The 47422-nt window shown below is 44.3% G+C and carries 39 protein-coding genes and 1 pseudogene; 27 read left to right on the top strand and 13 right to left on the bottom strand.

Annotated features, from left to right (window positions below; all coding sequences use genetic code 11):
• Positions 1-237 precede the first annotated feature (237 nt).
• From CTER_RS29220 to CTER_RS01490, 3 genes and pseudogenes are all read left to right on the top strand, one after another.
• Positions 238-4373, top strand: a pseudogene (locus CTER_RS29220) (DEAD/DEAH box helicase).
• A 245-nt stretch (positions 4374-4618) separates the two neighbouring features.
• Entirely contained in the window at positions 4619-5353 is a 735-nt protein-coding gene (locus CTER_RS01495; protein ID WP_004623166.1) for an ABC transporter ATP-binding protein, read from the top strand.
• 2 nt (positions 5354-5355) lie between these two features.
• Positions 5356-6108 carry an ABC transporter permease gene (locus CTER_RS01490; RefSeq protein ID WP_004623162.1) on the top strand — a complete coding sequence of 251 codons (753 nt, stop codon included), beginning with the start codon at positions 5356-5358 and terminating at the stop codon, positions 6106-6108.
• Between the two features lie 363 nt (positions 6109-6471).
• On the opposite strand, the gene CTER_RS01485 is transcribed toward CTER_RS01490, so the two are convergent.
• On the bottom strand, positions 6472-7443 hold the full coding sequence (locus tag CTER_RS01485; RefSeq protein WP_004623133.1) for an ABC transporter substrate-binding protein: 972 nt from the start codon (positions 7441-7443) through the stop codon (positions 6472-6474).
• A gap of 88 nt (positions 7444-7531) precedes the next feature.
• A complete protein-coding gene (locus CTER_RS01480) occupies positions 7532-8281 on the bottom strand; it encodes a polysaccharide deacetylase family protein (RefSeq protein ID WP_004623141.1) in 750 nt (249 codons plus the stop codon).
• Positions 8282-8708: 427 nt separating this feature from the next.
• Between CTER_RS01480 and CTER_RS01475 the strand changes: the two genes are divergently transcribed.
• Positions 8709-10082 (top strand): diguanylate cyclase domain-containing protein, encoded by a 1374-nt coding sequence (locus CTER_RS01475; RefSeq protein WP_242834919.1) that lies wholly within the window; start codon positions 8709-8711, stop codon positions 10080-10082.
• Between the two features lie 55 nt (positions 10083-10137).
• On the opposite strand, the gene CTER_RS01470 is transcribed toward CTER_RS01475, so the two are convergent.
• The 7 genes from CTER_RS01470 to CTER_RS01445 all read right to left on the bottom strand — a co-directional run bounded on the left by CTER_RS01470 (position 10138) and on the right by CTER_RS01445 (position 14198).
• A complete protein-coding gene (locus tag CTER_RS01470; RefSeq protein ID WP_004623134.1) occupies positions 10138-10947 on the bottom strand; it encodes a CPBP family intramembrane glutamic endopeptidase in 810 nt (269 codons plus the stop codon).
• A 3-nt stretch (positions 10948-10950) separates the two neighbouring features.
• Positions 10951-11604 carry a TetR/AcrR family transcriptional regulator gene (locus CTER_RS01465; protein ID WP_004623168.1) on the bottom strand — a complete coding sequence of 218 codons (654 nt, stop codon included), beginning with the start codon at positions 11602-11604 and terminating at the stop codon, positions 10951-10953.
• A gap of 130 nt (positions 11605-11734) precedes the next feature.
• Complete coding sequence (locus CTER_RS01460) at positions 11735-12079, bottom strand: nuclear transport factor 2 family protein (RefSeq protein ID WP_004623151.1); 345 nt, start codon at positions 12077-12079, stop codon at positions 11735-11737.
• 25 nt (positions 12080-12104) lie between these two features.
• Positions 12105-12905 carry an SDR family oxidoreductase gene (locus CTER_RS01455; RefSeq protein WP_004623155.1) on the bottom strand — a complete coding sequence of 267 codons (801 nt, stop codon included), beginning with the start codon at positions 12903-12905 and terminating at the stop codon, positions 12105-12107.
• Positions 12906-12975: 70 nt separating this feature from the next.
• The gene (locus CTER_RS01450) at positions 12976-13647 is read right to left on the bottom strand and encodes a WYL domain-containing protein (protein WP_341349504.1); all 672 of its coding nucleotides are present in this window, start codon (positions 13645-13647) and stop codon (positions 12976-12978) included.
• Positions 13617-13886 (bottom strand): helix-turn-helix transcriptional regulator, encoded by a 270-nt coding sequence (locus CTER_RS29100; protein ID WP_341349503.1) that lies wholly within the window; start codon positions 13884-13886, stop codon positions 13617-13619. Before CTER_RS29100 ends, CTER_RS01450 begins: the two co-directional genes overlap by 31 nt.
• 84 nt (positions 13887-13970) lie before the next feature.
• Positions 13971-14198 (bottom strand): hypothetical protein, encoded by a 228-nt coding sequence (locus CTER_RS01445; RefSeq protein ID WP_131469364.1) that lies wholly within the window; start codon positions 14196-14198, stop codon positions 13971-13973.
• Between CTER_RS01445 and CTER_RS01440 the strand changes: the two genes are divergently transcribed.
• A complete protein-coding gene (locus CTER_RS01440) occupies positions 14183-14494 on the top strand; it encodes a UDP-glucosyltransferase (RefSeq protein WP_004623157.1) in 312 nt (103 codons plus the stop codon). The genes CTER_RS01445 and CTER_RS01440 overlap by 16 nt on opposite strands.
• Positions 14495-14506: 12 nt before the next feature.
• Here the strand turns inward: CTER_RS01440 and CTER_RS01435 are convergent, their stop codons facing one another.
• Positions 14507-15328, bottom strand: a complete 822-nt coding sequence (locus tag CTER_RS01435) for a helix-turn-helix transcriptional regulator (RefSeq protein ID WP_004623164.1) — start codon at positions 15326-15328, stop codon at positions 14507-14509.
• Between the two features lie 165 nt (positions 15329-15493).
• Here CTER_RS01435 and CTER_RS01430 point away from each other — a divergent pair, with 165 nt between their 5' ends.
• From CTER_RS01430 to CTER_RS01400, 7 genes are all read left to right on the top strand, one after another.
• Entirely contained in the window at positions 15494-16810 is a 1317-nt protein-coding gene (locus CTER_RS01430) for a sulfatase family protein (RefSeq protein WP_004623163.1), read from the top strand.
• A 158-nt stretch (positions 16811-16968) separates the two neighbouring features.
• On the top strand, positions 16969-18789 hold the full coding sequence (locus tag CTER_RS01425; protein WP_004623131.1) for a sensor histidine kinase: 1821 nt from the start codon (positions 16969-16971) through the stop codon (positions 18787-18789).
• Positions 18790-19557, top strand: coding sequence for a response regulator transcription factor (locus tag CTER_RS01420; RefSeq protein WP_004623132.1), 768 nt, complete (start codon positions 18790-18792; stop codon positions 19555-19557).
• A gap of 108 nt (positions 19558-19665) precedes the next feature.
• A complete protein-coding gene (locus tag CTER_RS01415) occupies positions 19666-21015 on the top strand; it encodes an ABC transporter substrate-binding protein (protein ID WP_004623150.1) in 1350 nt (449 codons plus the stop codon).
• A gap of 103 nt (positions 21016-21118) precedes the next feature.
• Positions 21119-22063, top strand: a complete 945-nt coding sequence (locus CTER_RS01410; RefSeq protein WP_004623136.1) for a carbohydrate ABC transporter permease — start codon at positions 21119-21121, stop codon at positions 22061-22063.
• A gap of 16 nt (positions 22064-22079) precedes the next feature.
• Positions 22080-22943, top strand: coding sequence for a carbohydrate ABC transporter permease (locus CTER_RS01405; RefSeq protein ID WP_004623145.1), 864 nt, complete (start codon positions 22080-22082; stop codon positions 22941-22943).
• A gap of 3 nt (positions 22944-22946) precedes the next feature.
• Positions 22947-24353: a sulfatase family protein gene (locus CTER_RS01400; protein ID WP_131469361.1), complete on the top strand. Its 1407-nt coding sequence runs from the start codon at positions 22947-22949 to the stop codon at positions 24351-24353.
• Between the two features lie 173 nt (positions 24354-24526).
• Here the strand turns inward: CTER_RS01400 and CTER_RS01395 are convergent, their stop codons facing one another.
• Positions 24527-25645, bottom strand: coding sequence for a PucR family transcriptional regulator (locus CTER_RS01395; RefSeq protein ID WP_004623138.1), 1119 nt, complete (start codon positions 25643-25645; stop codon positions 24527-24529).
• A gap of 204 nt (positions 25646-25849) precedes the next feature.
• On the opposite strand from CTER_RS01395, the gene CTER_RS01390 reads away from it, so the two are divergent.
• The 6 genes from CTER_RS01390 (at position 25850) to CTER_RS01365 (ending at position 31548) form a co-directional block, all read left to right on the top strand.
• Positions 25850-26449: a cytidylate kinase-like family protein gene (locus tag CTER_RS01390; RefSeq protein WP_004623147.1), complete on the top strand. Its 600-nt coding sequence runs from the start codon at positions 25850-25852 to the stop codon at positions 26447-26449.
• 122 nt (positions 26450-26571) lie between these two features.
• Positions 26572-27294, top strand: a complete 723-nt coding sequence (locus CTER_RS01385) for an amino acid ABC transporter ATP-binding protein (RefSeq protein WP_027630540.1) — start codon at positions 26572-26574, stop codon at positions 27292-27294.
• A gap of 16 nt (positions 27295-27310) precedes the next feature.
• Positions 27311-28006, top strand: a complete 696-nt coding sequence (locus tag CTER_RS01380) for an amino acid ABC transporter permease (protein ID WP_004623139.1) — start codon at positions 27311-27313, stop codon at positions 28004-28006.
• A 70-nt stretch (positions 28007-28076) separates the two neighbouring features.
• Positions 28077-29006, top strand: coding sequence for a substrate-binding periplasmic protein (locus CTER_RS01375; protein WP_004623165.1), 930 nt, complete (start codon positions 28077-28079; stop codon positions 29004-29006).
• A 24-nt stretch (positions 29007-29030) separates the two neighbouring features.
• Positions 29031-30161, top strand: coding sequence for an iron-containing alcohol dehydrogenase (locus CTER_RS01370; protein ID WP_040759976.1), 1131 nt, complete (start codon positions 29031-29033; stop codon positions 30159-30161).
• A gap of 37 nt (positions 30162-30198) precedes the next feature.
• A complete protein-coding gene (locus CTER_RS01365; protein ID WP_004623143.1) occupies positions 30199-31548 on the top strand; it encodes an aspartate aminotransferase family protein in 1350 nt (449 codons plus the stop codon).
• Positions 31549-31621: 73 nt separating this feature from the next.
• Here the strand turns inward: CTER_RS01365 and CTER_RS01360 are convergent, their stop codons facing one another.
• Entirely contained in the window at positions 31622-32422 is an 801-nt protein-coding gene (locus tag CTER_RS01360) for an AraC family transcriptional regulator (RefSeq protein ID WP_004623130.1), read from the bottom strand.
• A 186-nt stretch (positions 32423-32608) separates the two neighbouring features.
• On the opposite strand from CTER_RS01360, the gene melA reads away from it, so the two are divergent.
• The 3 genes from melA (at position 32609) to CTER_RS26715 (ending at position 35714) form a co-directional block, all read left to right on the top strand.
• Positions 32609-33934, top strand: a complete 1326-nt coding sequence (gene melA, locus CTER_RS01355; RefSeq protein WP_004623160.1) for an alpha-glucosidase/alpha-galactosidase — start codon at positions 32609-32611, stop codon at positions 33932-33934.
• Between the two features lie 186 nt (positions 33935-34120).
• Positions 34121-35182 carry a methyl-accepting chemotaxis protein gene (locus CTER_RS01350; protein WP_004623129.1) on the top strand — a complete coding sequence of 354 codons (1062 nt, stop codon included), beginning with the start codon at positions 34121-34123 and terminating at the stop codon, positions 35180-35182.
• A 70-nt stretch (positions 35183-35252) separates the two neighbouring features.
• Positions 35253-35714, top strand: coding sequence for a hypothetical protein (locus CTER_RS26715; RefSeq protein WP_004623140.1), 462 nt, complete (start codon positions 35253-35255; stop codon positions 35712-35714).
• Between the two features lie 78 nt (positions 35715-35792).
• Here the strand turns inward: CTER_RS26715 and CTER_RS01340 are convergent, their stop codons facing one another.
• Positions 35793-36911, bottom strand: a complete 1119-nt coding sequence (locus tag CTER_RS01340; protein WP_004623135.1) for a DNA alkylation repair protein — start codon at positions 36909-36911, stop codon at positions 35793-35795.
• 301 nt (positions 36912-37212) lie between these two features.
• Here CTER_RS01340 and CTER_RS01335 point away from each other — a divergent pair, with 301 nt between their 5' ends.
• The 6 genes from CTER_RS01335 to CTER_RS01310 all read left to right on the top strand — a co-directional run bounded on the left by CTER_RS01335 (position 37213) and on the right by CTER_RS01310 (position 47241).
• Positions 37213-38934 carry a sensor histidine kinase gene (locus CTER_RS01335; RefSeq protein ID WP_004623146.1) on the top strand — a complete coding sequence of 574 codons (1722 nt, stop codon included), beginning with the start codon at positions 37213-37215 and terminating at the stop codon, positions 38932-38934.
• A complete protein-coding gene (locus CTER_RS01330) occupies positions 38927-40552 on the top strand; it encodes a response regulator transcription factor (protein ID WP_004623172.1) in 1626 nt (541 codons plus the stop codon). The genes CTER_RS01335 and CTER_RS01330 overlap by 8 nt, the downstream gene beginning before the upstream one ends.
• Positions 40553-40694: 142 nt before the next feature.
• A complete protein-coding gene (locus CTER_RS01325; protein WP_004623152.1) occupies positions 40695-42335 on the top strand; it encodes an extracellular solute-binding protein in 1641 nt (546 codons plus the stop codon).
• 452 nt (positions 42336-42787) lie between these two features.
• Complete coding sequence (locus tag CTER_RS01320) at positions 42788-43711, top strand: ABC transporter permease (protein WP_004623142.1); 924 nt, start codon at positions 42788-42790, stop codon at positions 43709-43711.
• Positions 43712-43733: 22 nt separating this feature from the next.
• Positions 43734-44600, top strand: a complete 867-nt coding sequence (locus tag CTER_RS01315) for a carbohydrate ABC transporter permease (RefSeq protein WP_004623149.1) — start codon at positions 43734-43736, stop codon at positions 44598-44600.
• A gap of 67 nt (positions 44601-44667) precedes the next feature.
• Positions 44668-47241, top strand: a complete 2574-nt coding sequence (locus tag CTER_RS01310; protein WP_004623148.1) for a glycoside hydrolase family 97 N-terminal domain-containing protein — start codon at positions 44668-44670, stop codon at positions 47239-47241.
• The last annotated feature ends 181 nt before the right edge of the window (positions 47242-47422 follow it).

The following is a 47422-nucleotide window of genomic DNA, read 5'->3' as shown; positions in this document are numbered from 1 at the left end:
TATTTTATGGCTTTGAGCCGCTTAGCCGCCACAAAATGTTATGCAGGCAAGTATCCTTTATCGCTCTTCGCCTAACAGTTGTTAGGGAAATTATACCTAACGGTTGTTAGGTTGTCAAGAACTTTAATGATAATATGTCAATAATATTGTATAAAATATTACGAGAGGAGTTGTACTTTAAAATGGAGAATATAAATAATGAAATTTATTTATTCCTCTACAGCGAAGGAGATACCTATGGCGGAAAAATTTCCGGATTTATTTGACAAGTTGACAGAGAAATGGTTCATAAATACCCTCGGTTCACCCACTGCCGTTCAGCAGCAGGCCTGGCCGGCAATTGCCTCGGGCAGGCACACGCTGGTATCGGCACCGACAGGTACCGGTAAGACACTTACCGCATTTCTGGTATTTATCGACAGACTGCTGGAACAGGCCCGGAGCGGTAATTTAAAACAGGAGCTGCAGCTGATCTATATATCGCCGCTTAAATCACTTGCCGGTGATATACGTGAGAATCTCAAGCGTCCTCTGGACGGAATTCTTGAGGAACAGTTAAAAGCAGGTATCCCGTCAAAGAGCACAGGAATTAGCGTCGGCATACGGACCGGTGACACCTCGCAAAAGGAAAGGAGCCGGATGAGCAAGACTCCTCCGCATATCCTGATTACCACTCCCGAATCCTTATATTTGATGCTGACAAGTAAGTCCGGACAGAAAATTCTTGAAACTGCTAAAGCAATTATAATAGATGAACTGCATGCCCTCATTGATTCCAAACGGGGCGCCCATCTGATGTTGTCGGCTGCAAGACTGGACAGGCTGTGCCGACGGCCGCTTCAAAGGATCGGCCTGTCTGCCACAATTGAACCTCTGGATATTGCTGCCCGGTATTTGTCTCCCGACCCGGTTGCAGTTATTGCACCCAAAATGCAGAAGGAGATCCGGATTGCAGTGACAAGTCCCCTGTCGGACAAAAGAACTGTAATGAAAGACCCGGTTTGGCAGGAGCTTGCAAAAACGGTATATTCCTATTGCGGCGGTACGGGCAGCGCCATTGCCTTTGTAGAAGGGCGCGCTTATGCCGAAAAGCTGGCCTATTTTATAAACCAGCTGGGAGGAGAGGGCTTTGCCCGGACGCATCATGGCAGTTTATCCAAGGAACAGCGCTTTGAGGTTGAGAACTCACTTCGCAGCGGGGCACTGAGGCTTCTGTGTGCCACCTCCTCCATGGAGCTTGGAATAGATGTGGGCGATATAGATCAGGTATTCCAGATCGGCTGTCCCCGTTCCATCTCCAGTACCATGCAGAGGTTGGGCCGCGCCGGGCATAATCCAAACCGCATAAGCATCATGCACATGTTTCCCAGGGAAGCGGTGGAAGGGCTGTATTGCGGACTCACCGCAGAGGTGGCGCGAAATGGCGGTATCGAATACTCAAAGCCTCCCAGGCTCTGCTTTGACATCCTGGCCCAGCACCTTGTGTCCATGGCCTGCGGCGGAGGCTATGAGGTTGAGGAGGTCATGGAGCTGCTTTCCCGGGCTTTTCCCTTCCGTGATGTGAAGGTGGAGGATGTCCGGGAAATTCTGTGTATGCTTGCGGGGGATTACGAGCATGAGAGGGATATTCCCGTGCGCCCCAGAATAATTTATGACAGGCTCCATAATCATGTAACGGGGGATGCCTACAGCCGCATGCTGGCGGTCAGTGCCGGAGGAACCATACCCGACAAAGGTTTATATACATGCAGGACCGAAAGCGGTGTCAAGCTGGGTGAGCTGGATGAAGAATTTGTCTTTGAAACCAGAATTGGCGACAGATTTCTCCTGGGCACATTTGCCTGGAGGATCGTAAACATATCAAAGGACTCTGTAATCGTGACCCAGACCAATACGGCAGGTGCCAGACTGCCCTTTTGGCACGGTGAGATCAAAGGGCGGAGGCTGCGGACAGGCATTGCCTTTGGTGAACTGTTCCGAAGGCTTGCCCGTGCAGATGAGGCAGGTTCCATGCTAAAAGAGCTTGAAAAAATGGGGCTGGACGAGCCGGCCGCAAAAAGTGCGGCGGATTTTCTGAAGCGGCAGCTGCAAAGCACGGGCCTCCTGCCAGACGACAGGACCATATTGATTGACATTTTATGGATGAAAACAGCAACCATCAGATGATGGTGCATTCGGTATTCGGCCGTCAGGTGAATGAACCCCTGTCCCTTCTTGTGAAGGAAGCGGCAAACCGCCATATGGATACCACAATCAGCTGTGTGACCGACGATGACGGATTCCTCCTGTTTCCCTTTAACGGCAGTCCCCTGCCCGAAGGCCTGCTCCAGGAGGTATCACCAACTGCCGCCAGGCAGATAGTCACAGCATTACTTCCTGCAACACCTTTGTATAACATGAATTTCCGCTATAACACTGCCCGGGCACTTTTAATGGGAGTGAGGAGCAGCAGGCGCCAGCCGCTGTGGGTACAGCGTATGAGAAGTGCGGAACTGCTTTCCTCACTGGTTGAGCAGGAAAAGCATCCCCTGATCCGGGAAACAAGGCGGGAATGTCTGGAGGATTACTGGGATCTGCAGGGAGTGGAATACATTCTGAATGGAGTACGCTCGGGCGATATCCAGGTCCGTGAGATGTATCTCGATACGCCTTCTCCCATGTCCCTGCCGCTGAGACGCCAGACCGAAGCCGCAATGATGTATGATTATTCGCCCACACCGCAGAAAATACATCAGGCTGCGGCAGAGGCCCTAAAAGGGGCCGGGAAGATTAAGCCGGAGCCGGAGCAGCTGGCCCGTGTATCTGAACGTACCAGGCTTCCGGAGGATGAACAGCAGCTTCATTCCCTGCTGATGATAGAAGGAGATCTGACTGCCGGGGAGCTGGAAATACCGGTTGAATGGCTGGAAGCACTTGCTGCCGCGGGACGTGTGAAATATATCGAGCCGGGCTTATGGATTGCCGCCGAGCAGGAGCAGGAATACTCGGATGCTCTGGAGGGAATAGTCACCGATGCCAGAAAGCGCCTGGTCCAAAGACTGCTGAGATACAGGGGGGCAAAATCATGCGAGCAGGTGGCAGAGAGGTACCTGTGGACCGAGGAGGCTGCACTTGAAATTTTCACTCTGCTCTGTTCACAGGGAAACGCGGTGGAGCAGGAGGGAATGTACTATCATTCGGGGCTTTATGACCGTGCCAGGAATGAAACTATCAAAAGCCGGCGCAAGCAGGTAAGAACCCTTCCGGCAGAACGGTATGCCGCGCTGCTTGCCAGTCGCATGCTTATTTCGGCACCGGCGGCTGAACAGCTGGAGGCCGCGCTTAAAACACTGAGCGATCAGCCGTATCCGGTCGAGGCCTGGGAGAACATCCTGCTGCCGGCACGCGTGGGGAATTACCGTCCGGAGTTTATGGACACTGTTTTATCCGGGGGAAATACATTCTGGCAGCTCAGTCCCCAGACCAGCCTCTGTTTTCACCAGACCGGAGACATTGACTGGGAGGCCGAGCAGTCCGGGACGGCCGAAACCCTGGAGGGAAAGGAGAAAATCATATATGATGTATTGTTAAAAAGCGGGGCCAGTTTTATGCAAAGACTTGCCGGGCTGGTTGAAGGTTCGCCCTATGATACCCTGCTGGAGCTTGCAGCAAAAGGACTTGTGACCTCCGACAGTTTTATTCCGGTCCGGCAGTGGCTGGACAGGGATAAGCTGGAAAAGGGTACAGCACGCCATAAAGTCAATGCCCGCATGAAGATACTGACAACCGGGCGGTGGGAGGTTACCCGACCTCTAAAGCCTCTGACAACGGAACAGCAGTTGGACCGCAGCTTCGACAGGGTGGTTTTACTCTGCCGTGAGACAATACGGGGGATTTCCTGGAGCACCGCCCTTGAGACACTTCGCATCTGGGAATATACCGGCCGGGTGCGCCGCGGGTACTTTATTGAAGGACTTTCGGGAATCCAGTTTATACGGGAGAAGGATTATGCCGGGACCATGCTGACACTGGAACAGCCCCGCCGACAGACAGTATGGCTGAATGCAATCGATCCGGCCCAGCCCTGGGGCAAATGTCTGCAGCATATGCCGGACAGGGCATTTCTGAATGTTGCCGGTACGGCTGTTGCATTGCGGGCGGGTGTGCCGGTGGCCGTTCTGGAGCGCCAGGGCAGGACCTTGCGGGTATTTGAGCCGGATAGCGCCGCCGAAGTACTTGGGGTATTCGTACAGGATTATTCAAGGCGCAGGATATTTTCATCACAAAACCGTATTGTGATCAAGGATTATCCGGAGGAGGCCGCAGAAGCACTCAGCAGTGCCGGCTTTGTTCACGAGCCCCAGGGTTATGTGGCATATCGGCCGTATAGATAAATGTTTTTTAACCCCGGAAACAATGCTATAATGTGTTATAAAAATATCCTACCCCTTATTGACAATGTACGATACGTTTTTGAGTGGTTAATTTGCCCTGCGGCTGCGTTGAAGCCGCTTGGAAGGCACAAAGCCTTACTGCACGTCTTTGCCTTGCCGCAAGCCAAATTCTCTCGCTCAAAAATCACCGACGTGAGGCGTGTTGTACTTTGTCAATAGAGGGTATGTATAAGGAATTAAAATATATGAAAGATTTTATTATAATGGATCGGGTATTCTTCTCCTATGGAAAGCGGGAGATACTCAGCAATGTTTGCCTGACACTGGAAGCTGGAGGTTCCTATGCTTTGATCGGTAAGTCGGGTTCGGGGAAAAGTACCATTCTGAACCTCATTGCAGGATTTTTAAAGCCTGATGGGGGAACAGTGACCGTCAATGGGGCGGAAGTCAGGGCTCCCAGGAGCGAAACTGCCTTCCTGTTTCAGGATTTGGGGCTGTTTCCCTGGCAGACCGTAGAGGATGCAGTTTCAATGCCGTTGAAAATAAAGGGACGGACAGACAGTCTGGAGGCTGCCGTAATGGAACTGCTTGTTGAGATGCGGCTGGAAGGCCATAAGGACAAGTATCCGCAAGAACTGAGCGGAGGTGAGCGGCAGCGGGTGGCTCTGGCAAGGACTTTGATCGGAGAACCGGATCTGCTCCTGATGGATGAACCCACCTCTGCACTTGATGCAATGACAAAGGAGGAGCTGCAGGGCATAATAATAAGAGAACAGCAAAAACGGACGGCGACACTGCTGTTTGTCACCCACGATATTGAAGAGGCCGTTATGCTGGGACAGCACATTCTTCTGATGAACGGGGATGGAACTGTCTCACAGATGGACAACCCCTATTATTCGGTAAAGAACGCGAGAGAAGAGCTGGGCTTTTATGACCAGTGCATCAAGCTCAGAAAGCTGCTAAAGATGGAGATGTGACCATGAAGGATATAAAAAGATTAACTCAGAGCCAGCTGGCAGGTTTTTTAAGCTTTCTCATCCTTTGGGAGCTTCTTCACCTGCTTTTGAAAACCCGCACCATACCGTCCCCGGTTGAAACTGTGGCCTATATTCTGACAGTACCCGGCCAATTGCTCAGACACTGTGCCGCCAGCATACTGAGAGTGGCCGCAGCTGTGGGCGTTTCCATGCTTCTTGGGGTTCCGGCCGGAATCGTTCTTGGTGTGAATAAAACCTGCAAGAGATTGTTCTCACCTTTACTGTATTTTATCTATCCGGTACCTAAGGTTGCCTTTCTGCCGGTTTTCATGCTGTTGTTCGGCCTTGGAAATACGTCCAAGATAATTCTTGTGATTTTTATTATCATATTCCAGATCATACTGTCGGTTCGGGATGGAGTGGAGCACATTCCTCCGTTGTATTTCAAGGTAATGGAGAGCTTCTGTGCACCGGCGGGCCGGAAGTACCGGTATCTGATTCTGCCGGCAATCCTCCCCCATATATTCGGAGGATTGCGGATAAGTATCGGAATATCGCTGGCTTCGCTATTTTTTGCCGAGAATTATGCAACGGTATACGGGATCGGCTATTACATCCTGAGCGCATGGACAAAGATGGATTATGTGCAGATGTTCAGCGGCATTCTGGCCCTTGGCCTTGTGGGAATAGTGCTCTTTAAGCTGCTGGACCGGCTGGAAGCAGCCTGTGCTCCCTGGCTGAAGCGTATGAAATAACGTGCTGTACTGATTGAATTAACTCTCAACTTTGTGGTTAGGTAAGTTATGCTGATTATACCGGCACGCGAGTGCAACTTCAAGCAATGGATGGCACGGTAAAAAGTGCTTGCTGAAATTTGTAGGTAAACAACAAGTATTTTAGCCGACAAAGTGACAGGAGGTCACTTTGAGCAGCACACGAGACCCGGATGGTCGAGTCGCTGCGACGGCAAGAAAATACTTGTTGTGAACCGTACTATTTCAAGTAAGCGCTTTGTGTGCAGCCATTGCTTGAGGTTAGCACGGAAGTACCGATATAAAATCAATAAATTTTTACTGGTAATATTGATTAACCAATTAATACAACACGTTAAGTTAATACTATTTTATAAACGAGAAGTCGGTTAATTCATCATAGGTATAGAGCTTGCCTGTCAGCCCCTTGTCTTTAGTCCATTTGATGATATTATCAAACTGGTCTTCACTGATGGTTCCTGCATGAGTGAACTTCCCGGACAGATTGGAGAGGTAATCTCCGATTGCTTCGGGGAACTGGTAATTTTTCAGGATGGAGCTGTATTCCTTCACATCGGTGTCGTTCATGTAATCAATGGCCTTGTTGTAAGCCTGATAGAATCTTTTTATGTCCCCGGGACGGCCGGAAATCACGGTATCTGTGAACAGCAGGGTACCGCCTTTGATTCCTGCTTTTTTTGAACTTCCCAGCAGATGCGCACCCTGTTTTACAAGCATGCCTGCCTGCGGTTCTGTATAAACGACTCCGTCAATCTGATCGGACATGAGAGCTTCGGCCCTTCCAGCAAAGGAAGGTATTTCAACGATCTGATAATCAAATCCGTCTTTTTCCGCAAACTGGTCCATGATATATTCCAGGAGAAAGTTCCGTACAAGAGAAATCCGTTTGCCCTTTAACTCTTCCATTTTCTCAATCTTGGAACCGGGGGAGGATAATATTTTAAAGTCTTCACTGATATCCGATGTGATTTTCATGGCAATGCCCTTATCTACAAAGGCTGCGCCGGTCATGACATCGCCTATGGCCCCATCCAGCTCTTTGGCCTGAACCGCTACATTACGGTCATTTGGAGAAGAAAAGGACTTGATGGATACCTTTAGTCCGGCCTGGTCAAAGAAGCCCTTTTCCTTTGCAAGAATGATGGGAATGGCCGACTCGGCAGGCAGGATGCCTACTTTCAATTCCTGCCCGCTGGGCGCTTGACTGCCGGTGGCCGAGGATTCGGATGAATTCCCGGCATTATTGCCGGCCTTCGAGCATGAGGGCATGAATAGAATTCCCATTAATAATGCGAATATTATGATTGATTTTTTCATATTTTATGTTCCTCTCTTTTATTTATATTAAATGCTTAATGTTATATCCGCGGCTTCAACTCTGATGCGGCCGGGGGGAATGCTTCCGTCACCCTGTGATGCCTCTGAAGGTTTCCATATCCATGGAATAGGGTATGACATTCCGCTTGAGAAGCAGTGGAGGGGTATCCTTGGTATTGCTGCCACCCTCAGTGGTAAAAGCAAGCTTGAACCCTTTATTTTTAAGCAGGGCCACATTCAGATCGGAATACAGGCCGAAGGGATATGCAAAGACATCCTTTGCACCCACGAGAGGACTGGCATTGCAGCGGTCCAGGTCTTCGGAGGTTTTCTCCTGATCTGCTTCCAGCATCCTGCTGACTGTGGTTCCGGTTCTGGTGTGAAATTGGTCGGTATGGTTTGCATATTCAAAAATATTGGACATTTCCTCCAGTTCTTTTACGGTAAGACAAATGGATTTCTCCGGATCGAAAGGTTTTCTTTGTGTATTGAGCCAGCCGGTAACTACAAAGGCAACGGCATGAAACCCATACTTTTTTAATGTGGGATATGCGTAAAGTCCCACTGACTGGTAGCAGTCGTCAAAGGTAAGCAATACGGATTTTTCCGGCAGTCCGGCTCCCCTGTAATAATAATCCTTTATTTCAGAGAGTGTTAAAGTATGAAAGCCGTTTTCATGCAAATACTCCATCTGGGCGAGGAAATTCTTCAGGGTGACGAAGAGCGGAGGGGGCAAATTGTCCCTGTAATCCTGCTTCACCTCAATTGGAGAAGCCTGTTCCGGACGGTGCATCCGGCTCTCCCGGATTTCGTGGTATAGTAAGGTGGTGAATGACATAGTATTCTCCTGTCTGTTTTTTGACTTCATTTTGACTTTATAATTATATTTTAAAACTAATTATAAAATATATCACAAAATTTTGTTAACGGGTATAAAAATTAATAATATCTGTCATATGTGGCTAATTCCGGTATGTTGACTTTAAGGCTGCGAATCTGGCTAATATTGTCGAAATATGTTATAATAGCAGAACCAGGAGGTTGATCTTTAGCCTCATTGGTTGACTTCTTCCCCCATAATCTCAAGGAAATATACGATTAAGGAGGCACATATTATAAAGCTCAAATATACAGTTATCTCACTGATAATCGCAGGAATTACCTGTTTTGTTGTGGTTTACTTTTATTTATTTTCAATCAATAAAGTCAGCGATGTTTATATAGACAAGACCCGGGAAACTATTCTGGACCTGAGGAAGGATTTCATGAAAGATACTGTAAATAACCTGATTTCCGAAATTGACGCTGAAAGAAGAGCCAAGACCAGGTATACCGAAAAACTGGTAAAGAATACGTCGGCTATTATCAATGTAAAAACAACACATACCGATTTGAATTTTAAGGACTTTGCTATCAGCTTCTTCAGTGATAATTCAGATTACGAATTTTGGACAGTACTGCTTTGGAACAACAAAGAAAATAAAGTGATTTACATTTCAAAAAATCTGGCTGATGCTCCGGAAAAGGTTACGTTTAATAATGTTATATCCGGTTTATCTTCATATGAGGTTGTTACCCAGGGGGATGAAACGGTTGTTTTCGGCATAAGCAAAAACTATATCGATGAGCTTGTCAAGTCTGAAATATCCGACACAATCAGAAATTTAAAATTTGATGATAATTCTTATATCTGGATTAATGAGATCATAAATTATAATGGCGGCAAAAATTATGCCATCAGAAGGGTTCATCCGAATCTGCCCGAAACGGAAGGTATGTATCTGTCCACTGATATGACCGACGGAAAGGGCAATTTCCCTTATTTAACCGAACTTCAAGGGGTTAATAAAGACGGGGAGCTGTTTTTTTCCTACTATTTCAAGGAGCCTGACAGGGATGCTGTTTCCAAGAAATTAGCGTATGCCAAGCTGTACAGGGAATATAACTGGGTTATTGACATGGGGATCTATTTGAATGATCTTCAGTCATATGTAGACCAGACCAATGAAAAAAGCAGGGCGCTTGCATCAAGACTTACGCTGGTACTGGTTTTTTTATTCGTCATAATACTGTTTCTGAGCTATTCCTTGATTGTATTGATTGAAAAGTTGTATCACCGGCATTCCAGGAAAATACTGGAATCTGAAATCAACCAGGACTCTCTTACAAAGTCAGCCAGCCGTAAGAGCGGAACAAGTGACTTGATCCGCGCATTCAGGGAGTATAAGAGGAACGGTTCCAATCCCGGCATAATGATGTTAGATATCGATAATTTTAAGCATATAAACGATAAACATGGGCATGCTTCAGGAGATTTGGTTTTAATAGAAATCGTAAAGGCAATTTACCGGGTTATTAGAAGCTCTGACAAGCTTATCCGGTGGGGCGGAGACGAATTTGTGATAATTCTTTACGGGCTGCAGCAGGAAAATGCGCTTGAGTACGGTAGGAAAATATTATCTGTGGTATCTTCACTAAAAATTTCAGCTGAAAATAATGAAATTAATCCTGCTCTATCCATAGGTTTCACATTTTTTAAAGAAACCGACACTGATTACAGCGATGTACTGAAGCGCGCCGATGAAGCATTGTATATCTCCAAGACCAATGGCCGCAATCAGGTAAATTTAATTTTATGATTTAACCATTTGGTTATTTAATTATTTGTAAATGGCCGGTTAATGTGAACAATTCTTATTTATATGTATTAATAATTGTCCTCTCCTTTTTTAAACGTGTTATGAGCATGGAAACTATGATTGCCATGAGAATTTCCGATCCCCAAAGGACGGCCATTTTTATGCTGACAGGATGGGTAAGGGCACTGCGTGTGAACATGCCCTGCAGCAAATTTCCCCAGGCGTGCAGCAATACACAGGCAAATATTGATTTTGTCAGCCAGTAAAGCAGACCCAGGACGAAGCCGAATGTGATGCAATATAATAAAAATGACGGAAAATTCATGACGGATTGGTTGGAGGTTTGGACAAACCAGAGAGGCAGATGCCAACAGCCCCAAATGACGCCTGTTATTAATGCCGATAGGGCAAAGGGAAACCTTTTTTCCAGCTGTGGCTGCAGGAAACCGCGCCAGCCAAGCTCTTCGACTCCGCCGCCTATGACCATGACAGGGAGGAGAAGAATAAAAAGATACCAGGGATTGCCTGTGTACTCCTCACTGGCAGCATTGACCAAGAGCTGGCTTGCAAGGAAGATTGCTGTTATCCATATTGCTTGTTTGATATTTGGGGTATGCAGGATGAGCCTGAAAATATCCTTAAAGCCTTTTACCTTCCCCTGCTTTTTTAAGAGAATACAAACCGCATAGGCGGGTGCAAAACCCGCACCGAAACCTATGAGCAAAAAGATCAGGGCCGTACCTGCCGCACCCTTTAATATTTCCAGCCTTTCTCCGGCTATGATGGCAGCTTCCGTACCCCATGCAATTAAAAAGGTGAGCATAAGATATTGCAGGATACCGTTTTGTTCTTTATTTTTATACATAGTTTATTCCTCCGCTGTACCCAAAAAATATAGGATGGCTTTTGCAAGTGTTGCGAACATTTCTGAAATGTATGTCTCACTTCGGTCTTCAATGGACTGTATGGCCGTATCGGTGGATATCCCGTCAACAGCTGCCTGCGTGAAACGGATGATTTCTTCCAGTGGTATGATTGGCTTAAATACGCCTTTCTCAATGTTTTGCCGTATATATCCGATAATACGGCTTTGGGCATTGTCAAGACTTTGCCTGAAAATCAGCCTTTGCAATACCGACTCTTTTTTTTGTTGGTCGAAGGCATACAGCACAAGTATTCCAAAGAGTATTTTTCCTCCTACGGTATTTTGCAGTTTCTTTATGTAATCACCCATAGCATTAATGCTTTCAAAAACAATATCAGCTTCTTTTTTATCTAGGCTGAACAAATGTCCTATGGCGGTTTCCAGCACGTCTGGCGGTGTGCTCCGATTGACCGAGTCCAAAAAAATCTCATCGACATTTGAATAATAACGGTATATGGTGCCCTGGCTGAAGCCGGTCTTTACAATAATATCCCTCATTGTGATCTGATAGAGCGGTTTTTCCAGGAATGCTTCATTTGCACATTTGATGATAAAATTTCTTTTATTTGCAGCATAATCCTCATGAACTTTTGGCATATTAGCTCCTCTTGTGTAAATTATTCTTAAAATGACATGGTGTCATCTTAAGAATAATTTATCATGGAAAAAGGATAGTGTCAAGATGACACTGTGTCATTTTGAAGAAATATTCAGCCATGATACAAACTTAACAGGATATCCAGAGTCTGGTGATTTTTCCGGCACAAATACTGAAATGGTAGTCCAGTAGGAGCGGGTCGGGCAGGCCGGTCTTGTCATAATCACCATCAAGTTTGCAGGTGACTGTAATTCCATTGTCGCTTTGTTTTACAGCCCGTGGCTCAAGTGTTACATTGGCTGCGAAGTGGTAAACGTCACTCCAGTTTTTAATGGCTGTCTTACCGGTTCTGGTCTGTCCTTCATCAATAACAGTTGCGTCATCTGAAAAACAGTTTACATAGGCAGCAGGATCAGGTTTGTTTGATGCAGTAATAAAATCATTTATTATTTGAGGAATATTATTAATATCCATTTTTCTTCTCCTTTTAATTAACGTTTTAGATGGTCCGGACTGTGCCGCCGTCAATCAGGTATTCGCATCCGGTGATATAGGATGCCCTGTTTGATACAAGAAATGCTACAAGTTCTGCTACTTCTTCAGGTCTTGCAGGCCGCCCCAGAGGTATACCTCCGATTTGCTCCATTAATTGCCTGCGGGCGGTATCATAGCCGCAGTTTGAATTTTGTGCCATCCTTTCAATGAGACGTTCGGCTGCTTCAGTTTCGGTAAATCCCGGTGCAACAGTGTTTATGCGGATTCCGTCCGGGCCGAACACTGTTGCCAGGTTTTTGCTGTAATTTGTCAATGCTGCTTTTGCAGCCGAATATGCCATGGTCATATTCCCGGGAAGCTTACGCTGGATGGATGAAATATGAACGATGACACCGCTGCGCTGCTTGATCATGTAAGGCAGGAAACCCCGGTCCAGGCCGACGGCGGAAAAAAGATTTGCATTAAATGTGGTCAGCCAATCCTCGTCGGATAACGCCAAAGCTCCTGCGGTAGATGTGGAGGAACCGCCTACATTATTGATCAGAATATCCAGCCCGCCCAACTTTTCAAAGGTTTCACGGATGATTTTTTCCGTCCCTTCCGGTTTGCTGACATCAGCCTGGATGAATTCGACATTGTCCGGTAAATCCTGAGGTGCAGTTCTGGCTGCCGCTGTTACTTTTGCTCCTGCGTTATGCAGCCGCAAAACTACAGACCGGCCGATGCCTCTGGTTCCACCTGTTACGAGTATACGTTTGCCTTCAAGTTCCTTGTTTGTACCCAATAAGTGCGGACTATTTTCCATGGTTTGTTACCTCCTTGAAATAGATTACAAGTTAACTATAGCGGATATAACCTGACAACATAACGTCAAGTTATATTGAGTATTTTTCTGCCATTTTTTGAATGCCGCTGACCATTTTCATTCGTATTTCCGGAGGATCAATGACTTCAAGCAAGGGACCAAAGGAGAAAAGAAAATCCAAAATCCATTCACCGGCCGGCAGAGATGTGGTGACGATGTATGAGCCATCCTGATCCTTTGTGATTTCATTTTTGCCGAAATCATCGTATACGCGATAGGCTCCTGCAGCGGATATTTTTAGCTTGAGAGCAACCTTTAAAGCTGCGGAAGGCTTATTGGCCGGAACTGATAATTTATGCTGCAAAATCTGATAATCAGGGTAATTACCTGTAACATGAACGTTGGACATACGTGTTATTTTAAAGGTCCTCAAAGCCTTGCGGTCCAGGCAGTAGCCTTTAAGATACCAGGCTTTGTCTTTGAAAAGCAGTTTCATAGGTACTGCAATGCGATCACTTTTATCTCCGGAAACGCCAAAATAGGAAAAAGCAATTATCTTTTGTTGAAGTATTGCATTTTTTAACAGGCTGAATATTTCCTTTTGCTCTTCTTCATCTCCCCAGGTCGAAAAATCCACTTCAATCCAGTTGATATTACTTTTCATAAAAAGACTGCTTAACTTGGACAGCACATCATCAAATTCAGGATAACTCACCACGGACATACTTTGTAAACCAAGCAAAATCTCCTCCTGTTCCAGTTCTGAAAGCAAGGATTTTTGAGTACAAACCTGTCAGATAAGGAAATACCTCCGCCTTTGCCCTGGCTTGCGTATATGGGAATACCTGCCTGGCTCAAAGCTTCAACATCTCTATAGATAGTTCTTACCGATACTTCAAAACGTTCAGCTAACTGGTTGGCAGTCACCGTTCCTTTTTCCAGCAAAATATACAATATTTGAAATAATCTGCTTATTTGCATAATGCCATCACCTCATAATCAATTATAAAAATATAAACCTGACATCATTATGTCTAGGTTTATATTTTTATATACTAAAACACATTATTTTTGTGAAAATGTATTTCCCTGTGCTGCCAGTACTCCGCGGACAACAGCTTTTTCCAATGCAACTGCGACTGCAGTCCCCACAGCCGTAATGGCAGTATCGCCGTCCAGCATTGCCTGAGTCTGGTTGTCAAAGGCTCTGTCGGGGCGAAGCACTCCAATTATGATTTGTCCATGCTCCCACACATTTCCAAGTGGATTGACTACCCTTGCGGATATCACCATTTGCCACGGAGGACAGGGAACTGTGCAAACAGCGGCAGCCTCGGGAACTCCTGGTAGAAATTGCCCTGCAGCCCGAACAGCAAATGAACCTGGATCACATGGAGGAATATGGAGCAGCCCTGCGCATACCATGTAAAAAATGGCGTTCGGCTGCAATACGTAATGCTGTTTGCCTGATTCTGCATAATGACAGCTATAAGGAAAATGCCCAAGCGTTAATGAAAAAAATCATCGGCATGGACGGAGGAAAAGAGGCCGCTGCAATCATTTGGGAAAAAATTAATGATTTATTGTGAAGAATAGTAGTCTTATTTATAGCTGTATTTCCTATATTTTGAAGGACTTTCACCGAACCTGTTTTTAAAGAGTTTGGAAAAGTAAAATATATCATCATATCCCACTTCCCTGGCTACATCATGTACACTGAGATTAATATCTATAAGCAGCTGTTTTGCCTCATCAAGCCGGAGCTGTATTATATATTCTACGGGTGTTATATTGTAATGCAGTTTAAATAGGTTTATCAACTGGGATTTTGATAAGCTGGCGATCCTGCAGAGTGAATCCAGGGTTATCTTATTTGTAAAATTCAGATCGATAAAATTTTTTACATCCCTTATGGAGGGTGAAATCTGTTCCTTGAAGGTTTTTTTGTCTATACTTCTTTTAAGTTCAATAATAAAATTGTGAAAAATGTTTTTCAAAATATTTAAATCCGGGAATGGACTATCGAAAATCTCACCGTATAGCTGAAGTATATATTTTTCAACTATAAATTCATTATCCGGATTAAAAGGCATACCTACAGGGATGTCATAATCCCTGAGCAATTTGTCTGCAAAAGTACCGTTGAAGGAAAACCATGAATGGGTCCATTTTGAAGAGTCTGTTCCATAATGCCTGGTCTGTAACGGTCTGCATATCATGGACGTTTTCGGAGGGACCGGGGACAATTTTACACCGTCACCTACATAAACCGGTTCGTAGAAAAAAAAGAAAGTATAGTGGCCGGGACCTTTAGGATTGAGTACAACACTTTCTCTTTGCTTTCTATAGGCAATACAATCAAAAAGCAATTCAGTATTATATCTTAATTGGGGATCAGTGACAGGAATTTTGAACCAGTGCATACTTTACTCTCCTTTTTAACTTTAAACCTTTTATATAAATAATAATATAATACATAAAATCTCATATATAATCCATTTTTTTAAGGTTTAATTCTAATATAATATAAATATATACTTTTGTAAAATAAACTGTTTAATTTATCTTTTACTAAGAAGGAGAACCATATGGGCCAACAAACAAAACCAAATATAATCATCTTTTTTACAGACCAGCAGAGGTGGGATACGGTGGGCTGCTATGGAACCCACAATGACATAACACCCAATCTGGACAAGGCTGCCCAAAACGGGGTACGCTTCCAAAATGCATTTTCATGCCAGCCGGTTTGTACTCCTGCAAGGGCATGCATTCAAACCGGGCGGTTTGGTACCGAAACCGGAGTATTCAGAAATAGAAGGCCGTTGGCCCCCGATGAAAACACTATTGCAAAAATAATGAGGAATGAGGGTTATGAGGCGGGCTACATAGGTAAATGGCATCTGGCAATAACAAGGGATAAACCTGTCCCACTAAAACTGAGAGGAGGGTATGAGGAGTTTTGGCTTGCTTCGGACGGGCTTGAACATACAACTCATCCATATGAGGGATTACTGTTTGATTCGCAAAATAAAAAGATCACATTTAAAGATAAATACAGAGCGGATGCCATTACAGATTTTGCCATTGATTATTTGAGGACACGCACTCTTGAAAAACCGTTTTTCCTGTTTTTATCCTATCTTGAACCTCATCATCAGAATGATATGGAAAAGTTTGTTTCACCTGACGGCTATGCGGAAAAATTTAAGGATTATCCTGTTCCCGGGGATCTTATTGACCAGGAGGGTGACTGGAGAGACGGACTTGCAGATTATTACGGAATGTGTAAGCGGTTGGATGAAAATTTTGGAAGAATTAATGACGAAATTGAGGCACTGGGATTAAAAGATAATACCATAATCATATATACATCCGACCACGGCTGTCACTTCAAAACCCGAAACAGTGAATACAAGCGGTCATGTCATGAGTCAAGCATAAGAATACCTCTTATAATATCAGGCCCCGGATTTGAAAGCGGAGAGGTAAGAGAGGAATTGGCCAGCCTTATTGACATTGCTCCCACAGTTATTGATATAGGTGGTGCAAGTATTCCGGAATATATGCATGGAAAATCATTAAAGGCTTTGGTAGACGGTGAGGTTTACTCATGGCCTGAAAACGTATTCATTCAAATCAGTGAGACCGGGGTAGCCAGGGCAATAAGAACCGGCCGCTGGAAATATTGCGTACATGCGCCTGATAAGGATGGCTGGAAGGATTCGGGCAGCAAAGTATATCTTGAAGAGTTCTTATATGATTTGGAGTCCGATCCCCATGAAAAGGTCAATCTCATTGGAAATCAAGACTATATGGATATTTGTAATGGATTGGCAGAGGCTCTTAAAATAAAAATGGCTGAAGCAGGTGAGGAGATTCCAGTAATACTAAGGAATTGTTAAATGTCATAATAGTTCGACAAAAACTTACAAATATTGCGTGATATATGATAGTAGTTTATAATGTGATTTATCACATATCCATCTTATATCTTTTCATAGCTGAATGAATAAGGTTTCAAAGATTTCTAAATTAGTTCAGGACTAACAGGGGATAACATATGAAAATATGGCCGAAGTATTTCACTTTAAACAGGATCCGTCAGAAGCTGAAAGATACCAGCATTAAAAACAAACTCCTATTCACTTATCTGTCTGTTGTAATTATTCTCTCTGTCATTTTGGGAATGGTTTCATATAATATTTCATCAAAAACTGTCATCCGGCAGACCGAAGATTATGCAAACCTTGTAATTACACAAATCAGCAAGGATATTGACAGCTATATCGAAAAATTTGAAAGACTCACCTACACGGCATATTCAAACTTTTCGGTGCAGCAGATATTAAGTACGCACCATGAGGCCACATTCGCAGAAAAGCTGGACAACAGGGATATAATAGGACAGTTTATTTTGGGCCTGAGCGTAATAGATACGAATATTGACGGTGTGTATATCTATTCCAAATACGACGATCTTTTTTACGGAAATCTGACATCTGCCCTGTCACCAACCTATGATTTTAAAAAGGAGGACTGGTATGGCAGGGTAACCGGCGGCAAGGTAAGAAATTTGCTGGTATCCCCCCATGTTGAAAAAAAGTATACCAATACGGGGAGGAAGATGAATTTTTCCTATATCCGCCGGCTTACGGATATCAGTAATGGTGACTATATCGGTTTTATAAATATAGATATAAATGTGCAGGCAATTCAAAACATTGTAGGAGGTACCGGGGAAAAAATAAGCGGCAGGATGCTCATATTAAATGAGGATAATAGGGTAATCTATATTTCACCTGAAAATATCAGGGTGGAGGGTACTGAAAAACTAAAAGAGGGAATGCTCATGGATATAGATGCAAAGCTCAGCCAATTAAGAGCGGAGAATGTGGTCATTACCAGTAAATCACAAAAAACAGGCTGGAATGTTGTATTTATTTCACCTATATCGCAGATTTCCGACCAGGTCAAGAAAATACGGATGTATACCTTAATTACAGCAATTTTCTGTGTACTGCTGCTTTCTTTAATTTCCAATTTTATAGCAATGGGAATAAGCCGGCCTATAAAAAGATTAAAGAGGACAATTATGGACGTTGAAAATGGTGATCTTGATGCAGCTGTGGAAATAGAAAGCAATGATGAAATAGGACAATTGAGCAAAAGCTTCAACAAAATGGTAAAAAACATAAAAAAGCTTATTAAAGAGGTTTATGAAATTCAGCTAAAAAAGAAGGAGGTAGAGCTGAATGCCCTGCAGAGTCAGATAAACCCTCACTTTATGTATAATACGCTTGAATCAGCAAATATGATGGCAATACTGGCCGGCAACTTTGATATATCAGATCTGTTAACCTCTTTTGCCAATATATTAAGGTTTAATCTGGACAATAAAAACAGCTCCATAAGTCTGGATAAAGAAATAAAGTATGTAATGGATTATGTAAATATTCAAAAAATAAGATATAAAGACAAATTGAATGTAGTGCTTTTTACAAACATAGATGTAAAAAGTCATGTAATTTTAAAGCTGATAATACAGCCTATAGTTGAGAATGCCATATGTCACGGTATTGCCCAAAAGGGAACCGATGGGCATATACGGATAATTATAAATAAGGAAGATGAGAATATAAGGATCATTATTGAGGATGATGGGGTTGGTATGACTGAACAAAGGCTGGAGGATGTGCACAAATCCCTTGAGAAAGAGGAGTCCCTCAGTAAAGAAGGCAGTATAGGCCTGAATAATATCAATGAAAGAATAAAGCTTTACTATGGCGAGCAGTATGGATTAAAGCTTTCCAGCAGGTTGGGCAAAGGGACTGCGGTCGAATTGGTCATACCGGCTAAACCCATAAAAAGGATGGAGACATAGATGTTCAATATTTTGATTGTTGATGATGAGGAAATTATCAGGAAGGGTCTCACCAAATTAATAGAGTTGAGTAATTCAAATTTCAGAGTAGCAGGCGAAGCTTCAGACGGCAAAAAAGGGTTGGAACTTGCCATTAAGCTGAATCCTGATGTTGTCATCGTGGATGTTGAGATGCCGTTGATGAATGGTCTTGAAATGATAGATATGATAATGAAAACCGAATCCGGCACCAAGTTTATCGTATTGAGCGCACACACCGATTACCGTTATACAAGGCATGCAATAAAAAGCGGTGTAGTGGATTACCTGATGAAGCCTGTCAACAGGTTTGAACTTTCGGACCTGCTTAAATCCATAGAAAAAGATATTGAGAGTGAAAAATCCTGCCGGGATACTGCCAGCAGGCAAAAAGATGAAGGGGCCGGAGGCGGTGAGGAACCAAGAAGTGAAAGAAAAACCATAGAAGCCGCAAAAGAATATATAAACAAGAATTTCTTCAACAGCATAAGCCTTGAAAGTGTAGCCAGGCATGTGCATATGAATACGAATTATTTCAGCTCTCTGTTTAAGAAGGAAACGGGAGAGAATTTTATAGATTACCTGACTAAAGTAAGAGTTGAGAAAGCCAAAACACTCCTTGCAAATCCCAATCTGAAAATACATGAGATCTGCCAGATTGTGGGATATTACAGCACCAAACATTTTGCAAGGCTGTTTAAAGAGATGGTTGGAATGACGCCTTCAGAATACAGGGCAAATATCAAGTGAAAAAAAGATACCTTATCTGAATTCTGTGTCGTTTTATTTCTGCGCTTTAAGCCTTAATATTTAATTATACCGGTGATATACATAATAAATATTTTAGGAGGAGATCAAATGTTAAAAAGGTTTTTGGCTGTATCAATGATTTTTGTGTTTTGTGTCAGCTTGCTTATAGGCTGCGGGCAAAATCCGGATGTGTCAAAGCAGGCAACCAATCCGGATGCTGCGGCAACTGCCGCCGGAACTCAAAATAACAGCACAGCGGAAAAAGTAACTGTTAGAATGAGCAACTGGCTTGAGACTGAAGAATCTACAAAAGAGATATTTAAAAAGTTAATGGATGATTTCATGGCTGCCAACGGGAATATTAAGGTTGAAACCGTAGGAGTTCCTTTTGCACAGTATAAGGATCAGGTTTTGATTGCGTGCAGCTCGGGCAATCCGGCAGATGTTATCATGGGTAATTCTCAAATGATGGTTGCATTTAACGGTGCAAAGTCGCTTGAACCGTTGGAAAAATTAATTAAAACAGAAACAATAAGTGATTTTTATGAAAATAATCTTGCCGGAACTACATTTGACGGAAAAGTAATGGCTTTACCCTGGGCTCCGCATCCAAATGCCATGTTCTGGAACAAGGACCTGTTTAAACAGGCCGGGCTGGATCCAGAAAAAGCGCCTGCCACATGGGAGGAAATGGTTGCTGCCGCTGCAAAGATTGCAGCACTTGGAAAGGATAAAGACGGAAATCAGATTTATGGCATAGGTTATGCAAATTCCAAGGAATCCCATGCGGGAACTGTGTTTATCGGTCTCATGTACGCCTTCGGAGGAAAATTCCAGGATGAGAGTGGTAAAATAACCTTCGATAGTACGGCAACAAAAGATGCCATGCAGTATCTGAGGGATCTTGCTGCTAAAAATATTATGCCGACAGGTGTGGAACAAAAATCGGTCAGATCCTTATTTGCATCCGGCAGGTTGGGCATATGCTTTGACGGGGATATGGGAAGAGGCACATTCAGAAGTATCAGCGGCAAAGGAGCCGAATTTGACAAGAGCATGGGAGTAGCCATAATTCCGGCCAACAAAACCGGCAGAAGTGAGACCGTTTATACCGAACATCAACTTGGCATTGCTGCCGAATCAAAGAACAAGGAAGCGGCTGCAGCTCTGATTGAATATCTTGTAGGGAAGGAAGCTATGTTAAATTATCATAAGGCTTACGGCACCCTTTCGGCCAGAAAATCCATTGCTGCACTGCCTGAAATGAATGAAGATGACTACATGAAGGTATTTAACAAGCAATCTGAAACTGCCAGTCCGTTGCCGGCAAATAATCCCATGTTTGATAAGGCCTGTCTTGAAATTATAAAAGGCGTTGAAAGAGTAACCATGAATAACGATGATATACCCACCGTAGTCGGGGATGTACAGAAAAAAATAGAAGAGTTATATAAATAGGCAAAAATTAAATTATAAAAGGCAGGTGTTAAACAAACAGCTTACCGCCTGCCTTTTTCACACCCAAATACCTGGTAAAGAGTATAATTTTGAAGGTGATCAAATGGAACAAAATACAATGATAAATAAGACAAATATGAAGAAAACCGGTTTTAAATTGAACAGGGCAAAAAATGACAGGATATATGCCTGGGCGTTAACCTTACCAGCCTTGCTGGTGCTGGCCGTTACCATATTTATACCAATGCTTCAGGTATTGAGAATGAGTATGTATTCATACAGTATGTTTGATCTAAATAATATTGTGTGGAATAATTTTGAAAATTTTACGTCGGTATTAAGGGATAAAGAATTTATAGAATCTTTTGAGCGGACACTGTTATACGTGTTTTCCACAGTAATCATATCATTTGTTATCGGGTTGTTATCAGCGATTTTACTGAATTCACCGATCAAGGGCAGAAATATTTTCAGAGGAGTTCTGTTTTTACCATGGGCTATCCCTACTGTCGTTGCGGCAGTGCTCTGGATGTGGCTGTATCAGCCACAGTATGGTGTACTTAATTATATTTTAAACCAGCTGCATATTGTGGATAAGAATATAAACTGGTTGGGCCAAACCAATACTGCCATGGGAAGTATAGTTATTGCGGCGGTTTGGAGACAGATGCCGTTAATGATGGTTATGCTGCTGTCGGCTTTGCAGACGGTTCCGAAGGAATTGGAGGAAGCCGCTATAATAGATGGGGCAAATTGGTTTCAAAGTTTCAGGAATGTTACAATTCCCTGTATAATGAGTGTTATAAAATCAGTAACTCTTACTTCTGTAGTTACTAATTTTCAGATGTTTGGTTTCTTCTTTACCATGACAAATGGCGGTCCGGTCAATTCCACCACAACGCTTACACTATATACCTACCAGAAGGCCTTTATGGAGTTTGATATGGGAAAAGGCTCGGCTATCGGTGTCATCTGGCTGGCTTTCCTTATAGTATTTGCCTCGGCTTATAACAAAATACTTGGCAAAATGGAAGTTAATTCTGATTAGGAAGGAGTTGAATATTGTGAGTAACACTTTTGATAAAACCCATGGAAAAGAAAAGAAGAAGAAAGGCAATGTATTTAAATATTGTATTCTTATTATATTTACCGTAATATTTATTTTCCCCATATACTGGATGATCATGACTTCGATCAAGACCAATGATGTACTTTTAAGGCTGCCGCCTGAGTGGATTCCGGTAAAGCCAACCCTTGACAGCTTTGTGCGTGTGCTGTCGGATTTGAAATTTCTGACCTTTTATAAAAACTCTATAATTGTATCGGCTGGTTCAACAATTCTGGCCATATTACTGGCAATGCATGCAAGCTATGCATTTTCAAGATTTAAATTTGCAGGGAGCAAGATACTCCAGCTGGCTTTTCTATCCACTCAAATGTTTCCGCAGGTCGCTTTAATGATAGCACTGTATTCACTTTATAAAAATCTGGGTTTACTGGACACTTATACGGCACTTATACTGGCGTGTACAACCATAGCTCTGCCGTTGAGTACGTGGATACTTAAGGGATTTTATGATACCATACCGACATCTCTGGAAGAGGCCGCAGCAATAGATGGCTGCGGAAGGTACATGACCTTCTGGAAAATCATTGTTCCCCTCATTCAGCCGGGTATTCTTGCAGTTGCAATATACGCCTTCCTGATAGGCTGGGATGACTTTGTCTGGGGCTTGACCCTTATTACCAAAGTTGAAATGAGGACCTTGACACCTGGCATTGTATTGACTTATTTCGGTGAAAACTCATATGACTGGGCTAAAATCATGACGGCCTCCGTCTGTGCATCACTGCCTGTGCTGCTTGTATTTATCGGATTGCAGAAGTACATGGTTTCCGGTTTGACCCTGGGGGCTGTTAAGGGGTAAGAATTGAGAAAAATTAAAAATGGAGATGATATAATGAACGTAATATGCATAATGTCGGATACTTTCAGATTTGACAACTTAAGCTGCTGCGGAGGAAAGGATGTAAAGACACCCAACCTTGACGCATTTGCGGAAAAATCGTTGTGTTTCACAAACTATATGTGTTCAAGCTTTCCTACGCTGCCCAACAGGATAGATACATATACGGGAAAAGTCGGATTTCCTCATTTCGGATGGGGACCTATGCCGGTTAACCTGCCAACTATGGCGGGTATATTGGGGGATAACGGATACCGGACTCAAATAATATTTGATCCTCCCAACCTGCAGAAGAACAACTGGTGGATAACCAGAGGCTTCCATGCCAGCCATGCCATACACGGACAGGAAGGGGATTTGACCTTCCTTCACTGCAATGACCCTGTCGAAAGACATTTGCCCGAGGAAAAGATCCGTACCGAGACAAAAAGAATGGGTGCCTATCTTGCAGACATACATCCCTGGATTAACTGGGAAAGAAAAACAGAATTTGACTACCATTGTGTTAAGACCACTGTTGAGGCAAGCAAATGGCTTGATTTGAATTACAAGGCAGATAATATGTTCCTTTGGGTGGATATATTCGATCCTCATGAGCCCTGGGATGCACCCGATTACTTTGTGAAGAAATTTGATCCGGACTATGACGGCATGCCGATGAGGGACCCAAATTATGGCCTTGCAGCAGCATATACCGAAAGAGAGTTGAAAAACATGAGAGCCCAGTATCTTGCTGAAGTCTCCATGGTTGATAAGTGGATAGGTTTCCTTTTGAAAAAGATTGAAGATGTGGGCTGGATGGAAAATACCATTATACTGTTTACTTCGGATCATGGCTTCCAGATGGGAGAACATGGGCATGTGGGAAAAGGCAACAGGGAAAAGCCGGATGATAACCTGTGGTGGCCGATGTATTCCCAGCTTCGGCATATTCCGTTGATAGTTTATGTTCCCGGAGTGACCGGCGGTGGTGTTTGTGATGCAATGGTACAGCCCCAGGATATTATGCCAACCTTGTTTGAACTGCTGGAAATAAAGACCGGGTACTCTTTTGAGGGAATTTCCTTTAAAGAGCAGTTTTACGATTCAAAAGCCGAATTCGGAAGAAAATATGCCGTCAGCGGCTGTAATGCGGAAGATGACTGGAAGGTAACTCCTGCCGTAACCACAAAGGAATGGGCATATATGTCCATCGGTGCTGACGGGATAACCCCCGAATTGTATAACCGCAAACTGGATATGGCTGAAAATAACAATATTATAGACAGGCATCCCGAAGTAGCTGCCGAAATGAAGAAAGCTCTTGAAGATTTTTTTGAATCCCATAACTGTCCGAGGGATGAGTATATGAAGCTGGCAAAGAAAATCTGATAATAGCGCACCAGTGCAACTTCAAAAAATGAGAAGTTCTATTAAAAGTACAAATAAAAATAAAAATTTCAAGCATGTACTTTGTGAACTATCCATTTTTTTGAAGTTAGTACCGAAGCACTGCTAAATGTTTCACAAATATTTAAACTGCGTTAGTTTTGCGGTACATCATTTTATATGGAAAAATACTCTTTCAGGTAGAAGGCCATAAGCAAATTGAATTTCACCTCGGAATTGTCCAGTTCGGAATTTAAAAGATCTTTGATCTTCCGCATACGATAGACTATGGTGTTACGGTGGGTATGCATTCTGGAGGCCGTTTCCAGGATATTGCAGTCTGAGAGCAGAAAAATGCGGAGTGTCTTCATATAATCCGAATCATGTTCGGCATCGTATTGTTCTAAAACACCCAGATGCCGTTTATAAATTGTCTGCAGCAGAACCGGATCGGAGGAACAGAATAAAATCTGAAATATTCCCAGATCGTCAAAATTTATATATTGCCGGTTCCAGAATACGGCAGCTGCCAGGGAAAAGCGGGCACGTTTATAGCACAGGCTGATTTCAGCAAGAGAATGGATGGTATCACCCAAACCCAGCTTTATACTGTCACAAAAGCAGATCAAATCAATAAGGCCGTTCAGAGAGAGCTTCCCGCTTGAAACATTGTATATCAGCACATGCAGATGATCATGCTCAAATATGTGATACTTTAATCCGTAACTGTTCAATGGTGAAGTGAGTCTTGTAATGTCCTGCAGATTTTGAATGACCATTATCCTGTAATCCGAGGCTGTTGCAAATCCGAACTGATTCATTGTCCTGAGAAGATTTTCCTGTACGGGAGATTGATAAAGAGCACTTAAAAATGATGCGTCGAGATGTTCCTCTCTTTGATTGTTATGCAGCAGCAGGATACTGAAATCCTGCATTATATCCACAAGGTGCACTTCCCAGGGCATGGTGAAAACAGGAAATACGGCAATGTCGCATAACTCCAGGATTTCAGGAGTTATATCCTGAGGCTTGAGATACTTGCCTACATTGATAAGGATACCGCTGCAGTTGCGTGTAACCAGCGCACTGATGAAATCGTAGAGTTTGACACCGCTCTGAGTGAAGAGTCCTGTGGTGATGACCAGCTCACCGCCTTTTAAAAAGGATATGTTTTGGATATCTTCCGCAAGATATACCCAGGAGGCGGAATTGTTCAAGCCCGCTTGTCCGCCGTGCAGTACCAGCCTGTATTTTTCTTTTGCATGCTCATAAAGCTCCGAAACCTGAGTGCGCAATCAACATCCCTCCTTAAATTATTGTTTAAAGGATAACATACATTTGTTAATTTTGAAAAGCCCTATACATGAACTATTATATTTAAGCTTTTGTATCCGGAGTACAATAAAATCTTGAAAGTTTGGAGTTTCAGTCCATTGTAAACCCCCATTGTTGTGCAGTATAATGAATCCAACAAAACTATTAAGAAAGAAGAATGTAGTATGGATGAAAAATTCGTTGTGACAATTGCAAGACAGTTCGGCAGTCTGGGGCGGCCTATCGCACGAAAAGTCAGTGAAAAGCTGGGTATCCAATATTACGACAGGGACATTGTAGAACTGACTGCAAAGAATCTCAATCTTCCGGTTTCAACAATCAGCGATGCTGAAGAAAGTGCTAAATCAGCCTTTTTTAATATGAATTACCCGCTGGGCATGGGTACGACGGCAATTCAGGATTCCATCTTTGCCTCCCAGCGAAAGATAATTGTCAATCTTGCCGAAAAGGAATCCTGCATTATAGTAGGGCGGTGTGCAGACCATATTTTAAGGGACTGCAAAAACATCATAAACATATTCATTTATGCTCCGTATGAGGCAAGACTTGTAAATTGCGTTGAAAGGCTGGATATGCGGCTTGACGAAGCCAAGAGAATGATCGCTTCGGTCGATAAAGCCAGAGAATCCTACCACAGACACTACAGCGGATATTCCATGTCAGACAAGGACTATAAGCATGTAATGCTGGATTCGAGCCTGTTGGGTGTGGATGGGACCTGTGATATACTTACCGATATAATTAAAAAAAGATTCAATCTTTAATAACGGATTGCAAGCAGTATAAGTGAACGGCAATGGAGCTTTTCTTTTGAAAAGCTCTGTTGCTGTTTTTTTGTTTTTCCATAGAACGAATTTCATTATTGTCTTGGGAGGTTAATATGGTAATGCTTGAAGTAAAAAAACTTTCAAAATGTTTCATAGATCTGGAAGTACTCCGGGATGTCAATATCTCCATAAAAAAAGGAGAGGTGGTAGTTGTTATCGGGCCGTCAGGTTCGGGGAAAAGTACACTGCTGCGCTGCATCAATCTTTTGGAGCAGCCCACCGGCGGTGAGATTCTATACATGGGGCAGAACATTATGCAGCTGGGAAAAAAGGTCACCGACTATAGAAAGCACGTTGGGATGGTTTTTCAGAGATTTAATCTGTTTCCGTTGAAGACTTCCCTGGAAAATGTGATGTACGCTCCGGTCAAGCTGAACAAGCTCCAGCCTAAGGACGCAAAGGATCAGGCTATGGAGCTGCTTTGCAAAGTCGGCCTGGAAAGCAAGGCAAATGTTTATCCCCTTGCCCTTTCGGGAGGACAGCAGCAGCGTGTGGCCATAGCCAGGGCCCTGGCTATGCAGCCGGATATTATGCTGTTTGATGAACCTACATCGGCACTGGACCCCGAATTGGTGGGAGATGTGCTCGAAGTCATGAAGCAGCTGGCAAAAGAGGGAATGACAATGATGGTGGTAACACATGAAATGGGGTTTGCAAAAGATGTGGCCGACCGCGTAATCTTTATGGACGGGGGTTATGTTATTGAAGAGGACACACCTTCAGAAATCTTTACAAGACCTAAAAACGACAGAACCAGGGCTTTTCTGGCCCGGGTACTGTGACAGGAGGTGAATTTCAATGGAAATACATTTCATGAAAGCTCTGAACACTCTGGGCCCTGATCTTCTGAGAGGTATAGGAATAGTAATATATATCACCCTTGCCGGCTTTATATGCGCGCTGGCTGTAGCTTTGCTGATTGCCATAGGGCGACTTTCAAAACGTAGGGTTCTGGAACGGATATTAGGTATATTTATAGAGTTGGTACGCGGTACGCCGCTTCTGGTTCAGTTCTTCTATATTTATTATGTTGTGCCCATGCTGATTAACGGTATCACCGGATTGCTGGGGTATGAGACCAACCTTCAGCTTCAGGCTGCAACCTGCGGTATTATCGGTTTTGCAATAAATTATGGTTGTTATATGTCCGAGGTCATCAGGTCCGCAATACTGGCTATAGACCCCGGACAACGGGAAGCCGGCCTGGCGCTCGGTTTTAGTGAAAATCAGGTGCTTTTTCACTTTATCATACCGCCGGCGCTCCGGAATTCAATTCCGGTGTTCGGAAACTACCTGGTCATGCTGATCAAGGACACCTCGCTGCTGGCTATGATTTCAGTGCAGGAACTGCTTCTGAGGACAAAAACCTTTGCATCGCAAACATTTCTGACCGTTGAGGCATATACCATCCTTGCCCTTGTATACCTGGTAATCAGTATTCCGCTCTCACAGCTGAGCAGGATAGTTGAGCGGAGACTGAAACAGATACGCTGATATACCCATGTTTTTATAAATGGCAAAATAAACAATAAACAATCTATTTAAGAGAAAGAAGGCGGATTTTATGAAAAAAGTAAAACTTGAACGATTAATTGCTGCAAGTCTGTCATTGTCAATGATATTTACACTTTTAACAGGCTGCGGCAGCACTACGGGCAATGGGGCAGACACAACAAAAGCAGCTTCAACGGCATCGGCAGCAGCAGGAAACTCTTCCGCTTCTTCGGACGAGTCCGAAGTACTTAAAAAAATCAAGGAAAAAGGTTATATACTCATCGGTTCATCCAATGATGCTCCGTTTTCCTATAAGGATGTAAACACAGGCAAGCTTGAGGGCATTGATATGGAAATTCTCCGTGAAATATGCGGCCGGCTGGGTATTCCGGATATTCAAATGAAGGTTGTTGATTTTTCAAACCTTCTGGTTGAGCTGAATAATAACAGCATAGATATGGTTGTGGATGCCATGTATGTCAAGGAGGAACGTTTGCAGATAGCTGCATTCACCGATAAATGGTATCAGGAGGGTGAAGCGGTGGTTATTCCAGCCGGCTCAAAAATTGCCGGCAAGGAGGACCTGAAGGGGAAAACCATTGGAGCGCAGCCGGGTACAACTTTCTACGAAACAGCCCAAAAATGGCTTAATGAAGGCAAGATCGGCAAGCTGGAGGCCTATGACAATCAGGCAACCCTGATGACGGCTGTAAATATGGGAAAGGTGGACGCTGTTGTAACAGACGGTATAGTAGCAGGGTATACTCTTTCGTCGGACAGTTCCCTGAAGCTTAAACTCCTGTCGCCTTATGAAGCCGAAGCAAGCGGACAGATCGGTGCTGCGGTACGCTTCAAGGACAAGGACTTCCTGGCCGAGGTAAACAAGGCTTTAAATGAAATGAAGGAAGATGGAACACTTATGAAAATATTGGAGAAATACGGTCTGACCAAAGATTATTTTGTCGGTATTGAAGATGGAGTAACAAAAAACGTTAAGTAATTACCACTTGGGAGGATATATATGTTGGAGTTTCAGTATGATCTGCCGATCAATCTTGTTTTCGGCCGGGGAAAATCGGATACAATCGGGAAAATAGCAACTGAGTTTGGGAAACGTGTTTTAATTGTCACCGGAGGCAGCAGTACAAAACGCTCGGGCTTGCTGGCCAAAACCGTTTCACAGTTGGTCGAAAACGGTGTGTCATTTGTGATCTATGACCGGGTTACACCAAATCCTGTAACCACAACCGTATATGAGGGAGCAGAAATTGCAGCGGCCGAAAAATGTGATGCGGTAATAGCTCTGGGAGGCGGAAGCAGCCTGGATGCAGGAAAGGCAATTGCTTTTCAGGCCATGAACGGCGGTGATATCAGTGACTATATTTTCGGAAGGAAATTCAGCGGCAAAGCCCTTCCCATACTTGCCGTACCGACTACCTGCGGAACAGGAAGCGAAGGAAACGGCTTTGCCGTCATAACCAATCCCGACACTCTGGATAAAAAGTCACTGCGCTGCAAGGCAATAGTGCCGGTCTGCTCCATAATCGATCCGCTGCTTATGACTACCATGCCAAAATCAACACTGGCTGCGGTGGGCTTTGATGCATTATGTCACAATATTGACGCCTATATATCGTCAATATCCCAGCCATTAACAGAAATACAGGCATTGGAGGGTGTCAGGCTGGCTGCCGGCAGCCTCCGGAAGGTGTATGCCGATCCGGCGGATCTGGACAGCTGGGACCGCCTTTGTCTGGCAAGCACCCTTGGAGGCATGGTTATCAATACTGCCGGAGTGACGGCGCTGCACGAAATGGAACATCCCGTCAGCGGTTTGAAGGATATTGTGCACGGCATTGGGCTTGCTGCGCTGGCACCTGCCGTATATGAAGAATCCATCGGAGGGCTGCCGGAGAAATTCTCCATATTGTCACAAATTTTAGGCGGAAAAGATGAAAACGACTTTGTGCCTGCAGTCCGGAAATTGCTTGATGAGCTGCATTTGACTGCTACTCTGGGGGAACAGGGAATCAAAGCTTCAGATGTGGACTGGCTGGCCGAAAACTGCCTGAAGGTGTCTGCTCCCAGTATTGCCAACCATCCTGTCATATTTGGCCTTGAGGATATAAAAAGAATATATTTAAAAGCTTTATAAATAAAAATTACATTAAACATGTTAAGGGGGACGGATTATGCTTAAAAATGCTTTACCGAAAATAAACACACCTTTGCCCGGGCCGAAAGCCCGGGCCATAATAGAAAGAAGGGCCCAAGCCATGCCAGGCGCCGTCAAATGTTCCTATCCCTGTGTCATAAGCAGGGGAGAGGGCGCAATGCTTGAAGATGTTGACGGCAATGTTTTTCTTGACTGGGTAGGAGGAGTGGGAGTACTGAATATCGGTTACAGTCATCCTGAATTGATTGCCGCCGTGAAGGAGCAGTCGGAAAAGTTTTTTCACGCAATGATGAATATCGTCACCCATGAGGGCTATATAAAACTTGCTGAAAAAATGAATCAAATCGTTCCTGTTAAAAATAAAATACGTAAAACAATGTTCGCAAATTCCGGAGCTGAAGCAATAGAAAATGCGGTCAAAATTGCAAAATCATTTACCGGCAGACCCAATATCATAGTTTTTTCAGGTGCCTTCCACGGCAGAACCCTGCTTGCGTCCACAATGACCGCAAAAAAGGCCTATGCATACGGTATCGGTCCGCTGCCGGACGGCGTATACCGTGCGGAATTTCCCTATTTGTACCGCGGTCCCAGGGGATATAACGAAGCAGAAGCTATAGAATATTATATTGAAAAGCTTAAGAAGGTATTCGACGAGGCATCTCCGGCGGAATATGCAGCCGCAGTCGTTTTAGAGCCTGTACAGGGAGAGGGGGGCTTCATTCCTGCTCCGCTGGAATGGGTAAAGGCTGTCCGAAAGATTTGTGACGATAACGGCATATTGCTGATTGCAGACGAGGTTCAGACAGGTTTTGCACGCTCGGGAAAAATGTTCGTTTCAAACTACTGGGAGGAGGCAGGCTGTGCACCCGATATTATAGCGGCTGCAAAATCCATCGCAGGAGGGATTCCATTAAGTGCCGTAACAGCCGGGGCCCACATAATTGACGGTGTAAAAAACGGTATAATCGGGGGTACTTTCGGCGGTAATGCGCTGGCTTGTGCCTCTGCGTTGAAAGTAATAGAAATTATGGAACGTGAAAACTTATGTGAACGATCTCTGGAAATTGCAAAAAAATGCAGGGAGGAATTCGGCAAATGGATGGAAGAATACCAGGAAGTGGGAGATGTGCGCGGTATAGGCTGTATGATGGGCATTGAGTTTGTTACCGACAAAAAAAGCAAAACTCCAAATCCAGGGCTGGTATCGGATATTGTTGCCTGTGCTGCCCGGCATGGTTTAATAATAGAAAGTGCGGGTGCATATTCCAATGTCATCAGGTTCCTTTGTCCTTTGGTTGTTACAGACGAGCAGCTTGACTGCGGACTGGAGATATTGAAGTCGTCAATCGAGGCATGCAGATAAATTTCATACCAGTTATGTCCCAGGCTGAAACAGTTGTAATACATGAATTATAATTGTTTCAGCCTGGGAACTTTTACTCTGCTCCGGAATACCTGGACGGAGGCACTCCATACTTCTTTTTAAACATTTTTGAAAAGTTATAGATGTCGTCATATCCCGTGCTCCTGGCGGCTTCACTCACCGAATAACCGTACTTTGCAAGCAGCACTGCCGCTTTTTCAAGCCTGTAGTTGACCAGAAAGTTCTGCGGTGTGTCACCGATGTTCTTGAAAAACACCCTGCAAAGATAGCGCCTGTCAATGCCCAGCATATTTGCAATGTTCTCCACAGATATGCGGTTGGCATAGTTGGCCATTATATAGTCCTTTGCCCTTTCCGAATAGAGACTTCCGCTGCTTCCTTTCAGAACCGGACGGTATTCGGCCTGAAGATTTGAGAACAATTCAAAAATTTTACCGCATAGAAATATCTCGGCGGAATAATGCAGGTTTATGGTTTCCTTCATGCTTAAAAATATATTGCGCACGGACGGTGTGCACAAGGTGCAATTATCCTTTGAAAAGCCGCTGTCCTCAAGCAGGCCTGGAACCAAACGTCCGTTAAAGCCTATCCAGATATATTCCCAGGGATCATTATCGTCGGCTTTATAGAATGTAATTTCATAGGGGCGGATCAAAAACATACTTCCCCTGGATAAGGTATAGGTTTTGCCGTTCCTCTGGAAAATGCCATGTCCCGACATGATATAGTGAATGAGGTAGCAATCACGTGAGGCCGGTCCGAAGGGATGACCACTTTCGCAGTTTTCCCAGCCGCACAGCAGGGGATTTATTTCTGTAAAGCCCTTATTTAAAAGTGGCACATCGTGCATCATATTGACCTCCTCCTAAGCCAAGCCATGGCTTTGAGCCGTATAGCGGCTACAAAACTGTAATGAAATCTCCTTGAGGTTACATTATAACAAATTATAGTTACATTATTCAATTTAATTTTTATATCTATATGCTATCCTATACATATGAAATTCTTGATTTGCGAATATGTATTGGAGGTTGACGATATGGTCAAAATAACATTTATGGGTGCGGGGAGTACTGTCTTTGCCAAAAATGTATTGGGAGACAGCATGTGCACCGAAGCCTTGAAGGAAAGCGAAATATGTTTGTATGACATAGCCGGGGACAGGCTGGAGGAATCCCGGATAATGCTTGAAGCCATTAATAATAACGTTAACGGCGGAAGGGCAAGGATCAGGACCTATTTGGGCACCGAAAACAGAAAGGATGCGCTCAGGAGTGCCGACTTTGTTGTAAATGCCATCCAGGTGGGAGGATATGACCCTTGCACAATAATTGATTTTGAAATACCCAAGAAATACGGTTTAAGGCAGACAATAGCAGATACCCTGGGGATAGGAGGTATAATGAGGGCACTGAGGACCATCCCGGTTCTTGAAGAATTTGCCCGTGACATCGAAGAGGTTTGCCCCGACGCGTGGTTCCTGAACTATACAAACCCTATGGCTATGCTGTCCGGCTACATGCAGAGGTACACAGGGGTGAAGACCGTAGGACTGTGTCACAGTGTGCAGGGCTGCTCCGAAGGGCTGCTGAAGGCGCTGGGAATGGAAGACAAGCTGGAGGGCAGGAGGGAATTGATTGCAGGAATCAACCACATGGGCTGGCTGCTGGAAATAACCGACAGGGCCGGAAACGACCTGTATCCGGAAATCCGCAGGCGTGCAGCTGAAAAGAACAAAAATGAGAAGCACAATGATATGACCCGCTATGAATATATAAACAGGCTGGGGTATTATTGCACCGAATCGAGTGAACATAATTCCGAGTACAATCCGTTCTTCATAAAGTCCAAATATCCTGAATTGATTGAACGGTATAATATTCCGCTGGATGAGTATCCCAGAAGATGCATCAACCAGATTTCCGACTGGAAGAAGCAAAGGGATGAACTGATGAACAATCCGTCATTATCCCATACAAGGACTCTGGAATATGCATCCTATATAATGAATGCCATTGTGACAAATACACCTTTCAAGATCGGCGGAAATGTGCTGAACAAGGGAGGACTCATAGAAAACCTGCCCTATGATGCCTGCGTGGAGGTGCCCTGTCTGGTCGACGGAATGGGAGTAAACCCGTGCCATGTAGGGAGACTGCCTGTTCAGCTGGCTGCAATGAACATGACCAATATAAATGCCCAGCTGACAACAATCGAGGCAGCCGTAACCAAAAAGAGAGAGCATGTTTATCATGCTGCAATGCTGGATCCCCACACAGCCGCGGAGCTTTCCATTGACGACATAGTGAGCATGGTAGACGATTTGATCGATGTGCACGGAACATGGCTGCCAAAATTTAAATAATCAGGGTTGTCATAGTTATAAATATTTATAAAAAGGGGTTACCTGCATAACTTGTTTACGGTTATGCAGGTAACCCCCTTTTTATATTCCTGCGGCAGGTATATGACATTTCGAAATTCGGGTTCATTTGACAGCCTAAATATTGTTAATATATAATTTTGAATACCAGAGAATGTTTCTTCGCTGGTGGTGCTCAATGGAACGGTGGTGCTGCTGTTCTTCCTGAGCAAATGGGGAAGGGATCTTATAAATGAGTCATATCAGAGAGAGCTTCATGCAAAGGAACTGCTTGAAAAGCTGAAGGTAACCCTTGTAAAGGTAGATGATAGTACCAATGTCCTTGAGGAAAAGATCGAAAGTTTCAATACAAACATAGATACTATAAGTGAAGGGAGCCGGAATGTAACGGAGTCCATGCAGGAGATGGCAGGCGCCATACAGCTGGAAGCTTCCAGTGCTCACAGGATTAACGAATCAATGGAGCAATCCCTCGGGGTGGTACGTGAAACCCAGGAGGTTTCAGTCAGTATTTCAGAAAATACACGGCAAATGAGTCATAAGGTCGAGGATGGGCACAATAAAATTGAGCATGTGAATACCCAGATGAATATAATAGAAAATGCAATAAGTACGGCGGCAGTTACCGTTTCGGAACTTCAGAGCAATATGGAAAAGGTGAACGGTCTCCTTGAGGGTATAACCCAGATTGCCGATCAAACCAATCTCCTGGCGCTTAATGCGGCAATAGAATCGGCCCGTGCAGGCGAACAGGGAAAAGGCTTTGAGGTTGTTGCCGATGAAGTAAGAAAACTTGCCGAACAAAGTGCACTTATTGTTAAGGACATAACCAAGGTAACAGCAAAGATTTCAGGCAGATCGCAGGAAGCATATGAAAAGGTGAGCCAGGGAGAGAATGCAACAAAAGAGGGGAAAGAGCTTGTTGCAGACATATCGGTGTATTTCAGTGAAATTAGAGAAGTATTTAAAAATACGGGTATTAAATTCGAGCTTGAAGCTCAAAAAATTCTATCAATATCGGAAAAATTTGCCGAGATCCGGCAGCAGATAGAGAATATCGCCGCCATATCTGAAGAAAATGCGGCTGCAACCCAGGAAGTTCTTGCAACCGTTGAGAATGAAAACAATGAGATAATGCAGGTCGGCAATGCAGTAAGGGACATATATAAACTGAGCAGTGACTTGAGGGAGCTTGTAAAGGATGAACAGAGCATGGCTTCGGATAACTGAAAAGGTGGCGGGAACTGAACTGTTCCTGGAGCGGCAATTACCTCAGCAAACTTGAAAAGGAGGCGGCTGAATGAAATATGCGTTGGGATTCTCATGGATGGGATTTATTGCAGTCATGCTTGTAATGCTGCCAAATATTTTTTATTTTGTGTTTCCTCCGGCCAATATTCCGGATATGCCCCAGGACCGCGGGCATATTATAAATATTGTTGAAAATGCAAGCCGGATAATTTTTATGATATTATTGATTTTCATGGTTAATGGGCAGAAAGTGAAGTATGTAAGTCCCTATACGGCTTGTATGCTGGTCTTGCTGCTATTATACTACTGGCTCTGGTGCCGCTATTTTACCGGCGGAAGGAACTACTCACTGTTAAATGAAAAGTTATTATTTATTCCTGAGCCCATGGCGGTCTTTCCGGTACTATACTTTATCGCAGCCGCACTGTGGCTGAACAACATTCCTGCGGCCGCGGCTGCGGCGGTATTTGGAATTGCACATATTGTTAATACGTATATTACGTTTCGCTGACTGTTTAATGAGGATATTTTGTGAAATGGTTTTAAAAAAAGAAAAAGGAAACAGAGGATGCAGACCGGAGCATGGCAGCTAATGACCGGTTTTTGCCTCTTTTAATAATACTGTTGTTTGTGCGGCTTCCTGCCCGTTGATGAGTAATACTATCCTGTGTATTCCGGGATAGTGGCGCCTTGTGGTAAGCTCGGCAAAGCTGTGGGTATGTGTTCCGGACAAATGTGCTTTTCCGGATACGGTTTTGTCTGACAGCAGGAAAAGCTTCCGGGATGGTCTGCCATTTGATTTTATGAAGTCAATCCCGTATTCCAGACGGATACGGACTTTTGTATCCCGGTTCATATCCAGTAAATAGGTTACTTCACAACTGTCTCCGATGTGAAGTTGTCCCGGTTCAGCTGTAAGGACTGCATTTCCATACAAAGGCTTCTTTTTTGAGGCTTTTGCATACCCGAAAAGCGCCAGTGCTTCAGGGTGGGCATTCCTGACGAGGGTACGGCAGCCCTGCCGGAGAAGCCAGTCTGTCTCCGGGCTGGTTCCCATCCACTTCCTTGCCGTTTGCAAAACAGCATCGGGATTATCTTTGGCGATATCATTGAGATTATTGGCAACACTCTTCCGCACATAAAGCGAGGGATCAGCTTTCAGCTGTTCCAGCACCCGGAGCACGGGAGAGGGATCCTTTTTAAACATGGGCAGTGCAGTACCCCAGGGCAGGCGCGGGCGGCAGCCCTCGCTGGAAAACCTTCTGACATGTTCGTTGGAGTGCGAAGACCAGCGGAACATATATTCCATAACGCGTTCGGGCTCCCTGAGCATAAACGGACGGATTGCAAACTCGGAGGAGGAACGCTGTGTAAAACGTTCCAGAGCATTCATGGAAAGCTCCCAATGCTGCTCACTCTGCCCCAAGACAGCAACAAAATCAGGAAAGAACAGATAGGGAAAGCCGTTGCAATATTCATCAACAGAGAAAAGCACCTCCAAGGCATCCTGGTAATTCCCCGGCAAATAATTGCCCAATACCTGGGCAATCCGGTGCATACGGGCCCTCAGCGGCAATTCATCCCACGGGGGTGCCGTCACCGACGCTACAAACTCTTTACACTGAAAGTCCTTATAGGCAGCTTTTACCATGCACCCGAAATCATTTAAAAACTTCGTATTATAAATATCCTTTAATGCATCAGCCATATACTTATTTCATCTCCACACACTAATTTAGCGTACACGAAAATGCGTACCAGTTGATTCTGATTAAATCTATCTGCAAAGCAAAACAAAATTTCATTTAGCACAACAGGTTAAATTAAGTTTTAATTCAAGTATACTATATATTAATTGACAACGTAATGTCATATTAATGCCATTATTGACAACCCCGGGATAAAGGATGATAATGATCTGGAGTAAGTCCATAGAATAAATAACGCCTGAATACGGGCGTTTGAGGCCATAGCATCGATGCAAACGCACACTGCCGGAGGAAACAGCCATGAAGTTGATTACCAAATTTAAAAACTCTGTATTTGCCAAGCTGGTGGGGGCATTTCTCATAGCTATTTTACCGGTATGCTTTATTGCCATCGGCCTGTATAACTGGCAGATCAAGATACTTGACGAATCCACCGTGGACGCTTTTGACAACAGCTCCCGGAAATGCCTGGCCTCAATAGAAAAAGAGCTTAAAAAGGTACAGGATATGGGTCTGAGCAGCATGCATGACGAAGATCTGATCATGCTGGCCACGGCAAGCTCCACAATGAGCAATTACCAGAAGACACTTTCCATAAACAGATACATGAACAGGCTGGAAATTTTAAAAAACAGCAGTGCATACATTAACGAGGTAAGTACCTATATACCTGAATTATCCCGTGTTATCGACTCCGACAGAGACATTTACTCCGATGCATCTTCACTTCTGACCTTGTACGATATTTCAAGACAACAGAACATAGGCCACTTTGTGGTTTCAAATAATCAGCTGTATTACGTTTTTGTCCCGGCGGGAACACCTAACGGCAGTCTGCCGAAATACTTCATAACGGTAAGTTTATCAAAGGAAGAGATCAGAAAAGAGCTGAGTTCAATAAAGGAAGCAAGGCAGGTCATGATATATGATGAAGCGGGTTCCTACGTATATTATAACCAGGAGGGAACCGGGACCCAAAATGCAGACCTGGCCCAAACAGTGGGCACCGGCTCGGAACCCGGGGTAGAAAAAGTAATGGTTGAGGGTGAAAATTCGTGGCTTATAAATCACAAGTCCGAATTGATGGGAGTAAACCTGGCAGCCTATGTGCCGGTCCAGGGAATAAATCCCCAGATGAAGGATCTGAGGCTGTATTTTGTGATATTCAGTGCCATATTGATAATAACTGTTATGGTTCTGAGCTATTCCATGTACAAAATTATAAAGACACCGCTGAACCGTCTGGTAAAAGTATTCAAGCAAATTGAAACAGGAAGTCTGGGGGTAAGGCTGAAGCACAGGAGCAATGATGAATTCGGTTTACTTTATCACTCTTTCAATTCCATGGCCGAAAAAAACCAGGATCTTATGGAGCAGGTCTATCAGCAGAAGATACTGACTCAGAGTGCTCAGCTCAAACAGCTCCAGTCACAGATCAATCCCCATTTTTTGTATAACAGCTTTTTTGTTATCAGCAATATGGCAAGGTTGGGGGATTTCGACAGTATAAAGCTTTTCTCGGAATACCTGGCCAGGTATTACAGATTTATAATGCAGAAAAAGGACGGGGACATTCCTTTTTCCCAGGAAGTTGAGCATACAAGAGTATATGCGGATATACAGAAAATCCGGTTTGGTGACAGGATTCAAATTGAGATGGAAGAGGTGCCAGAAAGGGCTTTGCACTTGAGGGTTCCAAGGCTGATTCTGCAGCCCCTGGTTGAAAATGCCTTTGAGCATGGACTCAGACATGTGGAAAGCGACGGTCTTTTAAGAATAACTTTTGCCGAAGAAGCCAATATATTGACTGTAGTGGTAGAAAACAACGGTCCAATGGACGATGAAACCCTGGAAAATGTTAAAGCAAAGCTTATTGATGACGGAGGGGAAATAAGCGGAATGATAAATATTCACAAACGGCTGAAATCAAGATTCGGCCAGGACAGCGGCATTTCGGTTTCGAGAGGTGAAGCCGGAGGCATGAAAATTACTATGAAAATATGCGGGGTGGAGAATGTATAAACTTTTAATAGTAGACGATGAACCATATATTGTAGAGGGTCTGGCCGACCTGCTGGGAAGCAGCCCGGATTTTGACATATACACCGCCGCCTCCGGTAATTCGGCCCTTGAAATTCTGGACAGGGTACGTATGGATATTGTGCTTACGGATATTCAAATGCCGGGAAAAAACGGTCTGGAGCTGTTAAAGGAGATCCATAACAGGTGGCCCTTTTGCAGGACAATCATTTTGACTGCCTACAGTGATTTTGATTACGCGTACCAGGCCATAGAGAACAAAGCGGTGGACTATGTCCTGAAGACAGAGGGTGAGGATGCCATTGTTGCGGCAGTGAATCAATGTATAGAGCAGATAGAGAATGAGATGCGGCAGCAGCAATTTCTGGAGGAAAGCCGTGAGCAGATGGATTCCGTGATGTCCATCATCCAGAACTCCTGCCTTATAAATGCTTTGGAAGGAGAGGCTGAGGAAGTATGCGCCCAGGAATTCCATAAGTATAATATCGAACTGGATACCGGCAGGCCGGTATTGCTCATGGGTGTCCGTATCGACCGCTTCAGTCCCGGCGACAACTCAAAGGACAAGCTGAATTATCTTATTCAGCTGGGAAGGATATTTGACAAGTACCTGAACCAGTTTTTCATATGTTACCAGACCTCTTACCAGAATAAAAACATGATATGGCTGCTCCAGGCAAGAAATGCCGACGGGAGTGTCCACAGGCTGAAGGAGACCCTTGAGATAATCCAGCAGCACTGCTGGCAGGCACTTGGGCTTTCCATATCGGTAATATATGACGATTTTATAGACTGGCAGGAATTGAACAACAGATACAGAACCGTAAGACTTGTGCTTGAGCAGCTGACAATCAACGGTGACGACGGAATACTGGCCAGCACAAGGTTTTACCGGGATAGGAAGGACAGTGCCGATGTCAACAGGAGGGACAGGGGAAAGGATTGGGGGAGGAATTTTCAAAATCTCCAGACCTGTCTTGAGGAAGAGGACAGGGAAGGGGTTGAAAAGGTTCTGGATGACCTCCTTTCAGAAAGTGAAGAGGACAGAGCCACACTTCCGGTGAAACTTCAGCTCTATCACACCGTGGTAGGGGCGCTTTTGTCATATCTGAACAACAGAGCGCTTTCGGAGGAGGTTTTTACCGATCAGACCAACTTTGAGCTTTTTTTCAGCTACAGTGACAGGGCCGAAATGAAAGAGCGCATAATGAAACTGATCGAGCAGATACTTGATGTAAATAAAAAGAACAGGGAATCCCACAGCGAGAAATTTACCGCACGTATAAAAAATTATATTAAGGCGAATTTAGGCGGAGATCTGTCTCTGGCAGCCATATCCGAGAGGTTCTATATAAATCCCGTATATATGTCAAGACTGTTCAAGCAGACCACCGGAATAAATCTTTCGGATTATATAACGGCTAAAAGGATAAATTATTCAAAGAAGCTTCTGGTGGAAACCGAAATGAAAATTCATATGATTGCAAAGGAAGCAGGCTATGATTCCCCTGCATATTTCATACGTATTTTCAAGAAAATGGAACGGGTGACTCCACAGGAGTACCGGAACCTGGCTGCTGAGGAAAATGTCTCCATGTAGAATTTATCAGTGTGAAAAAAAGTTAATATAGTGATATAAAAGTATAAATCTTATTATATTCAGAGGTCGCCGCCATAAATTATAATTTACTTACAAAGTGATGAAACGTTTCGCATGACAAAATGAAAAGGACGGTGCTTATATGAATATATCTGCAAAAAAATTGCTGGCATCCATGCTTGTTGCAGCGAGTATATTATCGGCAGCAGGCTGCGGGAGCGGCAGTGACAGCAGTGGTTCAACAGCTTCATCAACAGGCAGTTCTACCGCAAGTGATACAAAACCCGCAATCAGAGAGGTTACAGCGGTAAGACCCATTCCTGACGATCTGAAATTCCCAGAAGGCGACAGTCTGGAAAACAACATATGGACCAGGCAATACGAGTCTGATCTGGGAATCAAATTGAAATACAAATGGATGACTCCGGTAGCTCAATATGAGCAGAAGTTGAATATTTCAATTGCATCCGGTGATATTCCAGACATATTTCAGGTCAATTCGGTACAGCTCAAGCAACTGGTTGAGGACGACCAACTGGCCGACCTAACCGGCATATATGAAAAAAATGCTTCCGAATATACAAAAAATGTACTGAACCAGGATGGAAATGCACTCCTGTCGGCAACGTTCGACGGAAAGCTCCTGGCAATACCCAAAATGGGTTCGGGACTGGGCCAGACCAATGTATTATGGGTGCGCACAGACTGGCTGAAAAAACTCAATCTCCAGGAACCCAAAACCATGGATGATGTCATAAAAATAGCTCAGGCATTTACGGAAAACGACCCTGACGGAAACAATAAAAAGGATACCTACGGTTTTGGAATCAATAAGGATCTGTGGGGAATGTTTGCATCCCTGGAAGGTTTCTTCAACGGCTACGGTGCCTATCCCAACACCTGGATAGAAGACGGAAGCGGAAATCTTGTGAACGGAAATATTATGCCCGAGATGAAAACCGCACTGGCAAGTCTCAAGGATATGTTCAACAAAGGATATATCGATCCCGAATTCGGAGTTAAGGATTCTTTCAAGGTCAGTGCAAATGTAGGTGAAGGTAAAATAGGCATGCTTTACGGACTTTTCTGGAATATGGGCTGGCTTTCCGATGCAAAGAAGGCAAATCCCGACATGACCTGGAAGCCTTTTGGAATCGTGGGAACCAAGGAAGGCGGAGCACTTGCACAGGTTCCGTTCCCTGTCAGCACATATTATGTAGTCAATAAAAAAGCTGTAAATCCCGAAGCTATTATCGAAATGCTGAACCTCCAACTGGAAAAGTGCTTCGGGGAAACTGCCGAACCCGGCAAATACAATGTTGACCAGGCAGGTAATCCCATATTTGAATATCCTCTCATATATTCAGAACCTCCAATGAAAAATGTAGATGCACAGGTAAAGGTTTCAAAGGCTCTGGAGTCAAAGGATACCAGTGCACTGAATGCCGAGGAAAAAGGATATTATGACCAGATTCAGGCATACAGGGGCGGAGATTTGTCAGGCTGGCCCACAGAAATGATGTATGGCCCCGAAGGCTCATTGGCAGTGATAAATGGCTATGCAACCAATAAAAAGGTCTATGACAACCGTTACTTCGGACCTCCGACTTCCACAATGACCCAGAAGGATGCCACACTTTCACAGATTCAGCTACAAACGTTTACAGATATAATAATGAACGGTGATATAAATCAATTTGAAAAATATGTGACTGACTGGAAATCACTTGGCGGAGATGCAATAACGGCAGAAGTCAACAAGTGGAATTCCGAAAGGAAGTAAACTTAATTCAACTTGTTGCAGTGTTCCCGGCGGTTATCCATCAATTGACTGCCACCGAAGCTCTTGCTGAAATAGTATGACTTACTCCAGACACCTCCTAGCCGTCGCAGCAACTCGACCATCCGGGTCTCGCGTGCTGCTCAAATTGACCTCCTGTCAATTTCCCGGCACGATGTACCTGGAGCAAGTCTACAAATTTCAAGCAAGCACTTCTAACCGGGCATCAATTGGCGGATACCGGCCTCGCACACTATTGATAGTTAAAAGGTACTCCCATATTATGTCGGTTGTGATATTAAAACAGTACAATCAATGTTAACTGGCGCAAGAGTGAATTAATCAGAGAGGCGGAAGGCATAAACTTTCCGCCTCTGTTTATAAACGCCGATCCTGGCAACTGCTAACAAACAAAACAGATAAATAAACTTTACGTTACGAAAGGGATGATGGAAATGGTAACCTACCCTAATAAAAGAAAATCTTTTAAAAGGGACATACCGCTTCATTTGATGATGCTGCCCGGCGTAATTATTCTTTTAATCTTTTCATACGGTCCCATGCTGGGACTTGTTATGGCTTTTCAGAATTTTTCGCCCTCCAGGGGTTTTTTACATTCAAAATGGGTGGGGTTGGAAAACTTCAGATATGTTTTAGGACTTCCGAATTTTTGGGAGGTTATAAGAAATACACTTTTAATTTCGGTATTGAAGATTATCGGGAGTATCGTAGTTCCGGTAATAGTGACACTGCTCCTCAATGAACTCAGACATACGGGACTGAAGAGAAGCATCCAGACAATCGTTTATTTTCCTCACTTTTTATCCTGGATTATTCTCAGCGGTATATTGATAGATTTTCTTTCGCCTTCGGAAGGTATAATCAACAAATTTATGACTGTTTTCGGAATTGAGCCCATTTACTTTTTAGGTGATAAATTCTGGTTTCCCATAACCATGATACTTACCGAGATATGGAAGGAATTCGGGTATGGAACAATAGTGTACCTTGCGGCGCTGACCGCCATAGACCCGACTCTGTATGAATCGGCGAAAATGGACGGAGCCGGACGGATAAAACAGGTTTGGCATATCACCATGCCCGGCCTCAAGCCCACCATACTGCTGATGACGGTTTTGGCACTTGGGACCATACTCAATGCAGGTACGAACGGCTTTGAACAGATATTCAACATGTACAGCCCCCAGGTATATAAAACCGGGGATATCATAGATACGCTTGTTTACCGCCTGGGTCTCGGAAGTGCCCAATTCAGTGTGGCAACGGCCATAGGTATGATCAAGTCAATAATATCCTTTGTACTCCTGACGCTTGGTTATTATATTGCCAGGAAAACATCGGATTATCAGATTTTATAGGGAGGGAGGTATTAACATCAACATGAGCAGAAAAATATTCAATGTCTTTAATGTTTCACTACTTGTACTGGCGGCACTGTCCTGCCTGCTCCCTATGATAAACATTCTTGCCATATCCATGAGCTCCAGCCCCGCCGTGGCGGCCGGCAAGGTAACCCTGTGGCCGGTGGAATTCACTCTTCAATCCTATAAGTTTGTGGTGGAAAAGCCTGAGTTCATGAAGGCCTTTATAATATCGGTGCTTAAGGTGCTGGCAGGGGTGCCTGTGAATATGCTCCTGACCATACTGGTATCATACCCCCTGTCAAAAACCAGGGCCGAATTCAGAAGCAGGAATATATACATGTGGTTTTTTGTAGTGACGATGATATTCAGCGGCGGCCTGGTACCCTGGTATATGATAATCAGCAAGATGCATCTTATTGACAGCTTCTGGGCACTGATCATACCCTCTGCCGTACCTGTATATAATGTGGTGCTGCTGACCAACTTCTTTAAGTCGATTCCCAAGGGTATCGAGGAAGCGGCCTTGATTGACGGAGCCTCCCACTGGACCACAATGTGGAAGATATATGTGCCCCTGTCCTCGGCATCTATTGCCACACTGGTCTTATTCAGCATTGTGACTCACTGGAATTCATGGTTTGAAGGTTTGATACTGATGAATTCTCCCGAAAAGTATCCCTTGCAGAGCTATTTGCAGACCATAATCGTAAACCGGGATGTGAAGCTGATGACAATGCAGGATGCCAGAGTTCTGGCAGCTGTGTCCGAAAGGACCTCGCGGGCTGCACAGGTGTTTGTGGCAACCATTCCGGTGCTGGCGGCATATCCTTTCCTTCAGAAATACTTTACCACCGGCATAGTAGTGGGAGCCATCAAGGAATAGGCCGCATTTTACCGCGGCATGGATGAATACAATAAATATACTTAAATATACTAATGGAGATAAAAATATGTGGAATATAAAGTCGCCCGACGGCAAATTAAATTTCAGTGTGTATATGAATGACCAAAACAGGCTGTTCTACTCTTTAAAAAAGGATGAAACGGAGATATTGAGGGACTGCGGACTTGGAATCCAGACAAGTATGGGGGACTTTTCATGGGGTTTTGTCCTGAAAGATCAATTAATCTGTACTGTTGATGAAAAATATTCAATTCCGGCAGGTAAAAAATCGGTTTACCATAACAACGCAAATGAACTGTGCCTGCTGTTTGAGGCCGAGAACACTTTTACCCTGAAACACGCTTTTGTTTTGAGAATAAGAGTTTTTGACGACGGGGCAGCCTTCAGGTATGAGCTGCCTGCCGGCAGCGGGGAAATGGCAGTTTACAGTGAAAATACCGAAATAAGCTTTGCTCCTCAATATAACAATATGTGGCTCCAGGAACTGGTGGACACCTATGAGGCACCTTACGGAAAGCGCAGCTGGCAGGAGTCCAAAGGAAGAAACTACGGCATGCCGGGCTTGTTTTCTGATGATGACCGGAAATCCTGGATAATGATAACAGAGGCAGGACTGCTGAATACCGGCGGAAGCTACTGCTCCTGCCATTTGACAGGGGCCGGTGAGAGAAAGCTTTCGGTGGCCTTTGCACCCGAGCAGACCGGGCCTATGACCGGGAAATTGCCTTTCGAAAGCCCCTGGAGGGTCATAGGTGTTTTTGATTCCCTGAATGAACTGGTCAACAGTACGCTTAACTATAATCTGAATCCGGCATCGGTCATTGAAGATACGTCCTGGATCAAGCCCAGCAGAAACATATGGTCCTGGTGGTCCTTTGAAAACGGGGCACAGCTTTACAGCGAGCAGAAGAGATATGTTGACTTTGCGGCAGCTCTGGGCTTTGAAAGCGTTACAGTGGATGCGGGCTGGGATGACAGCTGGGTGAAGGCACTGTGCGACTATGCCCGGGAGAAGGGCGTTACCGTTTGGCTGTGGTCGGATATGCAGGCGGTGGATACCTTTGAAAAGGCGTCGGAAAAGATAGCAAGATGGGCAGCGTGGGGTGTTGTGGGCCTGAAAGTGGATTTCTTTATGAACGATTCACAGCACACCATGTGGCAGTATAATATGATAGCTGACATAATGACCAGCCATAAACTTATGATCAATTTCCACGGCAGTACAAAACCTGCCGGGGAAGGGAGAACCTATCCCAATCTCATGACGGAAGAGGGCATCATGGGGCTGGAACATTATAAATGGAGCGGTATGCCAGATGCGGTCCATAACTGTACCGTTCCGTTCACAAGAAATGTAGTAGGCCCTATGGATTACACCGTTACAGGCTTCTCAAACGAAAACAGGAATACCACCCAGGGGCATCAGCTGGCGTTGTCGGTAGTGTATGAGTCTGGAGTGCAGCATATTTCCGAGTCCATATACCATCTGGAGGCCTGGAAGGGCACCGAATATCTGAGACGCCAGTATCCCAGGTATGATGGGATGCAGTTGCTGAAAGGCTTTCCGGGAGAGTATGCCGCAATGCTCCGCTATGTGGGCAGTGAATGGTTTATAGGCTGCATTACAGCCGAGGCCAGAACTATTGAGCTGCCTATGGACTTCCTGCCCGCCGGTGAATTCACTGCCGAGATATACAGGGACGACAGTGAGGGCCATATGCTTGTAAAAGAGAGCAGAACCGTTACAGGGGAGGATGTTCTGACACTGGAGCTGCTTGCCTGCGGCGGAGCGTCTGTATATATAAGTGACGGGAGCGTGGAGCTGAAATCAGGGGTCTGCGGCGGCTACATGAGTGACAGGAAAACCTGCTGCACTGCTGAAAATGCCACTCTTAAGGGAGCCTCGGCACTGATGGTATATGAAAACGGGGACAGGGCGGTTGTCCTGAAGGATAAAGCCGTGTTTGAAAATATTGCGGCAGAAAGAGACGGCAGGCATACCTTGAGAATAACCTATGCTTCCCGGGGCGCAGCCGCTGTCCGTCTGGAGACGGAGGAGGGAACACTGGAGGCACGGCTGCCCGCAAGCGGAGGAAGGAAGGTCTTTCGTACATTTGATGTAGTGATGTTTTTCAGAAAAGGCATCAACAGCATGGAAATGGGCAAAATCTCCGGAGACGGTCTTGCCGTAAGCAAAATTGAATTAATAGACAATGCACCAAACCCTGACAGGTTCTATACGGTTGATATGGCAAAAACCGAAGGAGGGGTGGATATAATTCCTGTCTGCGAAAATTCACAGCAGTTGAAAGCCGCAGGCATAGGCAACGGAGGAAGCATAGTATTTGAGCGGATTGAAGCAGATGAGCAGGGAGAATATGTGCTCGGCATAGACTACTGCTCGGGTGAGAACAGGCCGGTAATGATATCGGTAAACGGTGCCGCGCCCATAACCTCAGTCCTGTTCAATACCAGTGGCTGGGGCCCGTCAAGGTGGGATATAGTAGAAACCAAGGAAGTCAAGATAAAACTCCTGAAAGGCATAAACAGCATTAAGTTCTTCCACGACAGTATGCCGGCGCCCCAGATAGTGAGAATAGCCATCAGACTGGAAAAATAAATCGTATAAATAATAATAAATTTCAGTTCTCTTGCCGGGGCTGCTGCACAATGAATAAATTTCATTCACCTGTGCAGCAGTTCCTTTTTTATATTTAAAATAATAAAAGGTAAAAATCCTTAAATAAAACCAAAAATATTTAATTTCTTTTCTTTTCTTAAAATTATAATAGTAATAATAT

It is taken from the genome of Ruminiclostridium cellobioparum subsp. termitidis CT1112, from assembly GCF_000350485.1.
Lineage (GTDB): Bacteria > Bacillota > Clostridia > Acetivibrionales > DSM-1351 > Ruminiclostridium > Ruminiclostridium termitidis.
Note: the sequence above shows the minus strand (reverse complement) of the source record. Positions and strands in the feature narration are given on the sequence as shown.

Bases quoted from the DNA above. Each gene is read 5' to 3' on its own strand.
- CTER_RS01495 (WP_004623166.1), top strand. From the start codon at position 4,619: ATGAAAGATTTTATTATAATGGATCGGGTATTCTTCTCCTATGGAAAG.
- CTER_RS01490 (WP_004623162.1), top strand. From the start codon at position 5,356: ATGAAGGATATAAAAAGATTAACTCAGAGCCAGCTGGCAGGTTTTTTA.
- CTER_RS01485 (WP_004623133.1), bottom strand. From the start codon at position 7,443: ATGAAAAAATCAATCATAATATTCGCATTATTAATGGGAATTCTATTC.
- CTER_RS01480 (WP_004623141.1), bottom strand. From the start codon at position 8,281: ATGTCATTCACCACCTTACTATACCACGAAATCCGGGAGAGCCGGATG.
- CTER_RS01475 (WP_242834919.1), top strand. From the start codon at position 8,709: ATGAAAGATACTGTAAATAACCTGATTTCCGAAATTGACGCTGAAAGA.
- CTER_RS01470 (WP_004623134.1), bottom strand. From the start codon at position 10,947: ATGTATAAAAATAAAGAACAAAACGGTATCCTGCAATATCTTATGCTC.
- CTER_RS01465 (WP_004623168.1), bottom strand. From the start codon at position 11,604: ATGCCAAAAGTTCATGAGGATTATGCTGCAAATAAAAGAAATTTTATC.
- CTER_RS01460 (WP_004623151.1), bottom strand. From the start codon at position 12,079: ATGGATATTAATAATATTCCTCAAATAATAAATGATTTTATTACTGCA.
- CTER_RS01455 (WP_004623155.1), bottom strand. From the start codon at position 12,905: ATGGAAAATAGTCCGCACTTATTGGGTACAAACAAGGAACTTGAAGGC.
- CTER_RS29100 (WP_341349503.1), bottom strand. From the start codon at position 13,886: ATGCAAATAAGCAGATTATTTCAAATATTGTATATTTTGCTGGAAAAA.
- CTER_RS01445 (WP_131469364.1), bottom strand. From the start codon at position 14,198: ATGGTGATATCCGCAAGGGTAGTCAATCCACTTGGAAATGTGTGGGAG.
- CTER_RS01435 (WP_004623164.1), bottom strand. From the start codon at position 15,328: ATGCACTGGTTCAAAATTCCTGTCACTGATCCCCAATTAAGATATAAT.
- CTER_RS01430 (WP_004623163.1), top strand. From the start codon at position 15,494: ATGGGCCAACAAACAAAACCAAATATAATCATCTTTTTTACAGACCAG.
- CTER_RS01425 (WP_004623131.1), top strand. From the start codon at position 16,969: ATGAAAATATGGCCGAAGTATTTCACTTTAAACAGGATCCGTCAGAAG.
- CTER_RS01420 (WP_004623132.1), top strand. From the start codon at position 18,790: ATGTTCAATATTTTGATTGTTGATGATGAGGAAATTATCAGGAAGGGT.
- CTER_RS01415 (WP_004623150.1), top strand. From the start codon at position 19,666: ATGTTAAAAAGGTTTTTGGCTGTATCAATGATTTTTGTGTTTTGTGTC.
- CTER_RS01410 (WP_004623136.1), top strand. From the start codon at position 21,119: ATGGAACAAAATACAATGATAAATAAGACAAATATGAAGAAAACCGGT.
- CTER_RS01390 (WP_004623147.1), top strand. From the start codon at position 25,850: ATGGATGAAAAATTCGTTGTGACAATTGCAAGACAGTTCGGCAGTCTG.
- CTER_RS01385 (WP_027630540.1), top strand. From the start codon at position 26,572: ATGCTTGAAGTAAAAAAACTTTCAAAATGTTTCATAGATCTGGAAGTA.
- CTER_RS01380 (WP_004623139.1), top strand. From the start codon at position 27,311: ATGGAAATACATTTCATGAAAGCTCTGAACACTCTGGGCCCTGATCTT.
- CTER_RS01375 (WP_004623165.1), top strand. From the start codon at position 28,077: ATGAAAAAAGTAAAACTTGAACGATTAATTGCTGCAAGTCTGTCATTG.
- CTER_RS01365 (WP_004623143.1), top strand. From the start codon at position 30,199: ATGCTTAAAAATGCTTTACCGAAAATAAACACACCTTTGCCCGGGCCG.
- CTER_RS01360 (WP_004623130.1), bottom strand. From the start codon at position 32,422: ATGATGCACGATGTGCCACTTTTAAATAAGGGCTTTACAGAAATAAAT.
- melA (WP_004623160.1), top strand. From the start codon at position 32,609: ATGGTCAAAATAACATTTATGGGTGCGGGGAGTACTGTCTTTGCCAAA.
- CTER_RS26715 (WP_004623140.1), top strand. From the start codon at position 35,253: ATGAAATATGCGTTGGGATTCTCATGGATGGGATTTATTGCAGTCATG.
- CTER_RS01340 (WP_004623135.1), bottom strand. From the start codon at position 36,911: ATGGCTGATGCATTAAAGGATATTTATAATACGAAGTTTTTAAATGAT.
- CTER_RS01335 (WP_004623146.1), top strand. From the start codon at position 37,213: ATGAAGTTGATTACCAAATTTAAAAACTCTGTATTTGCCAAGCTGGTG.
- CTER_RS01330 (WP_004623172.1), top strand. From the start codon at position 38,927: ATGTATAAACTTTTAATAGTAGACGATGAACCATATATTGTAGAGGGT.
- CTER_RS01325 (WP_004623152.1), top strand. From the start codon at position 40,695: ATGAATATATCTGCAAAAAAATTGCTGGCATCCATGCTTGTTGCAGCG.
- CTER_RS01320 (WP_004623142.1), top strand. From the start codon at position 42,788: ATGGTAACCTACCCTAATAAAAGAAAATCTTTTAAAAGGGACATACCG.
- CTER_RS01315 (WP_004623149.1), top strand. From the start codon at position 43,734: ATGAGCAGAAAAATATTCAATGTCTTTAATGTTTCACTACTTGTACTG.
- CTER_RS01310 (WP_004623148.1), top strand. From the start codon at position 44,668: ATGTGGAATATAAAGTCGCCCGACGGCAAATTAAATTTCAGTGTGTAT.